At 35.0% G+C, this 57671-nt stretch carries 52 protein-coding genes and 1 pseudogene (1 of these 53 running past the window's edge); 30 read left to right on the plus strand and 23 right to left on the minus strand.

The window, feature by feature from the left end; genetic code table 11:
• The 7 genes from EKL99_RS14600 to corA form a co-directional block, all read right to left on the minus strand.
• Positions 1 to 57, minus strand: partial view of a hypothetical protein gene (locus EKL99_RS14600; RefSeq protein ID WP_231507361.1) — the start only. The gene continues 204 nt to the left of window position 1, outside the view; only the first 57 of its 261 coding nucleotides appear in the window; the start codon lies at positions 55 to 57; the stop codon falls past the left edge of the window.
• 3 nt (positions 58 to 60) lie between these two features.
• Positions 61 to 1449, minus strand: coding sequence for a glucoamylase family protein (locus EKL99_RS02935; protein ID WP_126462991.1), 1389 nt, complete (start codon positions 1447 to 1449; stop codon positions 61 to 63).
• 73 nt (positions 1450 to 1522) lie between these two features.
• Positions 1523 to 2425, minus strand: a complete 903-nt coding sequence (locus tag EKL99_RS02940; protein ID WP_126462993.1) for a LamG-like jellyroll fold domain-containing protein — start codon at positions 2423 to 2425, stop codon at positions 1523 to 1525.
• A 17-nt stretch (positions 2426 to 2442) separates the two neighbouring features.
• A complete protein-coding gene (locus EKL99_RS02945) occupies positions 2443 to 3897 on the minus strand; it encodes a RagB/SusD family nutrient uptake outer membrane protein (RefSeq protein ID WP_126462995.1) in 1455 nt (484 codons plus the stop codon).
• Positions 3898 to 3901: 4 nt separating this feature from the next.
• Positions 3902 to 6910: a SusC/RagA family TonB-linked outer membrane protein gene (locus EKL99_RS02950; RefSeq protein ID WP_126576368.1), complete on the minus strand. Its 3009-nt coding sequence runs from the start codon at positions 6908 to 6910 to the stop codon at positions 3902 to 3904.
• A 239-nt stretch (positions 6911 to 7149) separates the two neighbouring features.
• Positions 7150 to 9894 (minus strand): histidine kinase, encoded by a 2745-nt coding sequence (locus tag EKL99_RS02955; protein ID WP_126553579.1) that lies wholly within the window; start codon positions 9892 to 9894, stop codon positions 7150 to 7152.
• A 382-nt stretch (positions 9895 to 10276) separates the two neighbouring features.
• Positions 10277 to 11347 carry a magnesium/cobalt transporter CorA gene (corA, locus tag EKL99_RS02960; RefSeq protein ID WP_126463001.1) on the minus strand — a complete coding sequence of 357 codons (1071 nt, stop codon included), beginning with the start codon at positions 11345 to 11347 and terminating at the stop codon, positions 10277 to 10279.
• A 330-nt stretch (positions 11348 to 11677) separates the two neighbouring features.
• Between corA and EKL99_RS02965 the strand changes: the two genes are divergently transcribed.
• Entirely contained in the window at positions 11678 to 14239 is a 2562-nt protein-coding gene (locus EKL99_RS02965; protein ID WP_197037198.1) for a zinc-dependent metalloprotease, read from the plus strand.
• 172 nt (positions 14240 to 14411) lie between these two features.
• On the opposite strand, the pseudogene EKL99_RS02970 reads toward EKL99_RS02965, so the two are convergent.
• Positions 14412 to 14614 (minus strand): annotated as a pseudogene (locus tag EKL99_RS02970) (rhodopsin); the annotation flags it as partial.
• Positions 14615 to 14774: 160 nt separating this feature from the next.
• On the opposite strand from EKL99_RS02970, the gene EKL99_RS14860 reads away from it, so the two are divergent.
• Positions 14775 to 15197 carry a Brp/Blh family beta-carotene 15,15'-dioxygenase gene (locus EKL99_RS14860; protein ID WP_126463003.1) on the plus strand — a complete coding sequence of 141 codons (423 nt, stop codon included), beginning with the start codon at positions 14775 to 14777 and terminating at the stop codon, positions 15195 to 15197.
• A 44-nt stretch (positions 15198 to 15241) separates the two neighbouring features.
• Here EKL99_RS14860 and dnaK read toward each other — a convergent pair whose 3' ends face one another.
• A complete protein-coding gene (gene dnaK, locus EKL99_RS02980; RefSeq protein WP_126452530.1) occupies positions 15242 to 17128 on the minus strand; it encodes a molecular chaperone DnaK in 1887 nt (628 codons plus the stop codon).
• A 381-nt stretch (positions 17129 to 17509) separates the two neighbouring features.
• Between dnaK and EKL99_RS02985 the strand changes: the two genes are divergently transcribed.
• The 4 genes from EKL99_RS02985 (at position 17510) to EKL99_RS03000 (ending at position 20025) form a co-directional block, all read left to right on the plus strand.
• Positions 17510 to 17686, plus strand: a complete 177-nt coding sequence (locus tag EKL99_RS02985) for a histone H1 (RefSeq protein ID WP_126452532.1) — start codon at positions 17510 to 17512, stop codon at positions 17684 to 17686.
• 239 nt (positions 17687 to 17925) lie between these two features.
• Positions 17926 to 18363, plus strand: a complete 438-nt coding sequence (locus EKL99_RS02990) for a thioesterase family protein (RefSeq protein ID WP_126463004.1) — start codon at positions 17926 to 17928, stop codon at positions 18361 to 18363.
• Positions 18364 to 18544: 181 nt separating this feature from the next.
• Complete coding sequence (locus tag EKL99_RS02995; RefSeq protein WP_126562957.1) at positions 18545 to 19123, plus strand: cytochrome b/b6 domain-containing protein; 579 nt, start codon at positions 18545 to 18547, stop codon at positions 19121 to 19123.
• A 221-nt stretch (positions 19124 to 19344) separates the two neighbouring features.
• Positions 19345 to 20025 (plus strand): haloacid dehalogenase type II, encoded by a 681-nt coding sequence (locus EKL99_RS03000; RefSeq protein ID WP_126463008.1) that lies wholly within the window; start codon positions 19345 to 19347, stop codon positions 20023 to 20025.
• A 122-nt stretch (positions 20026 to 20147) separates the two neighbouring features.
• Here the strand turns inward: EKL99_RS03000 and EKL99_RS03005 are convergent, their stop codons facing one another.
• From EKL99_RS03005 to EKL99_RS03015, 3 genes are all read right to left on the minus strand, one after another.
• Positions 20148 to 20633, minus strand: a complete 486-nt coding sequence (locus EKL99_RS03005) for a hypothetical protein (RefSeq protein ID WP_126463010.1) — start codon at positions 20631 to 20633, stop codon at positions 20148 to 20150.
• Positions 20634 to 20878: 245 nt separating this feature from the next.
• Positions 20879 to 22459 (minus strand): NADP-dependent glyceraldehyde-3-phosphate dehydrogenase, encoded by a 1581-nt coding sequence (locus EKL99_RS03010; RefSeq protein ID WP_126463012.1) that lies wholly within the window; start codon positions 22457 to 22459, stop codon positions 20879 to 20881.
• A gap of 233 nt (positions 22460 to 22692) precedes the next feature.
• Positions 22693 to 23004: a rhodanese-like domain-containing protein gene (locus EKL99_RS03015; RefSeq protein ID WP_126463014.1), complete on the minus strand. Its 312-nt coding sequence runs from the start codon at positions 23002 to 23004 to the stop codon at positions 22693 to 22695.
• 271 nt (positions 23005 to 23275) lie between these two features.
• On the opposite strand from EKL99_RS03015, the gene EKL99_RS03020 reads away from it, so the two are divergent.
• From EKL99_RS03020 to trpA, 15 genes are all read left to right on the plus strand, one after another.
• A complete protein-coding gene (locus EKL99_RS03020; RefSeq protein WP_126463016.1) occupies positions 23276 to 23902 on the plus strand; it encodes a Crp/Fnr family transcriptional regulator in 627 nt (208 codons plus the stop codon).
• A 68-nt stretch (positions 23903 to 23970) separates the two neighbouring features.
• Positions 23971 to 24759 carry a sulfite exporter TauE/SafE family protein gene (locus EKL99_RS03025; protein ID WP_126463018.1) on the plus strand — a complete coding sequence of 263 codons (789 nt, stop codon included), beginning with the start codon at positions 23971 to 23973 and terminating at the stop codon, positions 24757 to 24759.
• An 80-nt stretch (positions 24760 to 24839) separates the two neighbouring features.
• Positions 24840 to 26255 (plus strand): rhodanese-like domain-containing protein, encoded by a 1416-nt coding sequence (locus EKL99_RS03030; protein ID WP_126463020.1) that lies wholly within the window; start codon positions 24840 to 24842, stop codon positions 26253 to 26255.
• A 59-nt stretch (positions 26256 to 26314) separates the two neighbouring features.
• Positions 26315 to 27151: a methyltransferase domain-containing protein gene (locus tag EKL99_RS03035; RefSeq protein WP_126576369.1), complete on the plus strand. Its 837-nt coding sequence runs from the start codon at positions 26315 to 26317 to the stop codon at positions 27149 to 27151.
• Positions 27152 to 27364: 213 nt separating this feature from the next.
• Positions 27365 to 27820: a MarR family winged helix-turn-helix transcriptional regulator gene (locus EKL99_RS03040; RefSeq protein WP_126463024.1), complete on the plus strand. Its 456-nt coding sequence runs from the start codon at positions 27365 to 27367 to the stop codon at positions 27818 to 27820.
• Between the two features lie 14 nt (positions 27821 to 27834).
• Entirely contained in the window at positions 27835 to 28467 is a 633-nt protein-coding gene (locus EKL99_RS03045) for an NAD(P)H-dependent oxidoreductase (protein ID WP_126553562.1), read from the plus strand.
• A gap of 35 nt (positions 28468 to 28502) precedes the next feature.
• A complete protein-coding gene (locus EKL99_RS03050) occupies positions 28503 to 29072 on the plus strand; it encodes a YceI family protein (RefSeq protein WP_126463028.1) in 570 nt (189 codons plus the stop codon).
• Positions 29073 to 29420: 348 nt separating this feature from the next.
• Entirely contained in the window at positions 29421 to 30821 is a 1401-nt protein-coding gene (locus EKL99_RS03055) for an anthranilate synthase component I family protein (protein ID WP_126463030.1), read from the plus strand.
• Between the two features lie 154 nt (positions 30822 to 30975).
• Positions 30976 to 31542 carry an aminodeoxychorismate/anthranilate synthase component II gene (locus EKL99_RS03060; RefSeq protein ID WP_126553559.1) on the plus strand — a complete coding sequence of 189 codons (567 nt, stop codon included), beginning with the start codon at positions 30976 to 30978 and terminating at the stop codon, positions 31540 to 31542.
• Between the two features lie 73 nt (positions 31543 to 31615).
• Positions 31616 to 32608 carry an anthranilate phosphoribosyltransferase gene (gene trpD, locus EKL99_RS03065; RefSeq protein WP_126463034.1) on the plus strand — a complete coding sequence of 331 codons (993 nt, stop codon included), beginning with the start codon at positions 31616 to 31618 and terminating at the stop codon, positions 32606 to 32608.
• 87 nt (positions 32609 to 32695) lie between these two features.
• Positions 32696 to 33475, plus strand: a complete 780-nt coding sequence (gene trpC / locus EKL99_RS03070) for an indole-3-glycerol phosphate synthase TrpC (protein ID WP_126463036.1) — start codon at positions 32696 to 32698, stop codon at positions 33473 to 33475.
• Positions 33476 to 33613: 138 nt separating this feature from the next.
• Positions 33614 to 34234 carry a phosphoribosylanthranilate isomerase gene (locus tag EKL99_RS03075; RefSeq protein ID WP_126576391.1) on the plus strand — a complete coding sequence of 207 codons (621 nt, stop codon included), beginning with the start codon at positions 33614 to 33616 and terminating at the stop codon, positions 34232 to 34234.
• Positions 34235 to 34238: 4 nt separating this feature from the next.
• A complete protein-coding gene (gene trpB, locus EKL99_RS03080) occupies positions 34239 to 35420 on the plus strand; it encodes a tryptophan synthase subunit beta (protein ID WP_126463038.1) in 1182 nt (393 codons plus the stop codon).
• A 258-nt stretch (positions 35421 to 35678) separates the two neighbouring features.
• Positions 35679 to 35999, plus strand: coding sequence for a gamma-glutamylcyclotransferase family protein (locus tag EKL99_RS03085; RefSeq protein WP_126576370.1), 321 nt, complete (start codon positions 35679 to 35681; stop codon positions 35997 to 35999).
• A 60-nt stretch (positions 36000 to 36059) separates the two neighbouring features.
• Positions 36060 to 36821 carry a tryptophan synthase subunit alpha gene (trpA, locus tag EKL99_RS03090; RefSeq protein ID WP_126576371.1) on the plus strand — a complete coding sequence of 254 codons (762 nt, stop codon included), beginning with the start codon at positions 36060 to 36062 and terminating at the stop codon, positions 36819 to 36821.
• A 566-nt stretch (positions 36822 to 37387) separates the two neighbouring features.
• Here trpA and EKL99_RS03095 read toward each other — a convergent pair.
• The gene (locus tag EKL99_RS03095) at positions 37388 to 40087 is read right to left on the minus strand and encodes a TonB-dependent receptor (RefSeq protein ID WP_126576372.1); all 2700 of its coding nucleotides are present in this window, start codon (positions 40085 to 40087) and stop codon (positions 37388 to 37390) included.
• A 297-nt stretch (positions 40088 to 40384) separates the two neighbouring features.
• Here EKL99_RS03095 and ychF point away from each other — a divergent pair, with 297 nt between their 5' ends.
• The 7 genes from ychF to EKL99_RS03130 all read left to right on the plus strand — a co-directional run bounded on the left by ychF (position 40385) and on the right by EKL99_RS03130 (position 48028).
• Complete coding sequence (gene ychF / locus EKL99_RS03100) at positions 40385 to 41479, plus strand: redox-regulated ATPase YchF (protein WP_126463046.1); 1095 nt, start codon at positions 40385 to 40387, stop codon at positions 41477 to 41479.
• Between the two features lie 370 nt (positions 41480 to 41849).
• Positions 41850 to 42371, plus strand: coding sequence for an NADPH-dependent FMN reductase (locus tag EKL99_RS03105; protein ID WP_126576373.1), 522 nt, complete (start codon positions 41850 to 41852; stop codon positions 42369 to 42371).
• A 156-nt stretch (positions 42372 to 42527) separates the two neighbouring features.
• Complete coding sequence (locus tag EKL99_RS03110) at positions 42528 to 44390, plus strand: DNA topoisomerase IV subunit B (RefSeq protein ID WP_126463051.1); 1863 nt, start codon at positions 42528 to 42530, stop codon at positions 44388 to 44390.
• 11 nt (positions 44391 to 44401) lie between these two features.
• A complete protein-coding gene (locus EKL99_RS03115; RefSeq protein WP_126553547.1) occupies positions 44402 to 44587 on the plus strand; it encodes a hypothetical protein in 186 nt (61 codons plus the stop codon).
• A 50-nt stretch (positions 44588 to 44637) separates the two neighbouring features.
• Positions 44638 to 45087, plus strand: coding sequence for a DUF1016 N-terminal domain-containing protein (locus EKL99_RS03120; protein WP_126553545.1), 450 nt, complete (start codon positions 44638 to 44640; stop codon positions 45085 to 45087).
• A 77-nt stretch (positions 45088 to 45164) separates the two neighbouring features.
• The gene (locus EKL99_RS14605) at positions 45165 to 45305 is read left to right on the plus strand and encodes a PDDEXK nuclease domain-containing protein (protein WP_231507362.1); all 141 of its coding nucleotides are present in this window, start codon (positions 45165 to 45167) and stop codon (positions 45303 to 45305) included.
• A 32-nt stretch (positions 45306 to 45337) separates the two neighbouring features.
• Complete coding sequence (locus tag EKL99_RS03130) at positions 45338 to 48028, plus strand: DNA gyrase/topoisomerase IV subunit A (RefSeq protein ID WP_126576374.1); 2691 nt, start codon at positions 45338 to 45340, stop codon at positions 48026 to 48028.
• Between the two features lie 41 nt (positions 48029 to 48069).
• On the opposite strand, the gene EKL99_RS03135 is transcribed toward EKL99_RS03130, so the two are convergent.
• From EKL99_RS03135 to EKL99_RS03165, 7 genes are all read right to left on the minus strand, one after another.
• Positions 48070 to 48840, minus strand: a complete 771-nt coding sequence (locus EKL99_RS03135; RefSeq protein ID WP_126463058.1) for a TerC family protein — start codon at positions 48838 to 48840, stop codon at positions 48070 to 48072.
• 33 nt (positions 48841 to 48873) lie between these two features.
• Complete coding sequence (locus EKL99_RS03140) at positions 48874 to 49248, minus strand: DNA topoisomerase IV (RefSeq protein WP_126463060.1); 375 nt, start codon at positions 49246 to 49248, stop codon at positions 48874 to 48876.
• 161 nt (positions 49249 to 49409) lie between these two features.
• The gene (locus tag EKL99_RS03145; protein ID WP_126463062.1) at positions 49410 to 49982 is read right to left on the minus strand and encodes a pentapeptide repeat-containing protein; all 573 of its coding nucleotides are present in this window, start codon (positions 49980 to 49982) and stop codon (positions 49410 to 49412) included.
• Positions 49982 to 50203 carry a DUF6095 family protein gene (locus tag EKL99_RS03150; RefSeq protein ID WP_126463064.1) on the minus strand — a complete coding sequence of 74 codons (222 nt, stop codon included), beginning with the start codon at positions 50201 to 50203 and terminating at the stop codon, positions 49982 to 49984. The genes EKL99_RS03145 and EKL99_RS03150 overlap by 1 nt, the downstream gene beginning before the upstream one ends.
• A gap of 56 nt (positions 50204 to 50259) precedes the next feature.
• Positions 50260 to 51072, minus strand: a complete 813-nt coding sequence (murQ, locus tag EKL99_RS03155; RefSeq protein WP_126463066.1) for an N-acetylmuramic acid 6-phosphate etherase — start codon at positions 51070 to 51072, stop codon at positions 50260 to 50262.
• A 155-nt stretch (positions 51073 to 51227) separates the two neighbouring features.
• Positions 51228 to 51896, minus strand: coding sequence for a ZIP family metal transporter (locus EKL99_RS03160; RefSeq protein ID WP_126576375.1), 669 nt, complete (start codon positions 51894 to 51896; stop codon positions 51228 to 51230).
• A gap of 88 nt (positions 51897 to 51984) precedes the next feature.
• Complete coding sequence (locus tag EKL99_RS03165; RefSeq protein WP_126463070.1) at positions 51985 to 52749, minus strand: class I SAM-dependent methyltransferase; 765 nt, start codon at positions 52747 to 52749, stop codon at positions 51985 to 51987.
• A gap of 95 nt (positions 52750 to 52844) precedes the next feature.
• Between EKL99_RS03165 and EKL99_RS03170 the strand changes: the two genes are divergently transcribed.
• Positions 52845 to 54020, plus strand: coding sequence for a class I SAM-dependent RNA methyltransferase (locus EKL99_RS03170; RefSeq protein ID WP_126463071.1), 1176 nt, complete (start codon positions 52845 to 52847; stop codon positions 54018 to 54020).
• A gap of 56 nt (positions 54021 to 54076) precedes the next feature.
• The gene (locus EKL99_RS03175; protein ID WP_126463073.1) at positions 54077 to 54313 is read left to right on the plus strand and encodes a hypothetical protein; all 237 of its coding nucleotides are present in this window, start codon (positions 54077 to 54079) and stop codon (positions 54311 to 54313) included.
• Between the two features lie 100 nt (positions 54314 to 54413).
• Here the strand turns inward: EKL99_RS03175 and EKL99_RS03180 are convergent, their stop codons facing one another.
• The 3 genes from EKL99_RS03180 to rlmD form a co-directional block, all read right to left on the minus strand.
• The gene (locus tag EKL99_RS03180; protein ID WP_126576376.1) at positions 54414 to 55235 is read right to left on the minus strand and encodes a DUF6048 family protein; all 822 of its coding nucleotides are present in this window, start codon (positions 55233 to 55235) and stop codon (positions 54414 to 54416) included.
• Positions 55207 to 55728, minus strand: a complete 522-nt coding sequence (locus EKL99_RS03185) for a DUF6452 family protein (RefSeq protein WP_126576377.1) — start codon at positions 55726 to 55728, stop codon at positions 55207 to 55209. The genes EKL99_RS03180 and EKL99_RS03185 overlap by 29 nt, the downstream gene beginning before the upstream one ends.
• 81 nt (positions 55729 to 55809) lie before the next feature.
• Positions 55810 to 57225 (minus strand): 23S rRNA (uracil(1939)-C(5))-methyltransferase RlmD, encoded by a 1416-nt coding sequence (rlmD, locus tag EKL99_RS03190; protein ID WP_126576378.1) that lies wholly within the window; start codon positions 57223 to 57225, stop codon positions 55810 to 55812.
• Positions 57226 to 57671 lie beyond the last annotated feature (446 nt).

The raw sequence follows: 57671 nt of genomic DNA on the forward strand, positions 1-57671 counted from the left end.
AGAAAAAGAATTCCATGACATTAAAAAGGCGAGTATTAAAATTAGACATTTCATCATTCTTTAAAAATTATATTTTGTAGAATTAAAGCCCAATTTTGTCAAACCTGGTTTAATTTCCGGAGCGTTCATAAATAATTTCCATAATAAACCGGAACGGTGATTTTCAATCATAGGTGCAATTGTACCTTGATCAATGGCTAAATATCTTGGCGTTACCCAGTTATAATGCGGGGAAAAAGCATCATAAGGCCCTGCTATTCCAACATATTCTGTTCTTTTTTCATCGTATAAATAATGAAGAAACTTCATGGACTCTACTGGTGTAAAAGGAAACGAAGACAGGGCAGCCGTAGGCGTAATTACCCCTAAATCATTGTTAGGCTGGTGTGCTGAATATCCTGTAGAACCATCACTGTTACGGGAATAACTAGCCGTTAATCCCCAACATTTATCTGAATAACCTTTCCATTGACGTGGATTAGCAATGCAATATTGATTGATGATTTTAGAATGATTTTGGGTCAATGCCCAATAATCGGCATATTGATCCTTCAATGTAGTGGGATCTAATCCTAAATAAGAATATTGCGCCCAGAACAAAGGACCTACATTTCCTGAAGCTCCGTTATAATTGAAAATCACAGGAATTCCATATTGTGATCCTCCATTTGTAATGCCTCCATTTCTGGCCCAAGCCTGATGATAGGCCTGTTCCGAAATAGGATGCGTAGGAGAAGCAGCACCCAAAACATAGGTAATCAAACATTCGTTGTATCCTTCTAATTTAAAATTCATTTCCCAACCGTATTGCGGAGACCAATGCCAGTAAAGGGCGTTTTCTCCTTTGGTATACCAATCCCATTCTACTCCTTTCCAAAGTGCATCGGCTTTTGCAGCTAATTCTTTTTCTGAGGCAGAACCATTTTTAAAATATTCTCTGATGCTTAATAATCCTTGACAAAGGAAAGATGTCTCTACTAAATCACCTCCATTATCTTTTGTTCCAAATGGAATTACTTTTCCGGTTGAACCATCCATCCAATGGGGCCAAGCACCGTGAAAACGTTCTGCTTTTTCGAGAAAATTCATAGCAGTTGTAAGACGTGAAACTGCTTCTGACCGATTTACAAAACCGCGTTCAATACCTACTATTATTGACATTAACCCAAAACCGGAACCTCCCGTGGTGACAATATTAGCTTCAAAACCAGGATCATTGGTATAATACCGTTCTCTTGCCAGTTTAGAATTAGGCTCTGCATACTCCCAAAAATACTTGATGGCATCTTTTTGAACCTGATCCATAACCTCAATATCCGTCAAAGGAACTGTTGGAGTAACAGGAGTTGTTGGCAATGGAGTTCCAGTACCTCCGTTACTCTCCGGAGTTGAGGAAGAGCAGGAAATAAAAAAACTAATACAAAATAGTAAACTCAGGGAAATCTTCATTTTAATAAAAATAATAGGATTAATAGTTTTAAAATAAACCCCTAGTTTTAGAAATCTAGGGGTTAATAGTCTTTTATCTGTTGTCTTTTTCTAATTTATATAAAGCGACAACTTCATTGTCAGAAAGAGCTGCGTTATAAATTCTAAACTCATCCATTAAACCGGTGTAATTCAACATCCAACCATCTGGAGCGTTCCATGGAGCACCTAAATGTTGCTGGAATCCACCAATAATGAACTTTGAAACATTCGAACTGGCAAGATCACCATAGCCAACACCCCCGCTAAGAGGATCACTTGCATATCGCTTGGCAATTGAAGCAGGTAAATTCAGTTTTTGTCCATCAATGTACATACTGTAAGTAGAACTAACTCCACTGTAAGCCCATACAACATGTTTCCATGTTCCAAACATATTTGTTAGAACATTAGCACCACCATGCTCTATAAACTGCCCAGACCATGCAATACTGGGTGTCACATCTTTTTGAAGATGATTTTTCATTAACATAGTAGTTGCCGGACCAGTACCTTCTATTAATGAGAAAATGTTCCCCCAAAAATCTGTTGTTTTTGGCAACATAAATAATGATTGTGCTCCTCCGGAGTGTGGATTTGTATTGATCCACATAGAAACAGTAATACTTTTTAAATCCACCAAAGAACTTGCCACTGCGCTGTAAGCAATAAAAGAATTTGAAGATCCTTGATATGCCTTTCCTTTGATTCCGTTTCCATAGGTCACATTTTTCCCTACCCCGCCTGTTATTCCATTTTTTGAATCTGTAATACTGTTCTCAAAACTAAATTTGGTAACTAAATTAGCGGCAGCAACGTTATCTGAATTTTCATATCCACCAATTGCCTCGTAAGCAATTGGTGTATTGACTTTATCTATACTATCCTCGTTACAGCTCACAAAAAATTGTGAAGCCAAAACAGAAGCAAATAAGAAAATATATTTATTTTTTTTCATTTTACAGTTCTTTAAAATTAATACCCTGGGTTTTGTGTTGACAATCCGCCTGATTGTATAATAAAAGCTTGTGGCAATGGAAACAATTCATGTTTACCTGCAACGAATGTTTTTCCATGAATAGCAAATGCGGTTACTGCTTGTCCCGTACGAACTAAATCAAAAAATCTATCGTGTTCAAATGCCATCTCAACTCTTCTTTCTTTCCAAATTGCAGTTCTCACATCACTTTGAGATAGAGCAATTGTGTTGCTTAATCCAGCTCTTGCTCTAATTTGGTTCAACAAAGAAATCGCTGCAAGAGTTTGATTCAATTCATTTAGCGCTTCGGCTTTCATTAATATAACTTCGGCATATCTCAAATATTTAATATTCACATCGGTTTCCCAACCATCTGTGAAAGCAGATGAATACGCTTTGTAGTTGTATCTTTCATTTTCAACAGTAACTGGTACAACTCTACCATCATATAAAGTGGTACCTCTAAAAATGATTGTTGCATTTTTTCTACTATCGCCTGTTTCATAAGCATTTACTAAACTTTGGGATGGTGTATTGAAGCCCCAACCCCATCCACCATTACCACGAGCTCCTTGCGTATTGGAATATCCTGAGATTCCTTTGGCAGGAACTGAACCTGTGCCTTGAATTTCAAAAATAGATTCAGCATCATTTTCTCCAGCTAATCTAAACATAGAAGCATAATTTGGAACAATAGCATATCCTGTAATCAAATTACAGTTGTCCACTACTTTCTGCCAGTTTTTTTGGTACAAATTTATTTTTGCCAATAAAGCGTAAGCAGCTCCTTTTGAAGCTCTTCCTTTTTCAGCAGCCGCATATTCGGATTTGTTTGGCAATGCCACAATAGCATCATTCAAATCACTTTCAATATAAGCATACACTTCTGCTCTAGATTTTCGTGTTAATTGCATAATTCTATCTTCATCAGAAGAAGGGTTTGGCAAATGATCAATAATTGGAACACCTCCATAGGTTTTCACTAAAGTGAAATACATAAAGGCTCTCAAAAACTTTGCTTCTCCCATTAATCTGGTACGTAAAGCAGGATTAGCTTTGTCTAATTGAGGAATAATACTTAATGCTTGATTGCATCTGTTAATTCCTTCATAATTAGCTGCAAAAACCTCACTTGTTGATGGCGTTGAGGCATTATAGGTTAAGGCATCCATTAAATCTTTATCGGAACCCGTATCTCCTGGAGACGATCCTTTGTCAGCATCATCAGAGGCAATACTTGACAACCCAATCCAAGAAAAGGAAGTCATGTTCCAATCTAAAAACTTACTGTAGATGGCAGTTACAAAAGTGGCAGCTCCTGCATCATTATTGAATAATTCTATGTCTTTTGTAGAAATAGATTCTGTTTGATCTACCTCTAAATAGTCGTTTGAACATCCCGAGAAAAAGTATGCGGATAGCGCAAAAATTGATATATATATCTTTTTCATTGTATTAAAATTTTAAATTAGCACCAATAACTACTGATCTTAATGTTGGATATGCATCCAACTCAATACCTTGCGTTCCATAAGGATCTCCATTACCATTTAATTCAGGGGAGAAACCTGAGAATTTTTGAGTAATAAGTGGATTTATTGCGTTTACATATACTCTACAAGAAGTTAAAAATTCTCCTTTCAAAGGAATTTTGTATCCTAGAGTAATATTATTGATTCTAAAGAAATCCCCCGATTCTAAATAATAAGTTGACGCTACCGGAACTTGATTAAACGGTCCAGGATTTGAGGCAGTAGTATTGTTTACTGTCCAAAAATCTGTTGCCAGTGAATCTTCGATATTTTCTCCTGTAAAACGTTGTGCTTTTTTACCGTTATACACTTTTGCTCCAGAGGTACCGTATCCGTCCACTGAGAAATCAAAGTTTTTATAGTTCATCCCTAAAGTAACTCCGTATGTTGAATTAGGTAAAATAGAACCAACGTACTTTTTATCTGCATTAGCATTTAAAGCATCTTGAGTCACTTTGGCTCCTGCTGCAGTATAATATAACATTTTACCATTTGTAGCATCAAAACCCGCATATTCATAAATATAGAAACTACCTAATGGTTTTCCTACAGAAGTATTGTCTAATAGTTTTGTCCATTGTCCATTTCCTAAATCTCCACCTGTAATTGGTGCAAGTGTAGCATCTTTTAAACCTGTCAATTCATTTTTGTTGTTAGAAAAATTTCCTCCAACCCAGTAACTCAAATTATCCGTTAATTTATCGTCCCAACGCAAAGCAATCTCATATCCTTTATTAGAAACTTCTCCAACATGTGCCGGTGAAGAATTGCTGATTCCTGAGGTCATGTAAGGTCTTGTGTTTAAAATTACATTTGTAGTAGTTTTATCGTACACATCAAATGATCCTTTCAATCTGTTAGTCAATAATTCAAAATCTAATCCTGCAGAAGTTTCTTCGGTGATTTCCCATGATAAACTTGGATCTACTTGAGAATTGATAGTAGTTCCTTCATTCAATAAGGAACCTCCTAAATAATAAGTAAGACCAGAACTATATGCTTGGTTGTTAAGAGGAACATTTTGGTTTCCTAATTTACCCCAACCACCTCTTAATTTCAATAAGTCTATTCCTGTTGCATTGTCCATAAATTCTTCTTTAGTAATAACCCATCCTAAACCAAACGCTGGAAAGGTTCCCCAACGGTAATCTTTACCAAAATTTGATGAACCATCCCGTCTGATTGTACCTGAAAATAGGTATCTGTCCATTAATTTGTATTGAAAACGGCCAAAATAAGAAGCTATTTTATTTTCATTAAAAACCTCATCTCTGTAATTAACAACTGTTCCTACATAATCAACACCCGCTAGTGACCAGTAATTTGAATTTGCATTTACATTTTTTCTGGCAACAGTCAATTGCTCTCTAGCACCCCTAACCGAGGTCTCGATACCAGCTGTTAATTCAATATCATGAATTTCTGCAAAAATTTTATTGTAAGTCAGGTAGTTAGATAGATTCCAGTTGAAATATTGATTTCTACCTTTAGTCAATAAATTAACATTTTTATCCGCTGGATAAATAATACTGCTTAATTGACCCGGATTATTATTGGATTGCCAAATTGTTTTAGTGTCTTCGAAATTGTAATTTTTCCAAGAATAATATTCCCCGTTAAATTGAGAAGTAAATTTTAATGATTTCAAAATATCATAATCTAATTTCAAACCCCCTTGTAAGGTTATGCTTCTTTGCTCTTCATCAAAATAGTCTAATTGTGCTACAGGATTTCCAACGTTATTAAAAGAAGAACCGGCAGTACCAGCAAAGCCGTTAGTACCAACATAAGAAACTCCATATTGACCATTTGAAAAACGAACTGGAACGATTGGTGATTGTTTATAAGCGTTAGTAAAAGCGCTTAATGGTTTTGGAGTAGAATTTGCTGAACCAAAGCTGAAATTTTGATTTAAAGTTACTTTTTTAGAAATTTTAAATTCGTTATTGTTTCTAAAAGTGGTCCGACTGTAATCCAATCCGTTAAGAATTGCTTTTTCCTGATAATTTCCTAAACTGAAGAAGTATTTAATATTCTCCGTTGCACCAGAAACCGAAACGTTATTTTGAGTATATGAACCTGTTCTGGTAATCGCATCAAACCAATCGGTGTTAATGGGTTGATCTTGTGAAAAAGTAGTGGTTTGCAAAGCAGAATTCGAAAAATGAGAGTACTTATTACTTCCTGCCATTTTTACTTTTTTCAAAGGCTCTCTAAAACCTGTGAAGCTTTCAAATTCTACTGTAACTTTGTCTCCTTTGCCTTTTTTGGTTGTAATAATGATTACACCGTTTGCAGCTCTAGTTCCATAAATTGCTAATGCAGAAGCATCTTTTAAAATTTCGTATGAGGTAATGTCATTCGTATTAATGTTATTGATATTCTCCGTAGGCATACCATCTACAAGATATAAAGGAGTACGTCCGCCTAATGCAGTACCCAAACCCCTAATAATTACGGAAGGAGTGCTTCCCGGTAAATCAGAAGAAATTACCTGAACACCCGCTGCTTTACCTTGAATTGCTTGTGAAGCATTGAGTACTTTAGTTTTAGAAATTTCTTCTGCTTTCAGCGAAATTATTGAGGAAGTATTATCAATAATTTTTCGAGTTCCGTACCCTATAACAACGACTTCATCTAATTGTGTATCCTGATCTTCTTGAAGTACAATACGCATCAGGTTTGATGTAGCTACAGTAGAAGTTGGTTCAAAACCTAACATAGAAATTTGTAAAATTTCACCTATTACAGCTCTAATTTCAAAATTCCCATCAAAATCAGTAATTGCATTCGTTTTAGAATCAACTGCAACTATAATACCACCTGGAATTCCGATGCCATTTTTATCTGCTACTTTTCCCTTAATTACTTGTCCAGACATGTATGCCGGTAGTAAAATAAGTGCTAAAAAGCTAAAAATAATATTTCTCATATATTAATAATTTGTTAAAGTTAGTTGAGCCAAATTAGATAATTACAACGTTATAGTTAGTACAACAGAGTTACTACATAAATACATCAAAAAATAAAAGTAGCGAAACAAATCAATGATTGAAAGCTGTTAATAAGGAAAACGGGTATTGCAATAGATGTATATGATGTAGTAATGATGTATTGTGGTTTCTAAAAAAACAATACATTAAATATAGTATCTATAAAAATAGAAGGTATTTATATGTTTAACAAAAATTTAGAAAGGTTTTCTTCCTGATTAAGATTTAATTTTTTTCTTAGGCGATACCGTTGCAACTCAACTCCTCTAAATGAAATGTTCATCATTGGAGCAATTTCTTTAGAAGAAAGATTCATTTTTAAGTAAATACAAAGTTTAATATCCTTAGAGGTAAGGTTGGGATATTTCTTTGCTAGCTTGACAATAAATTCATTGTGAATCTGATTTAGGTTGTTCTCAAAAGTCTCCCATTCATGTTTATTCAAGGCATTTATTTTTATCACTTTTTTGATGTCACTTTTTAGTTTATTAAAGTCCGATTCAGAGTCTAAAATACCTTGAATACGTTCTATCATTTCACTTTGCTTTGCTATAGAAAGTGACTTACCGGCAACCTCAGATGACTTTGTTTGCAATTCGAGTTCCAAAATGTGCTTTTCATATTCTTGAATATTCAACTTGTTTTGAGCTTTTAATTCCATTTCCAGAATTTTATTTTGATGTTTTAACTCCTCATCACGAAACTCTAATTTTTGAACATATCGTATTTTATTCCACTTATAATATAGGTATAATATTGTGCTTATCACAATAAGATACAACGAGATCATCCAAAAAGAAAAATACCAAGGCTTAGCCACAATGAATTGAAAATTAGAAATTGTAGTATAATTCAGTCCATCATTCCCGTAAATAGTAACACTATGGTCGCCACTACTAAGGTTATTCAAAACAATCAATCCCTCCTTGATAGGTATAAAACGAGACGTGTTAGTGGTTTTATAAAATAAATTTGGCTTTGCCGCTCCAAATTTTCCAGATATTACATGTATCTTCAACTCTGAATTATAATTTATCCGCGATTTATTGTGAATCAAACTATCTTCACTAAAAGCTTCTATTTTTATATTCGTATTTTGTTTTTTTTCTTGTTTTAACTGAAGTGAAATAAAACCATCGTCAAGATTTAATAAATAACTTTCTTTATTTTTAAAAATTTTCAAATTGTCATTGATAATCTTTCCTGAGTAATATTTTTCCTGAATAACATTCCAGACAAATTTATTTGCATTGGCATAAATATGATACAAAAGACCACTCTGAAGTACTATAAAATGATTTTCGTCAATAGTGGCAATATTAGAAATATTTTTGAAATTAGAATTGAATAATTTATCTTTCTCGAGTTGATTCGTGATTGAATTATAGGTATACCAAGACTTATTTATCAGAAAAAGAATTTCGTTTCGGAATTCAAATATTTTCACGCCAAAATCATTACTAATTTTGCTGCGTTGGGTAACATTTTCAATCGCAGTAGTTTCATAGGCATCATTATACAGAATGCGGTACAAACCTCTGTTGTTATCGGCTGCCCATATTTCATTTTTCCTATTTTGAGCTACATATTTAATTGGTTTTACTAATCCTTTTATACTTTTCTTTTGATTCAAATCATCAATATCATTATAAATAATTACGCCGCTATATGTTGCTTGCAAATACGAATTATTGATACTGCTTTTTGCTACATTCCACCCCCCGTGTACAGCACTTAATTTATAGAACAATCCTTTCTCGTAAACAAAAGTGCCTTCGTTGTGACCAATCAGGTATTTGTTATTAATTTTACTGATATTCCATGCCTGCCCCTCAGTATTGGGAACTATAGAAAATTGATTACCTTCTAATTTAAAAATACCATGATTGGACGCCATCAGATAACCTTTGTCAATAGTAGCGACAGAATATACAGAGCCTAAAACGCCCGAGTTATCATAGAAAATAGATATTGGCGAATTGACCTCAACATGGGCAATTCCATTATCCAAGCCAAGCCATAAATCATTTTCTTTGTCCAACCCCATACTCAAAATCGAGTTGTTCATCAGGACATTATTTCTATTAATGTTTTTATAAGAATTGGTTTTTAAATCAAACAGATAAACCCCTTTACTGGCAGTTCCAATAACTAATTTATTGTTTTTTATAAACGCAGCTGCATTGATATTAGCCGTTTTCAAAATAGTGTTTAAAGGGTTTTTCCAAGTACTCAAAACGCCTTTATCATCAATGTAAACCCCATTTTTTTTAGTAAAAATATAGGTTTTGTTTTGGAACTTTCCTATAGCATGAATCACATTATTTTCTAATATAGACCATCTTTGAATTTTTTCAAAAGTGGAATTATTCATTTTATAGATTCCGTTTTCTACTGAAGCAACGAGCAACTGATCGTCTACTACGAAACAATAAGAAATCAAAAAAGAGAACTTTTCCTTCTTGATTACTTTTCCATCATACAGAAAAATCCCATTAAATGATTGAAAATAAATTTTTCCTTTGAACTTAAATATCTTCCAAATTTCTTCATTATCACTATCTTCGAAAACCTTCGTTTTATCAGAAAGTGAGACATACAACATCTTCCCTTTTTTTCTGTACCAATACCCAAATTCTTTATAAGAACCCGAATAAATCCTGTCACCATCTACCAGTATCGAACGGATAATCGTTTTGTTGGGCAGTGTGTATTTCTCCCATTTCACACCATCATATCGCAACAAATAATAATTATTAGCAAAGTACATTGCGTCATCATTTCCTTGGGCTACATTCCAAATCTGGTTGTCGCCTTTATAATCTGATTTGTTATAATTTTCCACAAAAGGAAGTAGCTCCTGAGCAAAAAGTTGGGATGAAATTAAAGATAAAAGGATTATTATTGTAATTTTTACTTTCAAAACGCGGCATTTTTATCTCCAAATATAGATAGATTTCTTAAATAAAAGGCATAAAAAAAGCGTCTGAATACAGACACTTTTTTGTGAACGGCAAATTTTCTTAATTCTTCAATAATTCAAATACCTGATTGGCCAATGACTGTTTCTATGTGATTGTCAATCCACCTTCTTCGAAATCCTCAACAATGGCATGAAATAACCCCCTTTTGCAGTTTTACCAATCAATATGCTCATCAAGCCCAAAGTTATAATTTACTTCCCGCTATTTTGTTCCGTTGTTGCAATATAAATGGTTTACTCGTTTTTTGATATTTGTATTAATTCCAAAACAAATTGGAGGTCATATTGTTATTTAATATTTTTTTGTAATACCCTTTTTATATTAAAACCACTGGCGTTTTTTAAAATATATAATCATCCCTATTACGATCAAAAACATAGCTCCCATAACGGTATGATAGCCATATTGGTATTTAAGTTCCGGTAAATTTTCAAAATTCATTCCATACACACCTACAATAAATGTAAGCGGAATAAAGATTGCTGAAACAATAGTCAGTGTTTTCATAATCTCATTCATCTTATGTGTTTGTGCCGAGAAAAAAAAATTAGAGGCACTTTCTAATGACCCCATATCCGATTCTATTTGTTCTAAAAGTTCCAGGCTCTTTTGATGCAATCGTGCAAAAAAGCTAAAATTCTCTTTTTCTATCGCATTAAATACATTATCATCTTTGATGCTCTTTATATTGTACAAAGAATCTCGAAGCGGAACTATAGAGCGCTTCAAAAAATTGAAATTATCCCTGTGTTTTTCAATTTTTTCTAAGATAATTGGGTTGGTACTTTGTTTTGAAAGGTTGATGAGTTCCTCTACTTTATCTTCTTCGTTTTCTATGGTGATGTAAAAATTTTCCATAATGGCATCTAAAAGAATGTACAACAAGTAATCCGTTCTTTTGCTTCTTACAATGCCGGAATGCGTCCGAAGACGTTCGCGAATATGCGTAAAAAAGTCACTACGCTTTTCCTGAAAGGAAATTAAGATCCCATCTTTGATCAAAAAACTAATCTGCTCTACACTTATATTATCAGAATTTCCTGTCGGAAGTAATGATTTTATATTAAAAAACAAAACATCTGACAATTCTTCAACTTTAGTTCTTCGTGTAGTATTTAAAATATCAGCTAAAATGAAGGTATCTATTTTGAAATAATTCCCAATAGATTTTATGTATTCAATATTACTTAGACCGTGTAGATTAAGCCAATTATTTTTTTGCAGATCAATATATTTATCAAAATCCGAAACTTTAAAATCATCATACTCTGACAGCATTAAATCATCAAAAACAAACAATTGTATTTCCGATTTATAGTCCTTATGAATCCCGGTATATTCTAAATTATTGGGTTGTAGTTTTCTACTTTTCTTATATTTAATTTTTCTCATACAGCGTCATTTGTATCGTAATATTACGAAAATATTTTAAAAAAAAATCACTCCTCACTACTTTTACAGCTGCTGAAAAGGAAAAAAATATTTTTGATTTATTCATTATAAAACAAAGATAAGGCGAAAAAATACATCCTTTCATGAGAAAAAACATATTGTGATATTAAAAAATCTTATTATTTAATAAATGTTAATTATTCGATTTTTGTACATTATTGGTCTGTTTTTAAAAATATATCAATAGATTTGGATTTCGATTGTAAAAAAGAAAAAAAAACTACTTATTTACAAAAGCTAATCCTTAACCTTTATAAAACATTTAACTAAATGCTAAAAAAAAAACTAACCCTAATTATTGTATGTCTGCTGTTTTTTTCCGTCCAGGGAACATTTGCCCAAAGTAAGAAAAAGAAAAAAGCAGATAAAAATGCCGTTACAGCAGTTGACACCAAAGTAGCTGATGCCAAAAAAGAACCTAAACCCTATAAAAAAGTAATTGATACTAGTGCCGTTACTCAAAAAGGATTAATTGATGTTCATAAAATAGACAATAAGTATCTTTTTGAAATTCCTGATTCTCTATTAGGGAGTGAAATGATGACCATAACCCGATATTCTAAGACTCCTGCCGGAGGAGGAATTTTTGGCGGAGAAGAAATCAACAGACAAGTCGTTCGTTGGGAAAAAGGACTGAACAACAATATATTGTTGAGATCAATCACTTATGTCATTATGTCTCCAGATGAAGACAAACCAATGGCTAAAGCAGTTAAAAACTCCACTTCGGATCCAATTATTGGTAATTATGATGTACTTGCATACAAAAAAGATGATTCCGGAAAAATAACGGGCTATGTTGTCGATTTATCTACAACATTCGATGCTGATGTTCAAACTTTTTCATTAGATCCAATTAAGAAACAATTATTAAACATTCAAACATTTCAAAAAGACAAATCATTTATTTCAAAAATAAGTAGTTTTCCTATCAATACTGAAATAAGAAGTGTAAAAACATTTACCACTACACCACCAAAAATCAATACAACACCAACGCCAAAAATTGGAGTTGATTTACCTTCGGCTCTAGATGCTGGTGTACTCACTGTGGAAATAAATACATCCATGATTTTATTGCCAAAAACTCCCATGCGCAAAAGAGAATTTGATGCACGTGTAGGATATTTTGCCAATCAATACGGTGTTTTTGAGGAAGAATCCCAAAAGTCCGACACCAAAGTATTTGCTGTCAGATGGCGTTTAGAACCTAAATCTGCCGAAGATGCTCAAAAACAAAAAAATGGAGAATTGATAGAGCCTTTGAAACCTATTGTATATTACATTGACCCGGCTACACCAGAAAAATGGAAAAAATTCATCAAACAAGGAATTGATGATTGGCAAATTGCCTTTGAAAATGCAGGTTGGAAAAATGCCATTCGTGGAGAATATTGGCCAGAGAACGATCCAACTATGAGTTTAGAAGATGCTCGTTTTTCTGTATTGAGATATTTCGCTGCTGAAATTCAAAACGCGTATGGACCAAATGTTCATGATCCAAGAAGTGGTGAGATTCTGGAGAGCCACATTGGTTGGTACCACAATATCATGAGTCTTTTGAGAAATTGGTATTTGATTCAAACTGCGGCTGTAGATCCGGCGGCTAGAGCTAAGAAATTTGACGATAAATTAATGGGAGAACTCATTCGTTTCGTGTCTTCGCATGAAGTAGGACATACATTAGGCTTGCGCCACAATATGGGAGCCAGCTCTGCCACTCCTGTTGAAAAACTAAGAGATAAAGACTACCAAGAGCAAAACGGACATACTTCATCTATAATGGATTATGCGCGTTTTAATTATGTTGCACAACCAGAAGATGGTGTGACTAGTTTATTTCCTAGAATTGGAGACTATGACAAATGGGCTATTAAGTGGGGATACTCTTACTTTGAAGACACGAAAACGGAAGCAGAAGAGAAAGCTTTTTTGAATGAAATGACTAAGGAAGCCTACAAGAACCGTCGTTTATGGTTTGGGTCTGAAACCAGTCCCTATGATCCAAGATATCAAACGGAAGATATTGGTGACAATGCTATGAGAGCCTCTGAATATGGTATTAAAAATCTAAAAAGAATTTTACCCAATTTACTAGAATGGTCTAAAGAAGATGGTGAAAGTTATACTGAACTGGACGAACTTTATGGCGCACTTACCGGTCAGTTTAGAAGGTATATGGGTCATGTAACTAAAAATGTAGGTGGAATATATGATAGTCCAAAAACGTATGACATGACTGGCAATCAATTTGAAGTAGTACCAAAAAGCATCCAGAAAGATGCTGTAGCATTCTTGAATACCCAGTTATTCACCACGCCAAAATGGTTGTTGAATCAAGATATTCTTTCAAAAATTAACCCGGAAAATGGTGTCGAAGCAATCAAAGGAATGCAGGATGCCACCTTAAACAGCTTATTAGCCGGAGACCGAATGGTACGCCTTTTAGAAACCTCCTCGGTGAGTAAAGACAACTATTCTGTAGATGAATTAATAACCGATTTGAACAAAGGAATTTTCTCTGAACTGAAAAATAAAAATTCTATTGACATCTACCGCAGAAACATCCAAAAATTGTATGTAGACAAGATGATTGAATTACTAAAACCAGGTACGGCAAGCGTTAGATCTGTTCCGGTAGGAGTTACTTATGGTTTCACCACCAGAAAAGTCAATCTGGCGCAAACGGATTTACCATCTATTGCTAGAGGTCAACTGAATAGTTTAAAAAATGAATTGAAATTATCTACTTCTAGAATGTCAGATCGAATGAGCAAATACCATGTTCTCGATTTAATTTCCAGAATAGGAGAAGCTTTAGATCCTAAATAATAAATTAAAAAGGGAAAATGTTCAAACAACATTTTCCCTTTTTTTGTTAAATGTGACTTTAATGTAATGTATCTTGTAGAAACGCACGGCAGTACGTCTATACGTGATAAATAACAATAATGATAGAATTAAATACCCGACTTATTTAAAAAATAGGTCGGGTTTTTTGTTTCATGTATCCTAATGGATATATTGACCAGCCTACAAGTACAAACCAGCACAATATTCTGTGTGCTTTTTGAATTTCTCCACCTGTAGCAACAGCTAATTTTGAAGCTTTTCCTAACCTGATTTCATACACAATTCAAAATAAGCAAGTCCGAAAATGAAGTCCCATAGCGCTACACAATCGGTAAATACAACCTCGCCAAAGTACTATTCCAATTCTCTTATGGATTCTTTATTTTAGTGTTGCTGTTTACTTTTCACTCTGAGGAGGTACAAAACATTATATTAAACATCACAAAAATCAGTATTCCTATTCTATACATTTGGCTATCCTTACAGATTTCAGGTGCCTTATTTATAGCTATCAGTGTTTATTTGTATTGGAAATCAAAAAAAACGCCTAGAACTCTTTTATTTAGTACTATTTGCTATCCTTTTTAAATTCTCGAGTCTGATCTGGGGTTTTGCCATTTATTTTGTCTTGTGGCACAGTATTCCTTCTATAATTAACCAAATAAAGTTTTCAAATGGTTCTTGTTTCGTAAGCAATTTTATTGCATATTGCCCTGTAGCAGGCGTTTATTGGTTGGTTTCACTAGTAGAAATGGCACTTTTGTATTTTACATTTAAAGAAGAACAACTATTCAATACTTTATTTTTTTCTTTTTTGGCTGCCATAACATTTCCTCATACTTTAGTTATTACAAGAATATTTCGTGGTAAAAAGGAGAATAAAATTAAAATCAATGTCCATAAAAAAACCGTTCACCAAAGGCGAACGGTTTTCTAAATCAATAATAGAGACGCAATAAATCGCGTCTCTACGAGAAATAATTATTTTACTTCTTCAAATTCAACGTCTTCAACATTGTCACCTTGAGCTGCTTCACCTTCTGGTTTAGATGCTGCTTGACCTTGTTCTCCTTCAGCATACATTGCTTCAGTTGCTTTTTTCCATGCCGCATTGATGTTGTCAAGAGCCGTTTGAATTGCAGGAATATCTTGAGATTGGTGCGCCATTCTCAATTCAGTCAATGCGTATTCTACAGCTACTTTATTATCATCAGATAATTTAGCACCAAGTTCTTTCAATTGCGTTTCAGTTTGAAAAATCATTCCATCTGCTTCGTTCAATTTTTCAGCTCTTGATCTAGCGATTTTGTCAGATTCTGCGTTAGCTTCAGCATCTTGTTTCATTCTTTCGATTTCTTCAGATGTTAATCCAGAAGAAGCTTCGATACGAATATCGTGAGATTTTCCTGTTCCTTTGTCCGTTGCAGAAACTTTGATGATACCATTAGCATCAATATCAAAAGTCACTTCAATTTGTGGAACCCCTCTCGGTGCTGGTGGAATACCGTCTAAGTTAAAACGACCAATTGTTTTGTTATCAGCAGCCATAGCTCTTGCTCCTTGAAGAACGTGTAGTTCAACTGTTGGTTGAGAATCTGCTGCTGTAGAGAAAACTTGAGATTTTTTAGTTGGGATAGTTGTATTAGACTCAATAAGAGTTGTCATAACACCACCCATAGTTTCGATACCTAAAGACAAAGGTGTAACGTCAAGTAACAATACATCTTTTACATCTCCAGAAAGAACTCCACCTTGAATAGCTGCTCCAATGGCAACAACTTCATCAGGGTTAACTCCTTTAGACGCTTTTTTACCAAAGAATTTTTCAACCTCTTCAGCAATTCTTGGCATACGAGTAGAACCTCCTACAAGAATCACTTCGTCAATATCAGAAACAGATAAACCTGCATCTTTTAGCGCTTTAGCCACTGGTGCCATAGAACGTTTTACTAATGAATCAGTCAATTGCTCAAATTTAGCTCTTGTCAATTTTTTCACTAAGTGTTTTGGTCCTGAAGCTGTAGCGGTTACGTAAGGCAAGTTGATTTCAGTTTCAGCAGAAGAAGACAATTCAATTTTTGCTTTCTCCGCAGCTTCTTTCAAACGTTGTAATGACATTGGGTCAAGACGTAAGTCAATCCCTTCTTCCGTTAAGAAATCAGCAGCTAACCAGTCAATAATTTCGTGGTCAAAATCGTCTCCACCTAAGTGAGTATCTCCATTTGTAGACAATACTTCAAAAACTCCGTCTCCTAATTCAAGAACCGAAATATCAAAAGTACCACCACCTAAATCGTAAACAGCAATTTTTTGATCTTTACCTTTTTTATCCAAACCGTAAGCAAGAGCTGCAGCTGTAGGTTCGTTGATGATACGCATTACTTTAAGACCTGCAATTTCACCCGCTTCTTTCGTAGCTTGACGTTGTGCATCATTAAAGTAAGCAGGAACAGTAATAACTGCTTCAGTAACAGTTTGACCTAAATAGTCTTCTGCTGTTTTTTTCATTTTTTGAAGTGTCATTGCTGACAATTCTTGTGCAGAGTATAAACGGCCATCAATATCCACACGTGGTGTATTGTTGTCTCCTTTTACTACTTTGTACGAAACTCTTTTTGCTTCAGCTGTAATTTCGCCGAAAGAATGTCCCATGAAACGTTTGATAGAAGCAATAGTCTTAGTTGGATTAGTTACCGCTTGTCTTTTAGCAGGATCTCCTACTTTAATCTCTCCACCTTCAACAAAAGCGATGATAGATGGTGTTGTTCTTTTTCCTTCTGCATTAGGAATAACAACAGCTTCATTACCTTCCATTACAGAAACACAAGAGTTGGTCGTACCTAAATCAATTCCGATTATTTTACCCATTTTAAATATATTTAATTTTATTGTATACTAGTTTTAATGACTCGAAGTCGATAAGTCAATCTTTGTGCCAATACAAAAGGGACTAATGAATTGTCAGTTTATGTTAAAATTGGCGTAAAAAAATCTGACAATATGACATCACAGAGAAGTTGTCATTATAACCGAAGTTGTCATTCTTGATCTCAGGAATACTGAGATCTCACTTCTTATTTATTGAATAATTAAAAAAAGCGGACGTAATTTTATTCAGTATTTATAAAAAAAGATATTTCTGACACATACAATAAAATAATGGTTTTCTAATGTTAATTTAAAACTCAAAACATCCCAATCTAAAAATCAAAATTCTATTTTAGCGCCTTAATTTAATACAGTACTATTATGAAAGATTTAGTTGCAAAAATCAACGCTGAATTCGAAACATTCAAAACAGAATCTGAGTCACTAACTGAGAAAGGTGTCAAAGCTGCCGGACCAAGAGCTCGTAAATCAACTTTGGAACTAGAAAAACTATTAAAAGAGTTTAGAAAAGTTTCTGTAGAAGAATCAAAAAAATAAATTACGCAGCAAGCATCAGCCCTTTGGATTTTCTGAAGGGCTTTTTTATTTAATAGAATTCTTTATAAATTAGGCTTCGCTATTCAATATTTTTAGTAGTGCTAAAAATATACTCCAACAAATGGATCTAATTTATAATTTCATTAGCTTCCTACTTGCTTTTTGTCGTACTTTTGAGTTTCAAAAAAACACAATACTTCCTTGGTATCAAATCTTGGAAACATCTATAAAAAAAAACAATGACTTCATTTAGCAAAGAATTATCTTTTCGCTGGTCAGATCTTGACCCTAATTTTCATGTTCGGCACAGTGCCTATTATGACTTTGGCGCACAACATCGTATCGAAATTCTGGAAAGTCTTGGTTTGACCATTAAGGTGATGCAGTTGCAAGGCTTTGGCCCTATTCTTTTTAGGGAAGAATGTGTTTTTAGAAAAGAAATAAAGCTTTCTGACAAAATTTTTTTGCGCACCAAAACTTCAAAAGTAAATGCGGATGCTTCCCGTTGGTCCATTGTGCATGAGTTTATAAATGAGGACAACAAATTATGTGCAACTATAACAGTTGATGGCGCTTGGATGGATCTCAAACTTCGCAAACTAGCCTCTCCTACTCCAGAAATTGCGATTGAAGCCTTGAGTATTTTTCCTAAAAGTGATCATTTTACAGCACTTTAAAGAAAGAACGATTTATTGGCTGGTAAAAATAGGATAGTATCGTTGCTGTTTTTCTAAAACCATTCTTCATCGCCTTTCATTATATCCGTGTACTCTGAATTAATTTAAACTAAATTCTTTCTGAAATTGTATCGCAATTAAAACTGACTCCTAAACCATAACAACCCAATTCTGATAAATCATGAAATCCAGAAATTACTCCACCATTTACCGAATCATGCACTGGTCAATAGCCATTTGCATGACGCTAATGCTTATTACTATATTTCTTAGAATGACCTGGATGAACAAAAATAATGTCGCACTGATCATGCAAGAATATCTTTCAACCACAGATCAATCCCTATCCCAGGATCAGCTTATTTTGCTTGCTAAAAAAATAAGAAAACCCATGTGGGATTGGCACATATATATTGGTTATGCGTTAGTAGGGCTGTACAGCATCCGATTGGCGCTTCCCTTTTTTGGACAGATGAAATTCTCCAATCCCTTTTCCAAAGGATTAGCATTTAAAGAAAAAATTCACTATTGGACGTATTTAGTTTTTTATGCTTGCGTGGCAATTTCACTAATCACCGGTTTAATCATTGTTTTGGGTCCAGAAAACAGAAAGGAATCAATGGAAGATATACATGTCCTATCCATTTATTATTTATTGACCTTCATCGTAATTCACTTGGCGAGTATTTTCTTTTCTGAATTCACGAACCAACAAGGATTGATTTCTAGAATCATAAGTGGTTCAAAAAAGAAGAACTAAAACAAAAGATCTCTCAAAGAAATACTTAAAAATAGTATTTTAAAATCAATTTATTACTTCCTTTTGTCTAATTTTAAAACATGCCATTACACAATGATTGTTACTTACTATTGATCAGATAAAACCCGACAAAAAAATATAATTTCGATTAAAAAGTGATCCATTTGGCTTCTTTTATTATCGAACAAAATGAAAGCCCATATAAAACTAAATTAAAAATTATGACAGCACCAAAAGTAGTATTCTTTGATGTAAATGAAACCTTATTGGATTTAGGAGCCATAAAAAAAAGTATTGGTCAAGCCTTAGGAAATCGAGAAGATTTAACTGCCCTTTGGTTTACTACCATGTTGCACTATTCTTTAGTAACAACAGTTGGTGGTCAGTATACAGATTTTGGTACTATTGGAGCTGCTGCTTTAAGAATGGTAGCTGCGAATCAAGGTATTCTTTTAACAGAAGCGGAAGCTAAAGTAGCCGTAAGCAGTATAACCTCTTTACCACCTCATCCCGAAGTAAAAGAAGCGTTAGCAGCATTAAGAAATGCTGGTTATACATTAGTTGCCTTAACAAATTCATCAACCAAAGGCGTTGAAACTCAATTTAAAAATGCGGGCTTAACGGCATTTTTTGATCAAATTTTAAGTGTTGAAGAAGTAGGCAAATACAAACCAGATACTGCTGTGTATAATTGGGCAGCGCAAAAAATGGGAGTTAAACCCAACGAATGTTTGATGGTTGCAGCTCATGGTTGGGATATTGCAGGTGCAATTTGGGCAGGTTGGAGAGGTGCCTTTACGGCACGTCCCGGACAACAATTGTATCCTTTGGCACCATTACCTGAAATAAACGAAACAGATCTTCTAAAAATTGCCGAAAAACTTATATCCTTACAAAAATAACATAACATAACATAAGTATCTCTTTACCACTTTGATTAAGAGATACTTATATTATTTAAATCTTGTTTGCAGGAATTGCCCTTTTGATATTTTAAGAAATACTTTTTAGGCTGTTGAATTAATTATTTTTCACCAACACAATCAACACTTATAAATTTATATTTCACATTATCAAAATCTATAGGTACTCCTTTCACAAAATAAGAAGCTCCTAAATAAGTTTCGATTTTTCCATTACCTAAAATGAGTTCGTTCCCTTTCTTTAACATTGCCAATGGATTTTTATACGTTATTTTATCATAAGTTCCTTGAATAAACGAGTAGTCAGCAAATAATGTATCGCCTCGGAATTCGCCGTTGATTTTTCCAGTTTTTTTGGGCATGTTAAAAATCTTCATCACCATGTTTCCTGTAATTTTTCCGTTTTGCAAAGTGCTGATTTCTAAATCAATGGTATCTTTTTCAAACAAAGCTTTATAACACTGAACGTTTATTGGCTTTTCAGCTTGGGTTCGGGCAGCATCTGTAGCGTTAAGATTTTGATTTTTTTTACAACTTTCGAACCCAAAGCAAGCTAACAGTAAACAAAAAAGGATTAGATTTTTCATGTAAGTAAATATTTAGTTAATAATTACACCTCGACAAGAGTATAAAGATAAAGTTTCTTTTTAAACTTTTTAGATAATTTCACCTAAATAAGGATTTGTCCATCGGGTATTAATTCTATAGACTCTACTATTTTATGGCGCTATTAGCACGCGATGTTTTGAAATATGTCGTTTAAAATTCTAAAATATATTTCAAAGAGGAATGTTAAGTCCAAAAAAAAACGGCTTTTTTTGATTATAAAAGATTATAAAATATAATCGGTATTAATAAAATTAGATTCTTTACTGCTCAATAATTCCTGTAAAATAGCATTGTTATAGGCATTGTCTTTAGATGCTACAAAGGTTCTAATTGAGAACGAGCGCAGCGCATCATGAATACTCAATGTTCCTACTGCTGAATCTTTTCGTCCTGTAAACGGGAGAACATCCGGACCTCTTTGGCAAGAACTATTCAGGTTTACTCTGCACACTAAATTCACCAAAGCATCAATAAGTGGTGCAATAGTTTTAATGTCTTTTCCAAACAAACTTACTTGTTGCCCATAATTCGATTCGGCCATATCATTCAAAGGTTCCTGAATGTCTTTGAAAGAAATAATAGGCACCACAGGACCAAATTGCTCTTCGTGATACACACGCATTTCTTTATTTACTGGAAATAAAACCGCTGGAAAGATGTAATTAGAATAATGTTGTCCTCCCTTTTCATTAATTATAGCAGCTCCTTTACTAGTAGCATCATCAATCAATTCCTGAATATAAGCTGGTTTTTCTTTTTCTGGTAAAGGCGTCAGAAACACGGAGGCATCCCACGGATTTCCAAAAACTAATGCATCCACTTTGGCAGCAAAACGCGTATTGAACTCCTCAACAATAGACTCATGCACATACAATACTTTCAAAGCCGTACAACGCTGTCCATTGAACGATAAAGAACCGGCAATACACTCTTGGATGGCCAAGTCTAAATCAGCATCCGGAAGAACTATCGCAGGGTTTTTCGCCTCTAAACCTAGGATCAAACGCAATCTGTTTTTATTAGGATGCTGGTCTTGTAATGCAATCGCTGAGGTACTGTTTCCTATCAAAGCCAAAATAGCTACTTTACCGGATTTCATTATTGGCGAAGCCACTTCACGTCCGCGACCGTATACAATATTGATGGCTCCTTTTGGGAAACTGCTTCTAAAAGCTTCTAATAAAGGGGAGATCAACAGCACACCATGTTTTGCCGGTTTAAAAATTACCGGGTTCCCCATAATCAATGCCGGAATGAGTAACGAAAAAGTCTCATTCAACGGATAATTATAAGGCCCAAGGCATAAAACAACTCCAAGCGGTCCTCTACGAACCATAGCGTTTACTCCCTGAACTTTAGAAAAATGAGCACTACGGCTGTTCAATTCTTTTAAACTGTCAATAGTATCATATATATATTCTACAGTTCTGTCAAATTCTTTTTCAGAATCACTCAATGATTTTCCTATTTCCCACATCAATAGTTTAACTACTTCTTTACGGGTCGTTTTCATTTGAGTAACAAAGTTTTCCATACACTTTATCCGATCCGCCACTTTCATCGTAGGCCATAATCCTTGACCGTTATTATACGCTGCATTGGCTGCATTTACCGCTTCTAGAGCTTCCGTTTCCCCCATAGACGGGATAGAGCCTAAAATAGTTGGACCATATTCATCCGTAGACGAAATTGTTGAAAAAACAGGAGTTGTCTGACCGTTCCATTTTTTTAATTCTCCATCAATTAAGTACGTATCTTGATTTAATAAAGTGCTAATTTGAAATTCTTCTGGTATTACATTCATAAAAATAGATATTATATTTATAATTTGGCTCTGCCACGAAATCGGTATGCATTGCACTCTATACTGATTTGCAAAATAAAGACTTAATAATACCAGCATTAAAACATTACGTTAATTAAGCTTAATGGCAAAAAAGGGATTCCCTAAGTAGTGTGATTTCTAATTAAACCCACACAAAAAGTAGTAAAACCTGTAATTTAAATACTAAAAAGAGGTGTTACCCTCTTTGCGTTTTATGGAGCTACTACTTCTCCATCCCATTCTATAATTCCGCCTATTAAGTTGTAGGCGTTTTCAAAACCAAGCTGATTCATTATTTCGCATGCTTTTGCACTTCGCATTCCGGATCGACAATACACATAATACTTTTTGTTTTTGTCCAAAGCTTCTATTTCAGTTACAAAATCCTGGCCGCTGTGAATGTCAATATTGATGGCATTGGCAATATAGCCTTCGCTAAATTCATCTTCGGTTCTCACGTCTAGAATTACTGCATTTTCATCCGCTTCAAATTGAGAAATCCAATCTTCTTGTGTTAAATTCATAATGATGTTTTTTGTAAAAATACAACGTTTTTACCAAACAATAAACGTAACAATTGTTAATTAGATATTTTTATTGAAAAATCGTTTTCGCAAAACATTAAACATCAATAAACTAAAACCAAGGCTTGAATTCTTATTAAAAATAGTCTATTAAATCCATAGACAACAAGCCATAAATCAAAGGTTTGTACACTGTTATAGTCTGAAAAACGGTCTGTTTTTTGAGTTATTTACACTACTTTTACAAGGCAGAATATAGAGAAAAATAAAAATGCTTGATTCCATAAAAAAAATATTTCCTTCCTTTTCTACTGAACTAGTCAAAGATGTGGATGCAAATGCTGCGATCCAATCCTTCAAAACTGGTGATGTCATCATGCGCACCGGACAGTACATAAAAAATACTGTATTGGTAATCCGTGGAAAAATTAAGGTCTATCGCGAAGATGAAAATGGAGGAGAGTTTTTCATGTATTATTTGCAACCCGGTCAGGCTTGTGCCATTTCAATGATATGTGCCACCAAAAATGAAAAAAGCCAAATCATGGCTAAAGTCGTTGAAGATGTCGAACTAATCCTCTTGCCCTTACTCTTGATGGACAAGTGGATGATGCAACACCGCAGCTGGTATGAATTTGTAATTGATACCTACAGAAGTCGTTTTGAGGAGATTCTCGAAGTCATTGACAGCATTGCTTTCCGGGCGATGGATGAGCGATTGGAATTTTATCTAAAACGCCATGCCGATGTGTGTGGTTGTAAAGAATTGAAACTCTCCCATCAGGAAATCGCATCAGAGCTCAATACCTCAAGAGAAGTAATTTCGCGTTTGTTAAAAAAAATGGAGCAACGCGGCATTGTGGCCTTACACCGCAATAACATTGAACTGTTAAAATAAAATTTACGCCCTGAAGCGGTGCTTTTGTGCAACTATTTTTAAAATCAGAGCTTCAAAAAAATGTTACGATGGAATATTTAGGCTATTTTGCTTCTATTATTATTGGTCTTTCTTTGGGTTTAATTGGCGGTGGCGGATCCATACTTGCCGTTCCCATACTGGTATATCTCTTTAATATCAATCCGGAACTAGCCACCAGTTATTCGTTATTTATAGTCGGAATAACAGCTATGATTGGGAGCTACAGCCAGTACAAACTTGGTAATTTAAAAATAAAACCAGCACTTGCCTTTGCGATTCCTTCTCTCCTCTCTTTACTTTTTGTACGAGAAATTGTGTTACCAAAAATTCCGTCCGTTATTTTTACACTACACCATTTTGAAGTGTCAAAAAATCTTTTGATTCTCATTGTGTTTGCGTGTCTTATGATAGCCACATCCGTATCGATGATCAAAAAGGCAATACCAAAAAAAACTCTTCAAAAAGACAATTTCAGCAAGATAGCCCTCATTGGACTATTAGTAGGTTTTCTCACTGGTTTTCTAGGTGCCGGTGGTGGTTTTTTGATCATTCCAGCATTGCTTTTCTTTGCAAATTTACCTATGAAACAAGCTATTGGCACTTCTTTATTGATTATCTTTATTACTTCGTTAATTGGTTTTGGCGGCGATGTGTTAAACGGTATCAGCATCAATTTCAGACTACTTTTTACCATTTCGGCAATTGCCATCCTGGGACTGTTCATTGGCACCTATTTATCTAAAAAAATCGATGGCGCAAAACTAAAACCGGCTTTTGGTTGGTTTGTGTTAGCTATGGGAATGTATATTATTATCAAAGAATTTCTCCTGAATTAAAAAAACAGAATGTAGCAATTGTTACCGTTTATCCTAAAAAACAGAAGTACATTTATACCATAAATTAAAAAAACGCAATCATGCAAATCGAACAAATATATACCGGATGTTTAGCACAAGGCGCCTATTATATCACATCAAATGGAGAAGCAGCCATTATTGACCCGTTACGGGAAACCCAGCCCTATCTGGATCGATTAGAACGAGATGGTGTGCAATTAAAATACATTTTTGAAACTCATTTTCACGCTGATTTTGTTTCCGGTCACATAGATTTAAGCCGTCAAACTGGTGCTCCTATTGTTTATGGCCCAAATGCAACATGTGAATTTGAATGCATTTCTGCAAATGACGGACAGGAATTCAGCATTGGAAACATCAAAATAAAAGTACTACACACGCCGGGACATACCATGGAAAGCACCACTTTTTTATTGATAAACGAAAACGGAAAAAACCATGCCATTTTCTCCGGTGACACCTTGTTCATTGGTGATGTGGGAAGACCGGATTTAGCCCAAAAAGCGGCACACATGACCCAGGAACAGCTGGCCACAACTTTATTTCATTCTTTACGAACAAAGATTATGACCTTGGCAGACGACGTCATCGTATATCCTGCTCACGGTGCAGGAAGTGCCTGTGGAAAAAACATGAGCAAGGAAACCGTTTCGACCATTGGCGACCAAAAAGCGACCAATTATGCGTTGCGTGCGAATATGACGGAAGCTGAATTTGTTCATGAAGTCACCGAAGGTTTATTGCCTCCGCCAGCTTATTTTGGTATGAATGTGGCAATGAACAAAAAAGGATATGAAAGTTTTGAAAACGTTTTGAATCTGGGAATGCGTGCGCTTTCCCCTTCTGAATTTGAAGTAGCCGCTGAAGAAACCGGAGCTTTATTATTGGACACTCGGAAAAATGGGGAATTTGCCAAAGGATTTATTCCGCAATCCATAAACATTGGTATCGATGGTGATTTTGCTCCTTGGGTAGGCACTTTAATTGCCAATGTGCAACAACCCATCCTGATTGTTTGTGAACCGGGACAAGAGGAAGAAACCGTTACGCGTTTGAGCCGTGTGGGTTTTGACAACTTAATGGGGCATCTGGCTGGTGGTTTTGATACCTGGGCAAAAGCAGGAAAAGAAATGGATACCGTACATAGAATTACTGCAGAACAATTTGCCAAGGAAGTAAAAATTGGCCAAAGCAAAGTAATCGACATTCGGAAAGAAAGTGAATACTCCGCAGAGCATGTTGAGGAGTCCTACAGCAAGCCATTAGCAGCTATTAATGAATGGATCAAAGACATAAATCCTAAAGCCCATTTTTACCTGCATTGTGCCGGTGGATACCGCAGTATGATTGCGGCTTCAATACTGGAAGCGCGGGGTTTTAGAAATTTTACTGAAATTGAAGGCGGTTTTAATGCTATTGCAAAAACGACTGCTCCTAAAACAGATTTCGTTTGCCAAAGCAAAATTTTGAAATAAAAATAATTTCAATGACAACGGCTGTTTCAAAGTAATGGCTATTTCAAAAAAAAAAAATTATGGAGCATCTAAAATGTTGTGTCATTTCTAACAACGAACCGCTGGACCAAGCCTATTGGGAAACACAATACAAAACCAAAACAACCGGTTGGGATTTAGGCCAAGTATCTCCGCCCTTACAAAGGTATATCAATACTATAATTACTAAAAACAGTCGTGTTTTGATTCCCGGTTGTGGCAACAGCTACGAAGCGGAATATCTTCTGGAGCATGGATTTACAAATGTTACCGTTATTGATATTGCTCCAACACCTGTTAGAGCTTTAAAAGAAAAATTTAAAAACAACCCTTCTATTAAGATTGTTTTAGGCGATTTCTTTGCATATCAGGGAAAGTATGATTTGATTATTGAGCAAACTTTTTTCTGCGCTTTGCCTCCTACAATGCGCCAGAAATACGTTTGGAAAATGCATCAACTCTTGGCTGAAGAAGGAATTCTGGCGGGATTATTATTCAATAGAACGTTTGAATCCGGACCTCCTTTTGGCGGAAACAAAGAAGAATATGAACTGATTTTCAAAGGTGCTTTTGACTTTTTGAAAATAGATGTGTCTAAAGATTCAATTGCACCAAGAGCAAATTCAGAGTTGTTTATCGAATTAAAAAAAAACAGTCAGGTTGTTGTGAATTTATATGAGCTGGAAGGCATTACAGATAGCGACTGTATGGAAAAACTTATAGAAAAACTACTGGCAATTAATGGTGTTTTAAATGTAAGCATCAGCAGTAATTTTGCCGATGTACTACTTGTGAGTAAAAAGGAAATTACAACCGAAACATTACAGGAAGTGACTGCTTATGACGAAAAGTACGCTATCAAAAAAATAAAGAACTAAATTCAGATTCCTTTTTTAGAGACAAAAAATGAAAACATTATTTACAAATTGGCATATTATGCGCTGGGAGCGGCTAGTGTTTGCCTTATTTTTATTTGCACAAACCAGTATCCTGTATAGCACTTAAAAAATAATTAACAAAAAAAATCAACATTTGTATATACAACTATAAAAAGTGTTACATTTGTACCAACAAATTACATATATACAAATATGAAAATTGAAGAAATTTTAAAAACAACTATACCAATGGATAATTCAAAAAAAATTATCCTTAATGTGTTGTACACACAAAATGTAATTACAGAAAACTTTAATGAATTATTAAAACCTCACGAAATATCAGGAGAACAATACAATGTACTTCGAATATTAAGAGGGCAAAAAGGAAATCCTGCAAATATGTGGGCTATTCAGGAGCGAATGTTAGCCAAGACCAGCAACACCACCCGATTAGTTGACAAACTACTATTGAAAGAGTTTGTCACTCGAAAAGTGTGTCCTGAAAACAGACGTAAAATAGAAGTTCTGATTACACAAAAAGGATTAGATGTTCTAGCAGTATTAGATCCTAAAGTTATAGCGCACGAACGGTTTTTCTCAAAAAATTTGAGTGCAGAGGAAATCATTCAATTAAATCAATTATTAGAAAAATACAGAAACCAATAAATAGTATATACAATATGAACACCTTTTTAGATCACCAAAATTGGAGATACGCCACCAAAAAATTTGACGCCACCAAGAAAATATCCAATGAAGATTTAAACATTCTAAAAGAAGCAATCCGTTTAAGTTCTTCTTCCTACGGATTGCAACCTTACAAAGTCATAATTGTTGAAAATCCTGAATTAAGAGCTAAAATTAGACCATCGGCCTGGGGACAATCACAAATTGTAGAGGCATCACACTTAATTATCTTTGCTAATGAAATTAACTTTGGCACAACTGGAATCGATAATTATTTTAAAAACACCAGTGAAACCAGACAAATTCCTTTAGAAAGTATGAAGGGATATCAAGAGCTGGTAATCAAAAACATTACGTCTCTTTCCGAAGAAATGCGAAATATCTGGACGGCAAAACAAACGTATTTAGCTTTAGGAAATTTATTGAACGCCGCTGCTGAACTTAAAATTGATGCTACACCTATGGAAGGTTTTGTTCCCGCCGAGGTTAATGAAATATTAGGTCTGGACAAATTAGGATTAAATGCCACTTTAATAGCAACTATTGGCTACAGACACGAGGAAGATGCAACACAACACAACAAAAAAGTTAGAAAATCAAACGAAGAATTATTTATCACATTATAATTATTAATCAAATTCAAATTTAAACACTCAAACACATGAAAAAATTCAAATCAATCGCATTAGCATTAGTAGTAGTTTTATCTGCGGTATCTGTAACAGCCCAAACTAAAAAAGTTGATGTTGCAAAAAGCACCATCAACTGGACAGGAAAAAAAGTAACGGGACAACATGAAGGAACAATCAACCTGAAAGATGGCGCATTAGTTTTTAAAGGAAAAAAATTAGTTGGCGGTACCTTCAACGTAGACATGACCTCACTTTTGGCAACAGATTTAAAAGCAGGTCAAGGCAAAGAAAAATTAGAAGGCCACTTGAAATCAGAAGATTTTTTTGGAACTGAAAAATTTGCAACAGCAACTCTAGTATTCAAAAAACTAGTAACTAAAGCGCCTAATGTGTATACAGTAACTGGAGATTTAACAATTAAAGGAATTACGAAACCAGTTACTTTTGATTTAACCACAACCGCAAATACAGCTTCAAGTACTGTAATAATTGATAGAACAAAATATGATATCAAATACGGTTCCGGAAGTTTCTTTGACAACCTTGGAGACAAAGCAATCTCAGACGAATTTACTTTAGCTGTTGCTTTGAAATTCTAAATTTCAGTACATTTTGTTTTCAAACCCCAACAAGCAATTGTTGGGGTTTTATTTTTAATAATTCTAGCCTGCATATTTATTTAACAAAAAAACTTTACCTTTCAACTTATTTAACGCCTAATGTTTTTGAAAAATCAAATTTCATTTCTATCTTTGTAACATGAAAACAATTTTAAACAATACTTGGTGGTGGAACAATTTACGTCAGTCGTCGTGAACTAAGCTCCTATAGTATTATTAAAACTATAAATATAAAAGGCTTGTCATCACGACAGGCCTTTTTTTGTTTCAAATTATAAATTAGAACGCACAGGATACATCCTGTTGCTATCAAATAATAAAAACATAATGAAAACTTTGATATTAAATACCAAATACAAACAAATCCTGGCAGATACGATAACTCCTGTCAGCGTATATCTCAAAATTCGTGATAAATTCCCAAATAGTTTACTACTGGAAAGCAGCGACTATCATGGTAATGACAACAGTTTCTCCTATATTTGTTGTAATCCGATTGCTTCCATAAAAATAGAAAATGAAATCATCTACAAAACATTTCCTGATGGGAGTTTTGAGAAAATTGAAATTGATGCCAACACCAATATCCCGCAAGTAATTCAAGAATTTTCAGGTCAATTCAAATCCGAGAAAAACGATTTTAAATTCATCAATAATGGACTTTTTGGATATATTTCGTACGATGCTGTTCGTTACTTTGAAAAAGTGTCTATTGCCAAAAAAGAAAATAGCAATACCATTCCTGATGTGTATTATGCCGTGTACCAAAACATAATTGCTATTAATCATTTCAAGAATGAGGCCTATATTTTTTGTCATAGTTTAGATGGTAAAAACAACATTTCAGAAATTGAACAATTATTACAATCCCGAAATATTGCTTCTTATAAATTTTCGAAACAAGGAGAAGGATTTTCAAATTTAACCGACGAAGAATTCAAACATAATGTGGCTTTAGCCAAAAAACATTGCTTTAGAGGTGATGTGTTCCAATTGGTTTTGTCCAGACGATTTACACAAGGGTTCAAGGGCGATGAATTCAATGTATATAGAGCATTGAGAAGCATTAATCCTTCGCCTTATTTATTCTTTTTTGATTACGGTGATTTCAAAATATTTGGTTCTTCGCCAGAAGCCCAAATTATTGTTAAAGACCGTAAAGCTGAAATTCATCCTATTGCAGGAACTTTTAAAAGAACGGGAGATGATGAAAAAGATGCCATTCTTGCCAAAGAGCTATCCATTGATAAAAAAGAAAATAGTGAACATGTGATGTTGGTGGATTTAGCCCGAAATGATTTGAGCCGCAACGGTCATAATGTGAATGTAGAGAAATACAGGGAGGTGCAGTTTTTCTCACATGTCATTCACTTAGTTTCAAAAGTAACCGGACATTTACATGAAAAAGCTTCTACAATGCAGGTTGTAGCCGATACTTTTCCAGCTGGAACATTGAGTGGCGCTCCCAAACACAGAGCCATGCAACTGATTGAGGAGTATGAAAAAACAAATCGTAATTTTTATGGTGGTGCTATAGGTTTTATGGATTTTGAAGGTAATTTTAATCATGCGATTATGATTCGGACTTTCCTTAGTAAAAACCATCAATTGCATTCTCAAGCCGGCGCCGGAATTGTAGCCAGTTCAGATGAAGAAAGCGAAATGCAGGAAGTATATAATAAATTGAGGGCCTTAAATGCCGCTTTGGATTTAGCAGAAACAATATAAATCCCCTCCCCAACCCTCCCCGAAGGGAAGGGAAGGAAAGGGAGCCAAATGTAAAAAAATTAGCAACTTATGAAGTTGTAAATAAAAATAACAATTAAAAAACCTATTTACCCCAATAGGTACTCCCCTCCTTCGGAGGGGTTGGGGGAGGAAAATGAAAAAAATACTAGTTATAGATAATTACGATAGTTTCACTTACAATTTAGTGCATTATCTGGAAGATTTAGATTGCGAAGTAACCGTTTATAGAAACGATGAATTTGATATTGATGAAATTGCCGTTTTCGATAAAATTCTTCTTTCGCCGGGACCCGGAATTCCGGATGAAGCGGGGTTACTCAAAGCAGTGATTCAAAAATATGGCCCTACAAAAAGTATTTTTGGGGTATGTTTAGGCCAACAAGCAATAGGTGAAGTCTACGGTGGGTCACTTTCTAATTTAGAAAAAGTCTACCACGGTGTGGCCACTAATGTAAAAACTGTTGTTGATGATGAGCTTTTATTTGAAGGGTTAGGAAAGGAATTTGAAGTAGGGCGGTACCATTCCTGGGTAGTTAATGCCAATTTACCGGATATTCTAGAGGCAACTTCCTTTGATGAAAACGGGCAGGTAATGTCATTGCGCCACAAAACATACGATGTCCGTGGTGTACAATTTCATCCCGAAAGTGTGTTGACTCCAAATGGGAAAAAGATATTGGAGAATTGGGTTAAAAATTAGTCATAAAGTCAAATATCACAAAGTCGAAAGACTTTAAGACTTTAAGACTTTCAACTTTAAGACATATATAAAAATGAAAAATATATTAAACCGATTAATCAACCACGAAATGCTTTCGAAAGAAGAAGCAAAAAACGTATTAGTTAATATCTCCTACGGAAGTTACAACACCAGTCAGATAGCTGCTTTCCTTACCGTGTATATGATGCGAAGCATCAGCATTGAAGAGTTAGCCGGTTTTCGTGAAGCATTATTAGAACTGTGCATTCGTGTGGATTTATCCGCCTACAATACCATTGATTTATGTGGCACTGGTGGTGACGGGAAGGACACATTCAATATTTCAACTCTGGCTTCTTTTGTAGTTGCCGGAGCCGGAATAAGAGTAGCTAAACATGGTAATTACGGAGTATCCTCTATTTCTGGCTCGAGTAATGTAATGGAGAAACTAGGAATCAAATTCAGCAACGATGCTGATTTTCTGGAAAAATGCATCGATAAAGCAGGGATTTGTATATTACATGCGCCCTTATTTCACCCCGCTATGAAAAATGTGGGACCTATTCGAAAAGAATTAGGGGTAAAAACTTTTTTCAATATGTTAGGACCAATGGTAAATCCATCGTTCCCAAAAAATCAATTGGTTGGTGTTTTCAATTTAGAAATGGCCAGAATGTATGCGTATTTATATCAAAATACTGATGTGAACTTTACCATCCTGCATTCGCTTGACGGCTATGATGAAGTGTCCTTGACGGGACCTACAAAAACGATTACCAGCTCCATGGAAGGCATGATAAATCCGGAAGATTTTGGTGTTCGCCTTTTGCTGCAAAGCGAAATCGAAGGAGGGAAAACTATAGAGCAATCTGCTCAAATGTTTACTGACATCATTTCCGGAAAAGGAACTGAAGCACAAAATAATGTGATTTGTGCCAATGCGGCCATGGCAATTGCGACTGTTACAAAATGTTCTCCTTTAGAAGGATTTCAAATAGCGAAAGAAAGTTTATTATCCGGTAAAGGACTTGTAGCTTTGAAGAAATTGAAAGATTTAAGTAAATAAAAATAGTTTGAAGTTCAAGGTTTAAAGTTGTTTGCATTTCGAACAACTTTAAACCTTGAACAAAGAAAACTTTAAACAAAAAAATAAATGAATATTTTAGATAAAATCATAGTTGACAAAAAAAGAGAAGTCATTCTCAAGAAATCTATCATACCTGTTTCACAATTGGAAGCTTCCGTTTTCTTTGAAAAAAAAACTATTTCTTTGAGTGATAATTTACGGAACAGTACATCCGGAATTATTGCGGAGCACAAACGCCGTTCGCCTTCCAAAGCAGCAATAAATTATAGTTTTACTGTTGAAGAAGTAACCAAAGGCTATGAAAATGCTGGGGCTTGCGGAATTTCAGTATTGACAGATGGAAAATATTTTGGTGGTTCGTTAGACGATTTACTTTTGGCAAGAGCCACAGTAAATATACCATTATTGAGAAAAGAATTCATTGTTGATGACTATCAAATATTGGAAGCCAAAGCATACGGAGCCGATTTAATTCTACTTATCGCAGCAATTTTAACCAGAGAAGAAATCAAATCCTTGTCTGAATTTGCCAAAAGTTTAGGACTAGAAGTTTTACTGGAGGTACACAATCAAGAGGAACTGGAAAAATCTATTATGCCTACCTTAGATATGATTGGTGTAAACAATCGCAATCTAAAAACATTCGAAGTGAGTTTGGATTTCAGCAAGCAATTAGCAGCGCAAATCCCAAATGATTTTGTAAAAATTTCCGAAAGTGGGATTTCATCAGTTGAAGCGATTAAGGAATTAAAACCATTCGGATATAAAGGATTCCTGATTGGAGAAAACTTTATGAAAACTGATAATGCAGGTAAAGCTGCAACCGAATTTATCAGCCAACTATAAAACAACCCTGTTAAGGTTCAAAACTCTAAAAGGATTGAATTTAAAAAAAAACTGGAAATGAAAAAACAAACAGACCATCAAGACACTTCGACTCCATCCCCTTCGAGGTGGGCTGGGGTGGGGATAAAAATTTGCGGCATGAAATATCCCGATAATATAATCGAAATAGGGTCGCTTCTACCCGATTATATGGGATTTATATTCTGGGAGAAATCGGCTCGATATTTTGATAGTGTGATTCCAAATTTACCAAAATCAATTAAAAAAGTAGGCGTTTTTGTCAATGAAAGGACCGAAGTTATTTTGGCGAAAACCAATAAACACGATTTGCAGGCCATTCAATTGCACGGTCACGAATCCGTTGCCTTTTGCCAGGAATTAAAAAATAAAATTGATCGTAAAATTGATATTATAAAAGTATTCTCTGTTGATGATTCTTTTGATTTTGAGGAACTAAAACCGTTTGAAACCGTTTGTGATTATTTTCTTTTTGATACCAAAGGAAAATTACCCGGAGGCAACGGAACCACATTCAATTGGAAAGTATTAGAAAAGTATCCCTCAAGCAAACCGTTTTTCTTGAGTGGTGGAATCGGAATTGATGAAATGGGCGCTATAAATGAAATTTCGAAAACCAATTTACCGCTTTACGCCATTGATGTAAACAGTAAATTTGAGATAGAACCCGGTTTAAAAAACATACAATTGTGTAAAGACGCACTGCAGTACGTCTCTACAGATAATAAAATAAAAAAATAAAACTATGTCATACAACGTTAACGAAAAAGGCTATTACGGAGAATTTGGAGGCGCCTTCATTCCTGAAATGTTATATCCAAATGTGGAAGAATTACGTCAAAATTATTTAAAAATTACAGCTGAGCCTGAATTTCAGGCTGAATTTGATGCCTTGCTTAAAGAGTATGTTGGTCGCCCTACGCCTCTTTATTTTGCAAAACGGTTATCAGAACAATACAACACTAAAATCTACCTAAAAAGAGAAGATTTATGTCATACTGGCGCGCATAAAGTGAACAACACCATTGGACAAATTTTATTAGCCAAACGTTTGGGTAAAAAACGTATCATTGCCGAAACCGGTGCCGGGCAACATGGCGTAGCAACAGCAACTGTTTGTGCGTTAATGGGACTGGAATGCATCGTGTATATGGGTGAAATTGACATCAAACGTCAAGCGCCAAATGTAGCTCGTATGAAAATGTTGGGTGCCGAAGTGCGTCCAGCGCTTTCAGGATCAAAAACCTTAAAAGATGCCACAAACGAAGCCATTCGCGACTGGATTAACAATCCTGTAGACACCTATTATATCATTGGATCCGTCGTAGGACCACACCCTTATCCGGATATGGTGGCGCGTTTCCAAAGTGTTATTTCTAAGGAAATTAAAGAACAATTATTGGAAAAAGAAGGTCGTGAAAACCCTGACTATGTGATTGCCTGTGTAGGTGGTGGTAGCAATGCTGCCGGAGCCTATTATCATTTTCTGGATAATGAAGACGTGACTATTATTGCGGTCGAAGCAGCAGGATTAGGAGTCGATTCAGGCGAAAGTGCTGCTACATCGGCATTAGGGAAAGTAGGCGTTATTCACGGTAGTAAAACCTTGTTGATGCAAACTCCTGATGGTCAAATCACCGAGCCATATTCCATCTCGGCAGGATTGGATTATCCAGGCGTAGGTCCTATGCACGCTAATTTATTCGCTACTGGCAGAGCACAATTCATCTCCATAACGGATGATCAAGCCATGCAATGGGGGTTAAAATTATCCCAAATGGAAGGACTGATCCCCGCTATCGAAAGTGCGCATGCCTTTGCCGTTCTCGACCAAATGAAATTCAAAGCAGATGATATTGTTGTCATCAATCTTTCCGGTCGTGGCGATAAGGATTTGAATACTTATATTGATTATTTTAAATTATAGTTGATTTGACCCTCATTTTTTTAGGGTTTATCCCGAAATTATTTCGGGGCGTTCCCTCGCTTCCACTAACGTTACTGCGAGGTCAGGATTTTCACTGCACTCTTTTTTATCTCGTTAAAAAACGAGACGAAAAAGGATTTTCACTGCAAACGAAGTTCACTGAACTCCAATAAAAAATAAGAGTTTAGTGAAGTAATCCTTAACGCAAACCCAACAACATAAAAATGACGTTCAATTCACATTTTAAAAATAGAAACTATGGAAAAATTATTCGCTTACGGCAGCTTACAAAATGTGGACATACAAAAAGATCTTTTTGGACGTATTCTTGAGGGAACGCCTCAAACACTAATTGGTTACATCATAAAAGAAATCCAAATTGAAGAAGAATTTGGATTAGTGCACTACCCCATTATTACAGAAACCCAAAAACCGGAAGACACCATCAACGGAATGGTGTATTCCGTTTCTTCACAAGAACTTCGCCAAACGGATTTGTACGAAGGATTGCATTACAAACGTGTTGAAGTGCATTTGCAATCCGACCAAAAAGCTTGGGCGTACAGCGCCGCTATCTAAACATTCCAATTAAAACTCCAAGGTAAAAAAGATCCTAAAATAGAATAAAAAAATACGACAATGAACCGAATAAATCAAAAACTACAAGACACTAAGAAGATCCTTTCCATCTATTTCTCGGCAGGATATCCCAACCTTAACGATACCGTACAAATCATCCAGGATTTAGAAAAAAGCGGGGTGGATATGATTGAAATAGGATTGCCGTTCAGTGATCCATTGGCTGATGGACCAACGATTCAAGCCAGTTCCACACAAGCATTGCACAACGGAATGACGACACAAGTTTTGTTTTACCAATTAAAAGACATTCGTAAAACAGTATCTATTCCTTTAGTGATTATGGGGTATTTCAACCCAATGTTACAATACGGAATCGAGAATTTCTGCCAGAAATGTGCGGAGATTGGCATTGACGGGTTAATCATTCCCGATCTTCCGGTTGATGTCTATGCAGATGAATATAAATTAACTTTCGAGAAATACGGATTGAAAAATATATTCTTAATTACACCACAAACTTCTGACGAGCGCATCAACTTTATTGACAGTGTATCTGATGCATTTATTTACATGGTAAGTTCCGCGAGCGTTACAGGATCACAATCCGGTTTTGGAAGCGTTCAAGAAGACTATTTCAAACGCATTACCAAGATGAATCTGAAAAACCCTCAAGTAGTAGGTTTTGGCATCAATAACAAGGAAACCTTTAATCAAGCCACTCAATTTGCCAAAGGAGCAATTATAGGAAGCGCTTTCATTCAGCATTTAACTGAAAATGGTACCGGTAAAATCGAGGAATATATAAACGCAATTCGATAACTAATTTCTTTTATATAAAATCAAACGGCGTTTACAGTTCCTTTAAACGCCGTTTTTTTTAGGATCATTTAGTTAAGTACATGACAAAAAGTAAAACAGATTGTTTTCTAAAAACTTAAATCCTGTTAAAATAAATTTTGACAAGTAATCAAATCCATATTTAAAAACGTTTACTGCTCTTCTTCCATGTTTTTTTTTATTATTATTTGGATGTTTTCATCTAAATAGTCACAAATTTTATAACACCATACAAAAGCAATGATTGTCAAAGAAAATAGTTTCTCTAATCTTTCTAAATCGGATACATGAGTAGCCTTTTTTGTTTATATTTTAAAAAGGAGAAACCTGTGGAACTACCTCTTTTTAAGGAGCAGACAAAAAAATATTTTTCACTTGATGAAAGGCCCAAAAATTGATTTTTTTGAGCTATCGTGCAACTACATAAATGCGAATTAAATACCTAAAAATCAATTTAATAAAACAAAAATAATCCTTTGTTCTATTAATTATTAGTACCAAAAAGGGCTGTCGATTGACAGCCCTTTATAATTAATTAAATACTTAAATTAGAATTTATAGTTTAATGATAAATTAAACATTGTTCCTAATTGGCTAAAGTGGTATCCATCATACGTCATTTGAGAGTAACGTTGGTTGAAAGTAATCAAGTTAGACTGATTTTTTACTTGAGCAGGATCGTTTAAAAGTTCTACACCCTTAGCATTTTCTGCTACAAATTTCCATTCAGGAAGTACATTCAATAAGTTGTTTACATTCAATGCCAAAGTTAATTTTTCGGTAGCAGAAAAAGTAACTCCTAAATCAGTAATAACTTTTGGAATAAACTCCGTTTTTAAATTAGCTTTTAAATAATTTGCAGAGCCAACTGGAGCATTCGGATCATTTGTAGCTAAGCCATCTTGATTAAAGGTACTTTTTCCAAAGTAAGTGTTGTTAATGGAGAAACCAAATTTTCCAATTTCATAATTCACTCCTAAAATCCATTTTGTTTCAGGTCTTGAAGTAAACATTAAAGATTCAAGTATAGGTCCAAAATTGTCTTTTTTTACAGGTGAGATTCTTTCATTTTGAAAAGTAATATTTCCAGATAAATTGAATCCAAGTTTTCCAGATCCCAATAGAAGGTTGTTGTAATTAGCAACTACATCTAAACCTGAAGTTCTAGAGTCAAATGAATTTTCAAACCAAGCTACATTTCCAAAATCAGTATCCTTTCTGTCACCTAAAACGATTCTGTCTTCCACTTTAATGTTATAGTAATCTACTGTGAAATTAAAATTTTTCGTTGGTTTTGCTCCAATTCCGATAGTGATATTTGTTGATTTCTCAGCATCTAGCGGATCAATTTCTAATTTACGTGCTTGTGGTGAAACGTTATTTATAATTCCACTAACTTGAATTCCTTGTCCAGGAAGGAATGAATACTGCGATTTTTGAGTATAGATTTGGTGTAATGTAGGTGCTCTAAATCCAGTAGAAATAGACCCTCTTAATGTAATTTTGTCATCTAAAAATTTATATCTAGAACTTAATTTCCAAACTGTTGCACCACCGAAATCGCTATAATCTTCATAACGAACAGTACCATTAATTAAGAAATCTTTGGTCACATCATAAGCAAGGTCAAAATAAGCTCCTAAATTATAACGATTCCATGATCCTGAATTTTCAGGTCGATTACCTGCAAATGAATCAGCTCCCATGCCGTCCCAAGATGCTTTATCTCCTTCAATTACTTCAAAAGTTTCTGTTCTCATCTCAGATCCAAAACCAATACTAACTTTGTCAGATAATATTTTAGAGACATCTAAGTTTCCTACAATATGATTGAAAGCAGTCCCTCCTGGTTTGAATGATATTGGGCTGTTGTCTCTGTAAACTTGAGCACCATTTCCATCTACAATGTTAGATCTATTCTGTGAGTTGTTTACAGTATATGATTGGGTGTTACCACCTACAGTAATACTCGCGTCAGTATTCCAGTCATTTTTAGTTGATTTGTAACCTAATGTTCCGTTATAGTCATTTAAATCCCCTTCAAAAGTAGGAACATATCCTTGGTAAGAAGCTGCAGTACCGTCACCAAATAAGTCTTTCAAATAAGGTGCAGATGCTAATGTTATCCAATATGGAGTTCTGTAGTTAGCAAATGAATTTACTTTTTTGTAAACATAAGCGGCATTGTAATACAATTGAGATGTTTCGCTTAATTCACTTCCACCATTTACTAAGAATTTTGCAGCAGCAGTTTCAGGTGAACCATTAATATTCCCTGCATCTGGTTTTTTAGCTAAAAATGCCTGAACGTCTGATAGAGAAGCCCCAAAATCTGCTGCTTCACCAGCGGCATCTACAGTCCCTGGTCTGTTAGATAAATTAACTTTCGAAAAATCAATAGTATAATTTATAAATCCTTTTTCTCCTACCGTTGTTCCATTATTTAAACTTACACCTAGCATTTCGCCGTCACCAGCAGAAGTCATTCCACTTCTTACTGTTACTGATCCGTCACGTGTTCCTTTTTTTAAGATAATATTCATTACCCCTGCAATTGCATCAGAACCGTATTGAGCCGATGCACCATCACGAAGTATTTCCACTCTTTCGATTGCATCAGTAGGAATAGCAGAGATGTCAGCACCTGTTTCACCACGTCCCGGAGAGGTTTGTACATAAAGTAAAGAACTTAAATTTTTACGTTTCCCGTTGATAAGGATTAACGTTCTACTCGGTCCCATGTTTCTAATCTCATACGGATCCAGTAATGAAGTTGCATCATTTACCGGAGTCTGAACGGTGTTGAACGATGGAATCTTGTATTGTAAAGCTTTGTCAAAAGAAGCTTGCCCTGTTGAGGCTAAATCCTTTGCAGAAATAACATCAATAGGTAATGCTGATGTGGTATTACTTCTTGGCGCAGTTCTGCTTCCAGTAACTACAACTTCATTTAGATTTTGTCCGCCTTCTTCTGATAAGACAACATTCAGCACAGCACTTGTAACTGCTTTTTCTAATTTAGCAAAACCTACATAGCTAAAAACTAAAGTAGCCCCGTCTTTAACTTTTATCTTGTATGCTCCATTCATATCAGTAGAAACCCCATTTTGAGTACCCTTTTCAACAATGTTTACACCAGGCAAAGCATTCCCGATGTTTTCTTTTACAACACCCGAGACTTCTTTTTGTGCAAAAAGAAACGAGATGTTTAATAGAAATAATAATAATAATAATGCAAATTTTCTCATAATAAGTTTTGTTTGATTTTTGGTTTGGTTTTAAATCGATCGCAATATAATTTTTTTTAACAAAATATTAGTAAATTTTTCGTTTTTTTATAAAAAATATTTCAGATACGTTTAATCTGAAATTTTACTTATTTAAACATTTTTAAAATCTTATCTTTGCATACTTTTAGCGGTAGCTACTAAATTTTACGTTTAGCGTGTCATTCAAAAAAAGCATTACAAAATCGTGATGAAATCTGTTCAAAAACAGCAAAAGTGACGATACTATACTCCATTAAAAATAAATATTATCTACATATGAAAGCAGGAATTGTAGGATTACCAAATGTTGGAAAATCAACATTATTCAATTGTTTATCCAATGCAAAAGCGCAAAGTGCCAACTTTCCTTTTTGCACCATCGAACCCAATATAGGTGTTGTAAATGTTCCGGATTCCAGAATGGAAAAACTGGAAGAATTAGTAAAACCAGAACGCGTGCAAATGGCAACTGTCGATATCGTTGATATTGCAGGATTAGTAAAAGGAGCTAGTAAAGGGGAAGGTTTAGGAAATCAATTCCTTGGAAACATTAGAGAATGTAATGCGATCATCCATGTTTTGCGTTGTTTTGATAACGATAACATTGTTCACGTTGACGGAAATGTAAATCCTATCCGCGACAAAGAAACCATAGACATCGAGCTGCAATTGAAGGATTTGGAGAATGTTGAAAAACGCTTAGAAAAAGTAAATCGTGCCGCTAAAACGGGAAATAAAGAAGCACAAACCGAAAAAGCTCTTTTAGACCGAATCAGAGAAACATTGCTTCAGGCAAAATCAGCAAGAATAGTAATTCCTCAAAACAATGATGAAGAGGTTTTGATGGAAGCGTTTCAGTTAATTACAGCAAAACCAGTTTTATACGTCTGTAATGTTGATGAAAACTCAGCAGTAAATGGAAACAAATATGTGGATCAGGTTCGGGAATTGGTCAAAGATGAAGATGCGGAAGTAATTATTCTTTCGGTTGGTGCTGAAGCTGATATTACCGAATTAGAAAGCTACGAAGAGCGTCAGGTTTTTCTGGAAGATATGGGTTTAAGCGAACCCGGAGCCTCAGTCTTGATACGTGCAGCTTATAAATTATTGAAGCAACAAACTTATTTTACCGCAGGCGTTAAGGAAGTTCGGGCTTGGACTATAGATGTTGGGGCAACTGCGCCACAAGCTGCAGGAGTAATTCACACTGATTTCGAAAAAGGATTTATCCGCGCCGAAGTGATTGCATACGAGGATTTTGTACATTACGGTTCCGAAGCTAAATGTAAAGAAGCCGGGAAATTCAAAGTAGAAGGAAAAGAATACATCGTAAAAGATGGTGATGTGATGCATTTTAGATTCAACGTGTAAATAAGTCATAATGTCCAAAGTCATAAAGTCGAAAGTTAGTATTAGCTTTCGACTTTTTTGTACCCAATCCAGCTTTCCACTTCAAACGAAGTTCACTGAACTCCAATTAAAATAAAAGTTTAATGAAGTAATATTTCTCCAACAATCTCTTTTTTCTAAGACAAAAAAAGGAGCTTCCGCTGGTTACTCTTTTTGTCAAGAAAAAAATGAGATTGATCAGAAAAATGCTTTCCATTTCACTCTGGGGTAAAATTGATTTTGCAAATATCATATTTCATAGTTTCATCTTTGTTTTCAAAATGGGTCAATCTGTGGCTAATTATTTTGGAGCTGAACCAATTTTTAGTACTTTTAGTCAAAATAAAGTATCATGAAAATAATCGCTTTTGGCGCAAGCCCCAGCAAAAACTCGATCAACAAAAAATTAGCGACTTACGCAGCGAATCTTTTTGAAAATGCAGTAGTTGAGGTGCTGGATTTAAATGATTTCCAAATGCCGATATTTACCGTCGATATAGAAAAAGAAATTGGTCAGCATGAATTAGCAAAATCATTTCTGGCTAAAATTACTACTGCTGATATTCTAGTGGTATCCATGGCGGAAAATAATGGAAATTATTCTGCCGCTTTCAAAAATGTTTTTGACTGGTGTACCAGAATAAATGCGAAGGTTTTTCAGGAAAAACCCATGTTATTGATGGCTACTTCTCCCGGAGCCAAAGGTGGCGCAAGCGTTTTGGGAATTGCAAATAACGCTTTCCCCTTTTATGGCGGAAACATAAAAGCGACTTTTTCATTGCCTAGTTTTGAGGCTAATTTTGATGCGATAAATAATAAGATTTCTAATGCTGAATTAGACAATCAGTTGAAAGAGATTATCAAGATTTTTTAAATTCGAATATCAAAAATCAATTTCAATTTGAAATCTGCAATCTAAAATCGTTAATTCTAAATCGGTTGTCAATATCATTCTTAATAACTTTGATGACTTCCTGTTTTAAATTTTATCGAATTACACTACATTAGCACCAAATCCACAAAACCTACAATGTCCGATCAAAATCAATATACCGAAGACAACATTCGGTCACTCGACTGGAAAGAACATATTCGCATGCGTCCCGGAATGTACATCGGAAAATTAGGCGACGGCTCCTCTTCAGATGACGGAATTTACATTCTGCTGAAAGAAGTACTCGATAACTGTATCGATGAATTTGTTATGGGTGCTGGAAAAACAATCGAGGTCACTATCAAAGATAAAACCGTTACGGTCAGGGATTATGGACGTGGAATTCCTTTGGGAAAAGTGATTGATGTAGTTTCCAAAATGAATACCGGCGGAAAATATGATTCACTTGCGTTTAAAAAATCAGTTGGTCTGAACGGAGTAGGGACAAAAGCAGTCAATGCGTTGTCCAATTATTTTAGAGTAGAATCCGTTAGGGATGAAAAACAAAAAGCAGCAGAATTCTCAGCAGGAAACCTTGTCCTTGAAGAAGATATTATCGAAACCACCAAGCGAAAAGGAACCAAAGTTACTTTTATTCCAGATGAAGCAATTTTCAAAAATTACAAATATCGGTATGAATATGTAATCAAAATGCTCAAAAATTATTGTTACTTAAACAATGGTTTGACAATTCTTTTCAACGGTGAAAAATATTTTTCAGAAAATGGTCTGAAAGATTTATTAGAAGAAACTATTCATGCTGAGGATTTAGAATATCCTATCATTCACTTGAAGGGTGAGGATATCGAAATTGCTTTGACGCACAGCAAAACCCAATACAGCGAAGAATACCATTCGTTTGTAAACGGACAAAACACGACTCAAGGCGGAACACATTTAGCAGCCTACCGGGAAGCAATTGTTAAAACCATCAGGGAGTTTTACAACAAGAGTTTTGAAGCTTCTGATGTTCGAAAATCAATCGTTACAGCGATCAGCATCAAAGTAATGGAGCCTGTTTTTGAGTCGCAAACCAAAACTAAATTGGGTTCAACTGACATGGGATCCGAACCGGGAATGCCTTCCGTGCGTACTTTTGTAAACGATTTTGTGAAAACCAAATTGGACAATTACTTGCATAAAAATCCACCAACCGCAGAAGCATTATTACGAAAAATTATTCAAGCCGAAAGAGAGCGCAAAGAATTGTCCGGAATACGAAAATTAGCGACAGATCGTGCCAAAAAAGCAAATCTGCACAATAAAAAATTAAGAGATTGTAGGGCGCATCTCCCAGATACTAAAAACCCTAAAAATCTGGAAAGCACGCTTTTTATTACCGAGGGAGATTCTGCATCCGGATCCATTACTAAATCGCGCAATGTAAATACGCAAGCCGTTTTTAGTTTGCGTGGTAAGCCTTTGAATTCCTATGGAATGAGCAAGAAAATTGTATATGAAAATGAAGAGTTCAATTTGCTGCAAGCGGCACTGGATATTGAAGATGGCTTAGAAAAATTGCGGTATAACAACATCGTAATTGCTACAGATGCGGATGTTGATGGAATGCATATTCGCTTGTTATTGATTACTTTTTTCCTGCAGTTTTTCCCTGAATTGATAAAAGAAGGGCATTTATACATTTTGCAAACGCCACTTTTCAGGGTTAGAAACAAGAAAGAAACCATTTATTGTTACTCTGATGAGGAACGAAGAAATGCTATTGAAAAATTAAAACCAAAACCAGAAATTACCCGATTCAAAGGACTAGGTGAAATTTCACCGGATGAGTTCAAAAATTTCATAGGCGAAAGCATTCGTTTAGAACCTATTATGATGGATAAAAACACTTCGATTGAGCAATTATTGTCGTTCTATATGGGCAAGAATACGCCGGACAGACAGGAATTTATCATCAAGAATTTGAAGGTGGAATTAGATGTGATTGAGAAAATTTAAATAATTATAAAATGCCTACAAAAAGAATACTTATTCTTATTGCCCTACTATTTGTGATCAGTTTTTCAGCTACTTTTTTTATTATAAAGAGCAATGATCACAAGGAATGTGAAACAGTTGTAAAAAAAGAGTTGGATAAAAATGGAAATAGTGTCACAAAAGAAGAGCATATTTGTAAAGAAAAATATTCGTTTTAGCATTTTAAGACAAAAAATATAATTAACTACTATTCAATAGAATATATTTAATGAAAGACGAAGAAAATACAATTCCAAATAATTCTCAAAATAAAATTTTATTTTCTCAAGTGGTCACGCTGTTGCAAAATACCCGTCAACAGGTTTTACGTACCGTAAATTCAACAATGGTTTACACCTATTTTGAAATGGGAAGAATGATTGTTGAAGAAGAGCAAAGCGGAAAAGAACGAGCTGAATGCGGAAAGCAACTACTAAAAGGACTTTCTGAACAGTTGACTATTCAGTTTGGAAAAGGGTTTTCGATTCGGAATTTAGAACAAATAAAACAATTTTACATAACTTATTCAAAATCCGATTCATTGACCCGGATTTTAGAAATTCGAAATTCGCAATCACTGACTGCGGAATTCAAATCTCAAAAAGCGCAGACAGTGTCTGTAGATTTAAATAAATTAAATTATCAAAAAATTTCAGGATTCTTAAATGTTTTATACTGATTGATTTAAAAATAGGAGAATTAAAACACCAAGATTTGTGACAAATGCAAATGTATGTCAATTAAGATGACCGAGAAATGCGTTTTGAAGATGAAAATAAAACCATAGGAATTGTACTGTGCCAAAACAAAAGTGATTTGGTTTTAGAATATACTTTACCTGAAAAGAATGAGCAAATTTTTGCTAGCAAATACAAAACAATTCTGCTAAGCAGATAAGATTTAATACAATTAATTTCGGAATCAAGATAATGAAAGACGAAGAAGACGATAACATATTACCAGAAGGTCAGGAAGAAGATAATTCGATTAATGAAAATCAATCTGAAGAAAAAACCTCGAAAGGCCAGCATTTTTACGACAATCAAGAAGACGGCAACGATACCATTACCAAAGTTACGGGAATGTATAAGGACTGGTTTCTGGATTATGCCTCGTATGTAATATTAGAGCGTGCCGTACCGGCTATTGAAGATGGTTTTAAACCGGTGCAACGCCGTATCATGCACTCTTTGAAGGAGCTGGATGATGGTCGTTACAATAAAGTGGCCAATGTTGTTGGGCACACCATGCAATATCATCCTCACGGAGATCAGAGTATCGGTGATGCGATGGTGCAAATAGGGCAAAAAGAATTACTGATTGATTGTCAAGGTAACTGGGGAAATATTCTGACAGGTGATGGTGCTGCGGCTTCGCGTTACATTGAAGCACGTTTGTCTAAATTTGCTTTAGAAGTGTTGTACTCTCCAAAAATTACCGATTGGGGTGTGTCCTATGACGGAAGACGGGCAGAACCCAATAACCTGCCAGTTAAATTCCCATTATTATTAGCTTCCGGAGCCGAGGGAATCGCAGTAGGTCTTTCTACGAAAGTATTGCCTCATAATTTTAATGAATTAATCGATTCATCGATAAAAATATTAAAGGGAAAACCGTTTACTTTATATCCTGATTTCTTGACACAGGGAATTGCAGATGTATCCAATTATAACGATGGATTGCGTGGTGGACGTATCCGTGTGCGAGCCAGAATTAGTCAGCTAGATAAAAATACTTTGGTAATTACCCAGATTCCGTTTTCGACCAATACGACGACTTTGATTGACAGTATTTTGAAAGCCAATGAAAAAGGGAAAATCAAAATCAAGAAAATTGAAGATAACACCGCTGCTGAGGTCGAAATATTAATTCATCTTTTTCCGGGTGTTTCTCCTGATAAAACCATTGATGCATTGTTTGCCTTTACGGCCTGTGAAACTTCGGTGGCACCATTAGGCTGTGTGATTGAAGACAACAAACCGCTGTTTATTGGAGTCTCTGCGATGTTGAAAATTTCGACCAACAGAACGGTCCAATTACTGAAAAGCGAACTCGAAATCCAGTTGAGTGAATTAGAGGAGCAATGGCATTTTCTTTCTTTGGAACGTATATTTATCGAAAATAAAATTTATCGTGATATTGAAGAACAGACCACTAAGGAAGGCGTCATTAAAGCGGTAGATGATGGACTGAAACCCTACATTAAACACCTGAAGCGCGCCGTTACCGAAGACGATATTCTGCGTTTATTGGACATCCGAATCATGCGTATTTCTAAATTTGACAGCAACAAGGCTCAAGATAAAATTCAAGCGCTGGAAGGAGATATTGAACAAGTGAAACACGATTTAGAACATCTGATTGATTTTGCTATAGCCTATTTCACACGATTAAAAGAGAAATATGGTAAAGGGAGAGAACGCCAAACTGAGCTTCGTGTTTTTGATGATATCGAAGCCACGAAGGTAGTCCTTAGAAATACTAAATTGTACGTAAACAGAGAAGAAGGTTTTGTAGGAACGAGTTTAAAAAAAGACGAATATGTTACAGACTGTTCTGATATTGACGATGTAATTGTTTTTCTGCGTGACGGAAAAATGATAATTACCAAGGTAGATGCGAAAACCTTTGTGGGAAAAGATATCATTCATATTGCCATTTTTGACAAAAGTGATAAACGGACCATTTACAATACGATTTACCGTGACGGAAAATCAGGACCTTCTTATATAAAACGATTCAATGTTTCAGGTGTGACTAGAGACAAAGCGTATGATCTGACGAATGAAAGTACAGGATCACAAGTGGTGTATTTCTCCTGTAATCCAAACGGAGAGGCAGAAGTAATTACCATTATGTTGCGTCAGGTGGGAACTGTCAAAAAACTAAAATTCGACATTGATTTTGCGAGTTTAGCTATAAAAGGAAGAGGTTCGAAAGGAAATTTAGTCACTAAATATCCAATCAAGAAAATTGAATTAAAAGAAAAAGGAATTTCAACATTATTGCCTCGAAAAGTATGGTTTGATGAAACCGTACAAAGACTTAATGTGGATGGAAGAGGAGAACTGTTAGGCGAATTTAGACCTAATGATAAAATTTTGATCCTTTCGCAATCCGGAAAAGTAAAGGTAATTACACCAGAATTATCTACACATTTCGATGAAGATATGATCGTTTTAGAAAAATGGATTCCAAAAAAACCAATTTCAGCCATTTATTATGATGGTGAAAAAGAACGTTACTACATCAAACGCTTTTTGGTGGAAACCGAAAACAAAGAGGAAAGTTTTATTACAGAACATACTAATTCACATCTTGAAATTGTATCAACAGAGTATCGTCCAGTAGCTGAATTAGTTTTCACAAAAGTGAAAGGCGTTCAAAAAGAAAATATAACTGTAGATATAGAGTCGTTTATTGCACTCAAAGGATTTAAAGCACTAGGGAATCAATTAACCGCTGATAAGTTAAAACAAGTAAACCTGCTGGACTCTTTGCCTTATGAAGCACCGGAGGAAATTATTCCAGAAGAATTGGAAGTAAAAGGGGGAACTAATGCTGACGATTCAGGCATTCACCGCGATGATGACGGTCAGATAATATTAAGTTTAGAATAAAAAAAATGCTCCGATTTGGAGCATTTTTTTTTTATAAATAATTATTTTTTCTTTCTCATTTTCATGTTTAGAAACTCGACAGCCAATGAAAAGGCAATTGCAAAATACAAATAAGCTTTAGGAACCACTCCTACAGATTGGCCTACCAATACTGCTTCGGATAAGTGCATACTCTCCGTGATCAGCATAAAACCAATCAGAATTAAAAATGCCAAACCTAAAATCTGTATAGATGGATTGTTGTTTACAAACGTTCCAACCGGCACCGCAAACAGCATCATAACCCCAACAGAAATTAAAACAGCCGTAATCATAATATACAATGCACCTTCCAGTCCGTTAGTCATGCCTACAGCAGTCAAAATACTGTCTACGGAGAAAATAAGGTCAATCAACAAAATCTGGACAATAACGTTAGCAAATGATTTTGCCGCCGAAGTTTTTAAATTTTTTTCTTCTTCTCCTTTATGGTCTACTTTTTCGTGAATTTCCTTGGTACTTTTGTAAATCAGAAATATACCACCGGCCAATAATATCATCGCTTGCCCGTTAAAATGAGCAGAGAACCAACCCCAATCCACACTAAACCACGGTTCTTTCATTGCAATAAGAAGTGTAATCCCAAATAACAACGCAATCCGCATGAACATGGCTAGAAATAAACCAATTTGCGTGGCTTTTTTTCGTTTTTCAACGGGTAATTTTCCTGTAACAATCGAGATAAAGATGATATTATCAATACCCAGTATGATTTCTAGAAACGTCAATGTTAACAGTGCTACCCAAGCATCAGGATTTAAAAATACTTCCATTTTATGTAGTTATAATTGTTTGATTTAAAATATTTAATCCGAAATCTTTGTTACTGTTCCTCTTTGTTTGGCATCAGAACCAACCATTCCAAACTCAAAGGTATACGATTTTTTTGATGTAGTCAAAATTTTCATACCAATAGCTTTTTCTTCAGCCATGTTTTTAGGATGCAGTTTTTGCAGTACATATTCGCAATCACTGATCCAACGAATGGAAGCTGTATCCGTTTTTCCTTCAAAAGTCTCAATTTCAATACTGTCGTTGCGCTCAAAAAAAGCCGTTTTCGTAACACCGTCTACGTCATATTCAAATTTGAATTTTCCGGTTTTAAAATCTTTGCAGTTGCGCTCTGTAGTATAACAAGACAACAGCAATAGCAGTGGGAGAAGAAATATTATTTTTTTCATTTTTATTTTTTTTAGTACCTAATCCAGCTGTGCGTTGCAACTCCCAAGGCTTAATTTTTTTTTCTATTGACAAAAAAGGAACTTCTTATAGTCGTTCTTTTTAGTCAAGAAAAAATAGCTTTAAGCCTTGCTTGGTTTTCACTTCCATCTGGGGTAGTAGATTATTGTATTTTAATATCATATTTGTCCAGAAGACCAATAATTCCTTGTGTCGAAAATTTTGCTTTTTTCATCGGATTGAATTCGGGATCAATTTTAAAATCAGTTGCTTTTGAAAAATCGGCTCCAGCTAATTGCGTATTATTAAAAACAGCACCATCCAGATTGCTATTGTCAAAAACGGAACTCGTAAGATTGGTCCCAACAAAACCTACTTCTCTTAACGAACAGGAAATGAATTTTGTCTTTGGCATTTTTTTATTGGCAAACGAAGAATAATCCAAAACACATTCCTGAAAACTGACATTAAACAAGAAATCATCACATTCTTCAAATTGAATTCCAAGTAATTTACAGTTTTTGAATTGTATCCCTTTTAAGCTTGCTCCTGATAATTTAGTCATCGCAAGATTGCAATCAATAAACTCGCAATCCATGAAACTGCTATAAGAAAAATCACTATTGGATAAATCGCAGTTTCTAAAAACGCAATCCTCAAATTCTCTGTTATTCACTTTTTTATCGACGTAAATAATTTTTTCGAATGTTTTTTGAACGTGAATTAGGTTTTCCATTAGTCATTAAATAAACTTTTCATAATTGTTTTTAGTCCCAAATACATCAAATACATTGCACTGATGCAGGTAATGATACCTATTGCTAAAACTAAATAGTGCCAAACATTGTGTTGATTCATAAAAGCATTAGTAATGACAATTGGACCAATAAACAGCAAAGGCAAAGCACCTGCCAAATATTTAATTCCTTTAGATAAAAGTTCTTTGTTGGTTGCCATTTTTCTTGTTTATAGGTTTACTCTTCAAAGGTAATCGATATGTTGAAAAACAAGTGTTACTTTTTGTAATTATCAACTGCTTTTCGCACACTTCCGTGTTTTTTTAATAATTCGGCAGCTTCTTTATAGGAAACAGAAATTTCTCCCAGTATCATTTTTATGCCACGATCTATGAGTTTGCTGTTGCTCAGTTGCATGTCGACCATTTTGTTGCCTTTTACTTTTCCCAGCTGAATCATAGTGGCTGTTGAGATCATGTTGAGTACCAGTTTCTGTGCCGTACCTGCTTTCATACGGGAACTTCCAGTTACAAATTCGGGCCCAACAACTACTTCTATAGGGAATTTTGCGGTTTGCGAAAGCGGACTTCCTGCATTGCAAGAAATACTTCCTGTAGTAATATTATTTTCGTTGCAAGTTTGCAATCCTCCAATAACATAAGGTGTTGTTCCGGAAGCTGCTATTCCTATAACTACATCATCTTCATTTACCTCGAAAGCTTTTAAGTCTATCCAAGCCTGAGTTGTATTGTCTTCGGCATTTTCTACGGCTTTGCGGATTGCGGTATCTCCACCAGCAATAATCCCGATTACTAAATTGAAAGGGACTCCAAAAGTTGGTGGACATTCCGATGCATCAAGAATCCCGATACGACCGGATGTTCCTGCGCCAATGTAGAATAATCGTCCGCCGAGTTTCATTTTGGTAACAATTTCAGTCACTAAAGTTTCTATTTGTGGCAAGGCTTTTTCTACGGCAAGAGGAACGGTTTTGTCTTCCTGATTGATATTAGAAAGCAATTCCTGAACCGACATTTTTTCTAAATGATCGTATTTTGAGGATTGCTCGGTGGTTTTTTTGAATTCCATATTTATTTTTTTTGAAGGGACAACTCGCGAGGTGCCCGTACATTTATTTCTTGCGTGAGGGATAGAAGTGGAAATCCTTTTTTATGTAGCGACAGCGGAATAAAAAAGATTGCAACATATAGCCCGACCCTTGCGGTCACGCCCAAATTGTAAAATTATATAAAATACGCCAGCGCAATTCCTATCACGATCATGGAAACTTTGGCGATGTTAAACTTGTGTCCTTCACTACTTTCAAAAATAATGGTGGAAGAGATATGGAATAATATCCCAATTACAATGGCTGTGATTTCAGTATAATAATCGTTTAATATGGGCAAATAATCCGACAGAACAGTTCCCAACGGCGTCATGACTGCAAAAGTGATCATGAAGAAAAAGATAGCCTTTTTATTCAGGTTTGAATTGATGAAAAAAGTAGTCAAAATAATGGCTATAGGCAAATGATGAATGGCAATTCCTACCGCTAAATCATGATGATGGCTTACCGGGAATCCTTCCAGAAAGGCATGAATGCAAAGACTGATAAACAATAACCACGGGATTTGGGTCATGGTTTCATATCCGTGTACGTGTCCGTGCTCAGCACCTTTTGAGAAAAATTCCAATATAATTTGGAACAATATTCCAAGCATAATAAAGAGTCCGATAGTTGGATTTACAATTTCATAAACTTCTGGCAACAAATGCATTACGGTCAAGGAAAGCAGAAACGAACCACTAAAGGCCAATAGTAATTTTAGATTGGTTTTATTTTTTGGTTTTAAAACCAAGGCGATACTATATCCTATAAGTACGGAAAGTAAAGGTAAAAGGTAATTCATATTCTTTGTTGAATCGTTTATTTGTTGATTTTCTTCCGGTTTATTTTTTTGATTAACCTTATAAACGATTAACCAATTAACCCAACAACTATTTGAAAATCATGATTAGTCGTTCACTATCTGTTTTATGGAATTTTTTTAATTTGTAATCGCCAAAAATATCTAACAAATAAATACCGGCTTCTTCCATTAACATCTCAAAATCTTTTAGGTTTAATGCTTTAACTTTTTCGGTAAAGTGAAACTTTTGTCCTTTGTCTTCAAATTTAATTTCTTTATACAGATATCCTTCTTTCAGATAACGGTTCATGTGAAAATCGATTCCTTCGACCGTTTTAGTTTCTTCGGGAACCAGTGTTTCGATAACTTGGGTGACGTTCATAAAGTCAATCACAGCAAATCCATATTCCGATAGGCTTTCTTTGATTGCGATTAGCGTAGTCAGGTTATCTTGGTCATTTTCGAAATAACCAAAACTGGTAAATAAATTAAAAATGGCATCGTATTTTTCATCAAAAGGTTCCCGCATATCATGTACTTTGAAATGAAGGGTTTCATTTGCATTTTTAGTAGCTTCGGCAATGCTGTTTTCTGATAAATCCGCACCCAAAACCGTAAAACCTAATTGATTCAAATAAATAGAGTGTCTGCCTTTGCCACAGGCTAAATCCAATACATTAGCTTTTTCAGGCAAGTTGAGATAATGCGTCAAATTATCCATGAAAATCTGTGCTTCTCTATAGTTTCGGTCTTTGTACAGAATGTGATAATACGGAGTGTCAAACCAGGAAGTATACCAGTTTTCAGTTGATTTAAGTTGGTTTTCAGTTGGCGGATTTTGTGCTGCAGACATTTATTCTTTTTCAATTAATTCGATTGATGCAAATTTAGTGTATTTTTGCCAAATATAACGATAACAATTTCCCCTTTGAGGGGTAAAGGGCGCAAATGGAAAATAATTATAAAATGATTGCCAAAACCTTTTTTGGTTTTGAAGAAATATTAGCAAAAGAATTGCAAATCCTTGGTGCACAAAACGTAGAGCAAGGTGTGAGAATGGTAAGTTTTAAAGGCGATAAAGGGTTCATGTACAAAGCGAATTTATCTTTGCGCACGGCTTTGAAAATCCTAAAGCCAATTTATTTTTTCAAGGCTAATAATGAACAGGCTTTATACAAAGGAATTTCGGGAGTCAATTGGTCTAAATTGATTGGTGCTAATCAGACTTTTGTGATTGATACCACCGTGCATTCAGAATATTTTAATCACACGGAATTTGTTTCTCAAAAATGTAAAGATGCAATTGTGGATCAGTTCAGAGAGAGAACTGGGCAACGACCTAGCATTGATAAAGTACATCCTGATTTGAGAATCAATATTCATATTGATAAAGACCAGGTTTCAGTAGCACTGGATACATCAGGTAATCCGTTGAACCAACGTGGATATAGAACTGCTACCAATATTGCTCCTATCAACGAGGTTTTGGCTGCAGGAATTTTACTGCTTTCTGGTTGGGACGGTCAAACGGATTTTTTAGATCCAATGTGTGGTTCCGGAACATTTCTGGCTGAAGCAGCAATGATTGCCTGTAATATTCCGGCAAATATCAACCGTAAGGAATTTGCTTTCGAAAAATGGAACGATTGGGACAATGATTTGTTTGATAGTATTTCAGACAGTTTACTAAAACGCGTTAGGGAGTTTCATTACACCATAAAAGGCTATGATAAAGCACCAAGTGCCGTTCAAAAAGCCAAAGACAATATCAAGAATACCAATCTGGAGGAGTATATTTCTATCGAGGAACAAAACTTTTTTGATACCGAGAAGTCTTCCGAAGGGAAACTTCATATTGTTTTCAACCCGCCGTATGATGAGCGATTGGATATTCACATGGAAGAATTCTATAAAAACATTGGCGATACTTTAAAGAAAAACTATCCTGGCACGAATGCCTGGATGATTACAGCAAACTTGGAAGCTTTGAAATATGTAGGGCTAAAACCTTCCAGAAAAATTAAACTTTTCAATGCCGGCTTAGAAGCCCGTTTGGTAAAATACGAAATGTATGAAGGCAGTAAAAGAACAAAGTTTCAGGTAACAACTGATAATGCTGAATAAACTAGTATTCTGTTTTTACTTTCGACCTTTGAATTTAAAATTTTAAAACTTAAAAAATGACTAAATTACAAATACGAGCATTCTTATATCAATTGGGATGTTTTGCGATTTTATTTATTTCTGCGAGATATGTAGTGGAACATTACACGAATTTAACCGGATTATGGATTCCGTTAACTGCATTTGTCATAGGAACACTTTTATCACCAAAATTCCATGCGATAAAAACCAAAGACGGAGAGAAATTATTCATGAAGTGGATTTTGATGAAAGGAATTAAGGAAATAGGATAGTTTAGAAATCCTAAGACATTCTATTTTTAAAATAGTGACCGCTAATTTGCCAATTTTTTGCACTAAATAAAAATTAGCGAATTAGCGGTTATTTTTTTTTCTACTTTTTTGGGACTGCAAAAGGTGCTACTTTTTTCTTATAAATAGGGACAAAATACGTCACCGTATAATTGAATCCTACTCCAAAACTGCCATCATAAGTTCTGTTGAATCCGGGAATATATAAGTTAGAGAAATTTTCCGGTTCTTTATTGGTTACTAATCGGTTCAATCGAAGGCTGAATCCCATAAATACGTTGTCAAATACTTTAGCTTTTATTCCAGCCACCACTTCAATCCAGCTGGCGGATAGTCCACTGAACTTTTTGCCGGATACAATTTCCGGGACTTCACCAAAATAAGGGTTTGCATTGTAGATGCGATAGCTGTTTAATTCCTGATTAAATGTGCTAAAACCGTAGCGCATTCCTATAGAAATCACATTTTCCATATCCAGCCAGTTTTCATAAGCATTATAATCAAAACCGGCTTTTATGTAGGAACCTTTGGTGGTAAAATTGACGCGATCATCAGCTGTAGTTTTATTTTCATTACCAATTTCGGCCGCTAAAAAATATTTTTTAGTCAACCTATAGTCGGCTACAAATTCAATTCCCTTATAATTTTGGTCGTATAAAGCTCGCGTCAGTTTGAATAAATCAACTCCTACACGTATCCCATAGCGATCTGTTTTTATGGGAATCGAATCGTTATTTTTTGGTTCCGTATTGATTCCAACCCGCTGCAATGGAGTTTCGGGAATGATTTCATCTGTTTGGGTAGTTTTCGTGCTATCTTTCACAGGTGTTTTCTCTTGCGCTTGCATCAAAGTCAACGACAACAGGAGACCAAAACTAAAAAAAGATCTTAATGTGTATTTCATTTTCATTTTCGATGTTACTTCTTTCAACCGATATAAATTGTATCCATTTTTGATTTGCCGTTGTTGCATCAGTATGTGTATATGGATTTGTTGGATCCAATGTGAATATTGTTTTGTAGCCACAGGCTCTGGAGACAAAAAGTTCCTGTGTAGTATACTTAAATTGTATATTATCTTCATCAACCAATGCTGAATTAGGATTTCCAGAGTTCAGCGTAAAACTATAACTGGTGCTAGTTTTGGCTGTTTTCAATGGAATCGAAATCTTATTTGCACTTGTAGTTTGGAGACCATTAAAAACAATTCCATCCGTCATTCCTTCACCAACTACTTTTAGATTTGTTACATTTTTTAGAACAGAAGGATTTGAAAAATCATAAAACTCTATCACTAATCTTGGAGTAGTTTGGGTATTTGCATCACAAATATCATCTTTCTCACAACTGGAGAAAGCGAAAACGAAAAACAATAACAATACAAATGTTTTTTTCATATAATACTATTCAGTGTTCAGTGTGCCGTTTTTAGTGTTCCGTAATTTAAGTTCTGAATACTAAAAACTGCAAACTGACCACTATTTTCTTCTTTCTAAAAGTACAACATTCTCTACATGATGTGTTTGTGGAAACATATCCACAGGACGTACCCGGGTCACTTTGTATTTCTCATCCATCAACGCCAAATCACGCGCTTGTGTTGCCGAATTACAACTGACATAAACTACTTTATCAGGCGCAATCTTCATGATTTGTTCAATTACGTCTTTATGCATTCCGTCTCTTGGCGGATCAGTAATAATCACATCAGGGTGTCCATTTTGTGCTATAAAACTATCGTTGAAAACCACTTTCATATCACCTACAAAGAACTCACAATTAGTAATTTCATTGCGTTCCGCATTTAATTTGGCATCTTTAATGGCTTCTGGAACACTTTCAACTCCAATAACTTTTTTGGCATTCTTAGATACAAACTGTGCAATTGTTCCAGTTCCGGTGTATAAATCGTACACAATTTCGTTTCCGGTAAGTCCGGCAAAATCGCGCGTTATTTTATACAATTCATAGGCTTGGTCAGAATTAGTTTGATAAAAAGATTTGGCGTTAATACTGAATTTCAATCCTTCCATTTCTTCCAAGATGTAATCTCTTCCTTTATATAATTTAATATCGGTGTCGTATAAAGTATCGTTGGCTTTATTATTGATAACGTATTGCAGCGAAGTGATTTGCGGGAATTTCTCGTAAAGATGATCCAGAAGTAATTCTCTGTTGGTTCTATCGTTTTCGAAAAACTGGATTAAAACCATGATTTCACCTGTAGAAGCGGTTCGCAACATCAGCGTTCTAAGCAAACCTTCATGTGCTCTTGGATTAAAAAAAGTCAGTCCATGCGCATTGGCAAAGTCTCTTACTTCGTTTCTAATGGCATTCGATGGATCTTCTTGCAAATGACATTTGTTGATGTCCAGAATTTTATCCCACATTTTCGGAATATGAAAACCAAGTGCGTTTCTATTTCCTAGATCTTCGGTGCTGCCAATTTCCGCTTCGGTCAACCAACGGCTGTTCGAAAATGAAAATTCCATTTTGTTTCTGTAAAAAAATTGCTTTTCCGAACCAAGAATTGACTCAAATTCAGGAAGTTCTATTTTTCCAATGCGTTGCAAATGATTTTTCACTTCGTTTTGCTTGTAATATAATTGTTGGCTGTATCTCATATTCTGCCATTTACAACCGCCACAAACACCAAAATGCTCGCAAATAGGTGCAACACGATGCTCCGAATATTCATGAAAATGAACTGCTTTTCCCTCGTAATACGCCTTGCGCTTCTTAAAAGTTTGCACATCAACCACGTCACCCGGAACCACATTCGGGATAAAAACTACTTTACCATCGGGAGCCTTTGCTACCGATACGCCTTTTGCACCAGCATCAAGGACTTTTATTTGATGAAAGACAACTTTGTCTGTATTTTTCTTTGCCATAGCGCAAAAATAAGCGTTTGATTGGTTTTATAAATTCAAATTAGCAACTATTTTTAATAAGAAGTGTTTTTTATTGGCGTAACATTCTGTTTTAGACAATAACTTCATTTTTTTGCACTTATTACTGTTGATTAAGATAAATTTTGGGTTCTCTTTTTCAACATAAATGTACTTATTTAGGTGGGTAGTAAAAATTGATTTTGTAGATTTTTTTCAAAATAACCATCCGTTAGTTTTGCAAAAAGTTACTATTCAAAAAATACGCGATGTTGATTTTAATGCTCTTTCCTAAAAAACCAACTTACGCATCTTTAATTATTAATCCATCAAGCTAAAATATTTAATCCAGCAACTCGAAGAAGATGACAAACAAACCATCTTTAAACTCATTGAAAAGATGCTCATCAATAAAAAATTCAAAGACTTTTTTGCTAAAAATGTATCAA

The sequence above is a fragment of the Flavobacterium sp. ZB4P23 genome (genome assembly GCF_003970375.1).
Taxonomy (GTDB): domain Bacteria; phylum Bacteroidota; class Bacteroidia; order Flavobacteriales; family Flavobacteriaceae; genus Flavobacterium.

Bases quoted from the DNA above. Each gene is read 5' to 3' on its own strand.
- EKL99_RS02995 (WP_126562957.1), top strand. From the start codon at position 18,545: ATGAAATCCAGAAATTACTCCACCATTTACCGAATCATGCACTGGTCA.
- trpD (WP_126463034.1), top strand. From the start codon at position 31,616: ATGAAAAATATATTAAACCGATTAATCAACCACGAAATGCTTTCGAAA.
- trpB (WP_126463038.1), top strand. From the start codon at position 34,239: ATGTCATACAACGTTAACGAAAAAGGCTATTACGGAGAATTTGGAGGC.
- EKL99_RS03130 (WP_126576374.1), top strand. From the start codon at position 45,338: ATGAAAGACGAAGAAGACGATAACATATTACCAGAAGGTCAGGAAGAA.
- EKL99_RS03055 (WP_126463030.1), top strand. From the start codon at position 29,421: ATGAAAACTTTGATATTAAATACCAAATACAAACAAATCCTGGCAGAT.
- EKL99_RS02965 (WP_197037198.1), top strand. From the start codon at position 11,678: ATGCTAAAAAAAAAACTAACCCTAATTATTGTATGTCTGCTGTTTTTT.
- EKL99_RS03060 (WP_126553559.1), top strand. From the start codon at position 30,976: ATGAAAAAAATACTAGTTATAGATAATTACGATAGTTTCACTTACAAT.
- EKL99_RS03010 (WP_126463012.1), bottom strand. From the start codon at position 22,459: ATGAATGTAATACCAGAAGAATTTCAAATTAGCACTTTATTAAATCAA.
- EKL99_RS03185 (WP_126576377.1), bottom strand. From the start codon at position 55,728: ATGAAAAAAACATTTGTATTGTTATTGTTTTTCGTTTTCGCTTTCTCC.
- EKL99_RS03000 (WP_126463008.1), top strand. From the start codon at position 19,345: ATGACAGCACCAAAAGTAGTATTCTTTGATGTAAATGAAACCTTATTG.
- EKL99_RS03170 (WP_126463071.1), top strand. From the start codon at position 52,845: ATGGAAAATAATTATAAAATGATTGCCAAAACCTTTTTTGGTTTTGAA.
- EKL99_RS03035 (WP_126576369.1), top strand. From the start codon at position 26,315: ATGGAGCATCTAAAATGTTGTGTCATTTCTAACAACGAACCGCTGGAC.
- EKL99_RS14605 (WP_231507362.1), top strand. From the start codon at position 45,165: ATGCGTTTTGAAGATGAAAATAAAACCATAGGAATTGTACTGTGCCAA.
- EKL99_RS02935 (WP_126462991.1), bottom strand. From the start codon at position 1,449: ATGAAGATTTCCCTGAGTTTACTATTTTGTATTAGTTTTTTTATTTCC.
- EKL99_RS03160 (WP_126576375.1), bottom strand. From the start codon at position 51,896: ATGAATTACCTTTTACCTTTACTTTCCGTACTTATAGGATATAGTATC.
- EKL99_RS03025 (WP_126463018.1), top strand. From the start codon at position 23,971: ATGGAATATTTAGGCTATTTTGCTTCTATTATTATTGGTCTTTCTTTG.
- EKL99_RS03015 (WP_126463014.1), bottom strand. From the start codon at position 23,004: ATGAATTTAACACAAGAAGATTGGATTTCTCAATTTGAAGCGGATGAA.
- corA (WP_126463001.1), bottom strand. From the start codon at position 11,347: ATGAGAAAAATTAAATATAAGAAAAGTAGAAAACTACAACCCAATAAT.
- EKL99_RS02940 (WP_126462993.1), bottom strand. From the start codon at position 2,425: ATGAAAAAAAATAAATATATTTTCTTATTTGCTTCTGTTTTGGCTTCA.
- EKL99_RS03005 (WP_126463010.1), bottom strand. From the start codon at position 20,633: ATGAAAAATCTAATCCTTTTTTGTTTACTGTTAGCTTGCTTTGGGTTC.
- trpA (WP_126576371.1), top strand. From the start codon at position 36,060: ATGAACCGAATAAATCAAAAACTACAAGACACTAAGAAGATCCTTTCC.
- murQ (WP_126463066.1), bottom strand. From the start codon at position 51,072: ATGGAATTCAAAAAAACCACCGAGCAATCCTCAAAATACGATCATTTA.
- EKL99_RS03145 (WP_126463062.1), bottom strand. From the start codon at position 49,982: ATGGAAAACCTAATTCACGTTCAAAAAACATTCGAAAAAATTATTTAC.
- EKL99_RS02950 (WP_126576368.1), bottom strand. From the start codon at position 6,910: ATGAGAAATATTATTTTTAGCTTTTTAGCACTTATTTTACTACCGGCA.
- EKL99_RS03175 (WP_126463073.1), top strand. From the start codon at position 54,077: ATGACTAAATTACAAATACGAGCATTCTTATATCAATTGGGATGTTTT.
- EKL99_RS03050 (WP_126463028.1), top strand. From the start codon at position 28,503: ATGAAAAAATTCAAATCAATCGCATTAGCATTAGTAGTAGTTTTATCT.
- EKL99_RS03120 (WP_126553545.1), top strand. From the start codon at position 44,638: ATGAAAGACGAAGAAAATACAATTCCAAATAATTCTCAAAATAAAATT.
- EKL99_RS03095 (WP_126576372.1), bottom strand. From the start codon at position 40,087: ATGAGAAAATTTGCATTATTATTATTATTATTTCTATTAAACATCTCG.
- EKL99_RS02945 (WP_126462995.1), bottom strand. From the start codon at position 3,897: ATGAAAAAGATATATATATCAATTTTTGCGCTATCCGCATACTTTTTC.
- EKL99_RS03140 (WP_126463060.1), bottom strand. From the start codon at position 49,248: ATGAAAAAAATAATATTTCTTCTCCCACTGCTATTGCTGTTGTCTTGT.
- EKL99_RS03075 (WP_126576391.1), top strand. From the start codon at position 33,614: ATGAAATATCCCGATAATATAATCGAAATAGGGTCGCTTCTACCCGAT.
- EKL99_RS03165 (WP_126463070.1), bottom strand. From the start codon at position 52,749: ATGTCTGCAGCACAAAATCCGCCAACTGAAAACCAACTTAAATCAACT.
- EKL99_RS03020 (WP_126463016.1), top strand. From the start codon at position 23,276: ATGCTTGATTCCATAAAAAAAATATTTCCTTCCTTTTCTACTGAACTA.
- EKL99_RS03135 (WP_126463058.1), bottom strand. From the start codon at position 48,840: ATGGAAGTATTTTTAAATCCTGATGCTTGGGTAGCACTGTTAACATTG.
- EKL99_RS03045 (WP_126553562.1), top strand. From the start codon at position 27,835: ATGAACACCTTTTTAGATCACCAAAATTGGAGATACGCCACCAAAAAA.
- dnaK (WP_126452530.1), bottom strand. From the start codon at position 17,128: ATGGGTAAAATAATCGGAATTGATTTAGGTACGACCAACTCTTGTGTT.
- EKL99_RS02985 (WP_126452532.1), top strand. From the start codon at position 17,510: ATGAAAGATTTAGTTGCAAAAATCAACGCTGAATTCGAAACATTCAAA.
- EKL99_RS03150 (WP_126463064.1), bottom strand. From the start codon at position 50,203: ATGGCAACCAACAAAGAACTTTTATCTAAAGGAATTAAATATTTGGCA.
- trpC (WP_126463036.1), top strand. From the start codon at position 32,696: ATGAATATTTTAGATAAAATCATAGTTGACAAAAAAAGAGAAGTCATT.
- rlmD (WP_126576378.1), bottom strand. From the start codon at position 57,225: ATGGCAAAGAAAAATACAGACAAAGTTGTCTTTCATCAAATAAAAGTC.
- EKL99_RS02990 (WP_126463004.1), top strand. From the start codon at position 17,926: ATGACTTCATTTAGCAAAGAATTATCTTTTCGCTGGTCAGATCTTGAC.
- EKL99_RS03030 (WP_126463020.1), top strand. From the start codon at position 24,840: ATGCAAATCGAACAAATATATACCGGATGTTTAGCACAAGGCGCCTAT.
- EKL99_RS03085 (WP_126576370.1), top strand. From the start codon at position 35,679: ATGGAAAAATTATTCGCTTACGGCAGCTTACAAAATGTGGACATACAA.
- ychF (WP_126463046.1), top strand. From the start codon at position 40,385: ATGAAAGCAGGAATTGTAGGATTACCAAATGTTGGAAAATCAACATTA.
- EKL99_RS03180 (WP_126576376.1), bottom strand. From the start codon at position 55,235: ATGAAATACACATTAAGATCTTTTTTTAGTTTTGGTCTCCTGTTGTCG.
- EKL99_RS03110 (WP_126463051.1), top strand. From the start codon at position 42,528: ATGTCCGATCAAAATCAATATACCGAAGACAACATTCGGTCACTCGAC.
- EKL99_RS03040 (WP_126463024.1), top strand. From the start codon at position 27,365: ATGAAAATTGAAGAAATTTTAAAAACAACTATACCAATGGATAATTCA.
- EKL99_RS03115 (WP_126553547.1), top strand. From the start codon at position 44,402: ATGCCTACAAAAAGAATACTTATTCTTATTGCCCTACTATTTGTGATC.
- EKL99_RS03105 (WP_126576373.1), top strand. From the start codon at position 41,850: ATGAAAATAATCGCTTTTGGCGCAAGCCCCAGCAAAAACTCGATCAAC.